General features: G+C 57.8%; 52 protein-coding genes and 1 pseudogene (1 of these 53 running past the window's edge). 22 read left to right on the top strand and 31 right to left on the bottom strand.

The genetic code is table 11. From position 1 onward, the window contains the following. The 6 genes and pseudogenes from ACIQT8_RS23555 to ACIQT8_RS23580 form a co-directional block, all read right to left on the bottom strand. Positions 1–76 (bottom strand): annotated as a pseudogene (locus tag ACIQT8_RS23555) (hydrolase); the annotation flags it as partial. Positions 77–471: 395 nt separating this feature from the next. Further along, on the bottom strand, positions 472–1,353 hold the full coding sequence (locus ACIQT8_RS23560) for a dihydrodipicolinate synthase family protein (protein ID WP_400970479.1): 882 nt from the start codon (positions 1,351–1,353) through the stop codon (positions 472–474). Positions 1,354–1,373: 20 nt separating this feature from the next. Beyond that, the gene (locus ACIQT8_RS23565) at positions 1,374–2,993 is read right to left on the bottom strand and encodes an ABC transporter ATP-binding protein (RefSeq protein WP_400970482.1); all 1,620 of its coding nucleotides are present in this window, start codon (positions 2,991–2,993) and stop codon (positions 1,374–1,376) included. After that, positions 2,986–3,909 carry an ABC transporter permease gene (locus ACIQT8_RS23570; RefSeq protein WP_400970485.1) on the bottom strand — a complete coding sequence of 308 codons (924 nt, stop codon included), beginning with the start codon at positions 3,907–3,909 and terminating at the stop codon, positions 2,986–2,988. Before ACIQT8_RS23570 ends, ACIQT8_RS23565 begins: the two co-directional genes overlap by 8 nt. 14 nt (positions 3,910–3,923) lie before the next feature. Further along, positions 3,924–4,838 carry an ABC transporter permease gene (locus ACIQT8_RS23575; protein WP_138792309.1) on the bottom strand — a complete coding sequence of 305 codons (915 nt, stop codon included), beginning with the start codon at positions 4,836–4,838 and terminating at the stop codon, positions 3,924–3,926. A gap of 90 nt (positions 4,839–4,928) precedes the next feature. After that, the gene (locus ACIQT8_RS23580) at positions 4,929–6,437 is read right to left on the bottom strand and encodes an ABC transporter substrate-binding protein (RefSeq protein ID WP_262527330.1); all 1,509 of its coding nucleotides are present in this window, start codon (positions 6,435–6,437) and stop codon (positions 4,929–4,931) included. Between the two features lie 323 nt (positions 6,438–6,760). Between ACIQT8_RS23580 and ACIQT8_RS23585 the strand changes: the two genes are divergently transcribed. The 3 genes from ACIQT8_RS23585 to ACIQT8_RS23595 are packed head-to-tail and all read left to right on the top strand — an operon-like array spanning position 6,761 to position 10,033. Beyond that, positions 6,761–7,954, top strand: a complete 1,194-nt coding sequence (locus ACIQT8_RS23585; protein ID WP_262527331.1) for an exo-alpha-sialidase — start codon at positions 6,761–6,763, stop codon at positions 7,952–7,954. Further along, positions 7,954–8,910 (top strand): 4-hydroxythreonine-4-phosphate dehydrogenase PdxA, encoded by a 957-nt coding sequence (pdxA, locus tag ACIQT8_RS23590; protein ID WP_262527332.1) that lies wholly within the window; start codon positions 7,954–7,956, stop codon positions 8,908–8,910. Before ACIQT8_RS23585 ends, pdxA begins: the two co-directional genes overlap by 1 nt. Before the next feature lie 4 nt (positions 8,911–8,914). Then, on the top strand, positions 8,915–10,033 hold the full coding sequence (locus ACIQT8_RS23595) for an iron-containing alcohol dehydrogenase (RefSeq protein WP_400970491.1): 1,119 nt from the start codon (positions 8,915–8,917) through the stop codon (positions 10,031–10,033). Between the two features lie 58 nt (positions 10,034–10,091). Here the strand turns inward: ACIQT8_RS23595 and ACIQT8_RS23600 are convergent, their stop codons facing one another. From ACIQT8_RS23600 to ACIQT8_RS23645, 10 genes are all read right to left on the bottom strand, one after another. Further along, entirely contained in the window at positions 10,092–10,799 is a 708-nt protein-coding gene (locus ACIQT8_RS23600; RefSeq protein ID WP_400970758.1) for a FadR/GntR family transcriptional regulator, read from the bottom strand. 4 nt (positions 10,800–10,803) lie between these two features. Further along, a complete protein-coding gene (locus ACIQT8_RS23605) occupies positions 10,804–11,844 on the bottom strand; it encodes a four-carbon acid sugar kinase family protein (RefSeq protein ID WP_262527333.1) in 1,041 nt (346 codons plus the stop codon). 332 nt (positions 11,845–12,176) lie between these two features. Beyond that, positions 12,177–12,902, bottom strand: a complete 726-nt coding sequence (locus ACIQT8_RS23610; RefSeq protein ID WP_400970495.1) for an SDR family oxidoreductase — start codon at positions 12,900–12,902, stop codon at positions 12,177–12,179. A 68-nt stretch (positions 12,903–12,970) separates the two neighbouring features. Further along, a complete protein-coding gene (locus ACIQT8_RS23615; protein ID WP_400970498.1) occupies positions 12,971–14,593 on the bottom strand; it encodes an FGGY-family carbohydrate kinase in 1,623 nt (540 codons plus the stop codon). A gap of 26 nt (positions 14,594–14,619) precedes the next feature. Beyond that, positions 14,620–15,351 (bottom strand): SDR family oxidoreductase, encoded by a 732-nt coding sequence (locus tag ACIQT8_RS23620; RefSeq protein ID WP_400970505.1) that lies wholly within the window; start codon positions 15,349–15,351, stop codon positions 14,620–14,622. 36 nt (positions 15,352–15,387) lie between these two features. Continuing rightward, a complete protein-coding gene (locus ACIQT8_RS23625; protein ID WP_262527337.1) occupies positions 15,388–16,365 on the bottom strand; it encodes an ABC transporter permease in 978 nt (325 codons plus the stop codon). Continuing rightward, positions 16,355–17,857 (bottom strand): sugar ABC transporter ATP-binding protein, encoded by a 1,503-nt coding sequence (locus ACIQT8_RS23630; protein WP_400970509.1) that lies wholly within the window; start codon positions 17,855–17,857, stop codon positions 16,355–16,357. The genes ACIQT8_RS23625 and ACIQT8_RS23630 overlap by 11 nt, the downstream gene beginning before the upstream one ends. A 179-nt stretch (positions 17,858–18,036) precedes the next feature. After that, positions 18,037–18,942, bottom strand: coding sequence for an ABC transporter substrate-binding protein (locus ACIQT8_RS23635; protein WP_138792297.1), 906 nt, complete (start codon positions 18,940–18,942; stop codon positions 18,037–18,039). Between the two features lie 98 nt (positions 18,943–19,040). Then, positions 19,041–19,925 carry an AraC family transcriptional regulator gene (locus tag ACIQT8_RS23640; protein WP_262527339.1) on the bottom strand — a complete coding sequence of 295 codons (885 nt, stop codon included), beginning with the start codon at positions 19,923–19,925 and terminating at the stop codon, positions 19,041–19,043. A gap of 499 nt (positions 19,926–20,424) precedes the next feature. Then, entirely contained in the window at positions 20,425–21,462 is a 1,038-nt protein-coding gene (locus ACIQT8_RS23645; protein WP_262527340.1) for an NAD(P)-dependent alcohol dehydrogenase, read from the bottom strand. 536 nt (positions 21,463–21,998) lie between these two features. On the opposite strand from ACIQT8_RS23645, the gene ACIQT8_RS23650 reads away from it, so the two are divergent. From ACIQT8_RS23650 to ACIQT8_RS23680, 7 genes are all read left to right on the top strand, one after another. After that, on the top strand, positions 21,999–23,177 hold the full coding sequence (locus tag ACIQT8_RS23650) for a PotD/PotF family extracellular solute-binding protein (protein WP_400970515.1): 1,179 nt from the start codon (positions 21,999–22,001) through the stop codon (positions 23,175–23,177). Between the two features lie 68 nt (positions 23,178–23,245). Then, positions 23,246–24,325, top strand: a complete 1,080-nt coding sequence (locus ACIQT8_RS23655; protein WP_262527342.1) for an ABC transporter ATP-binding protein — start codon at positions 23,246–23,248, stop codon at positions 24,323–24,325. Continuing rightward, on the top strand, positions 24,322–25,248 hold the full coding sequence (locus tag ACIQT8_RS23660) for an ABC transporter permease (protein WP_400970518.1): 927 nt from the start codon (positions 24,322–24,324) through the stop codon (positions 25,246–25,248). Before ACIQT8_RS23655 ends, ACIQT8_RS23660 begins: the two co-directional genes overlap by 4 nt. After that, the gene (locus tag ACIQT8_RS23665) at positions 25,248–26,051 is read left to right on the top strand and encodes an ABC transporter permease (RefSeq protein ID WP_138792291.1); all 804 of its coding nucleotides are present in this window, start codon (positions 25,248–25,250) and stop codon (positions 26,049–26,051) included. Before ACIQT8_RS23660 ends, ACIQT8_RS23665 begins: the two co-directional genes overlap by 1 nt. Positions 26,052–26,061: 10 nt before the next feature. Beyond that, the gene (locus ACIQT8_RS23670; protein ID WP_400970522.1) at positions 26,062–27,594 is read left to right on the top strand and encodes an amidohydrolase family protein; all 1,533 of its coding nucleotides are present in this window, start codon (positions 26,062–26,064) and stop codon (positions 27,592–27,594) included. A 2-nt stretch (positions 27,595–27,596) separates the two neighbouring features. Further along, positions 27,597–28,934, top strand: a complete 1,338-nt coding sequence (locus tag ACIQT8_RS23675; protein ID WP_400970525.1) for a thymidine phosphorylase — start codon at positions 27,597–27,599, stop codon at positions 28,932–28,934. 12 nt (positions 28,935–28,946) lie between these two features. Then, positions 28,947–29,369 (top strand): VOC family protein, encoded by a 423-nt coding sequence (locus ACIQT8_RS23680; protein WP_400970528.1) that lies wholly within the window; start codon positions 28,947–28,949, stop codon positions 29,367–29,369. Between the two features lie 11 nt (positions 29,370–29,380). Here ACIQT8_RS23680 and ACIQT8_RS23685 read toward each other — a convergent pair whose 3' ends face one another. Beyond that, positions 29,381–30,682 (bottom strand): amidohydrolase family protein, encoded by a 1,302-nt coding sequence (locus ACIQT8_RS23685; RefSeq protein WP_400970531.1) that lies wholly within the window; start codon positions 30,680–30,682, stop codon positions 29,381–29,383. A 232-nt stretch (positions 30,683–30,914) separates the two neighbouring features. Here ACIQT8_RS23685 and ACIQT8_RS23690 point away from each other — a divergent pair, with 232 nt between their 5' ends. Further along, the gene (locus tag ACIQT8_RS23690) at positions 30,915–31,559 is read left to right on the top strand and encodes a TetR/AcrR family transcriptional regulator (RefSeq protein ID WP_400970534.1); all 645 of its coding nucleotides are present in this window, start codon (positions 30,915–30,917) and stop codon (positions 31,557–31,559) included. An 87-nt stretch (positions 31,560–31,646) separates the two neighbouring features. Here the strand turns inward: ACIQT8_RS23690 and ACIQT8_RS23695 are convergent, their stop codons facing one another. The 5 genes from ACIQT8_RS23695 to ACIQT8_RS23715 are packed head-to-tail and all read right to left on the bottom strand — an operon-like array spanning position 31,647 to position 35,345. Next, positions 31,647–32,321, bottom strand: a complete 675-nt coding sequence (locus ACIQT8_RS23695) for a 4-carboxy-4-hydroxy-2-oxoadipate aldolase/oxaloacetate decarboxylase (protein WP_262527350.1) — start codon at positions 32,319–32,321, stop codon at positions 31,647–31,649. Positions 32,322–32,338: 17 nt separating this feature from the next. Beyond that, positions 32,339–33,070, bottom strand: a complete 732-nt coding sequence (locus ACIQT8_RS23700) for an amino acid ABC transporter ATP-binding protein (RefSeq protein WP_138793772.1) — start codon at positions 33,068–33,070, stop codon at positions 32,339–32,341. Then, positions 33,067–33,777, bottom strand: coding sequence for an amino acid ABC transporter permease (locus tag ACIQT8_RS23705; protein ID WP_400970539.1), 711 nt, complete (start codon positions 33,775–33,777; stop codon positions 33,067–33,069). The genes ACIQT8_RS23700 and ACIQT8_RS23705 overlap by 4 nt, the downstream gene beginning before the upstream one ends. Further along, a complete protein-coding gene (locus ACIQT8_RS23710; protein WP_138793770.1) occupies positions 33,777–34,475 on the bottom strand; it encodes an amino acid ABC transporter permease in 699 nt (232 codons plus the stop codon). Before ACIQT8_RS23710 ends, ACIQT8_RS23705 begins: the two co-directional genes overlap by 1 nt. A gap of 33 nt (positions 34,476–34,508) precedes the next feature. Continuing rightward, complete coding sequence (locus tag ACIQT8_RS23715; RefSeq protein WP_400970543.1) at positions 34,509–35,345, bottom strand: transporter substrate-binding domain-containing protein; 837 nt, start codon at positions 35,343–35,345, stop codon at positions 34,509–34,511. A 124-nt stretch (positions 35,346–35,469) separates the two neighbouring features. Between ACIQT8_RS23715 and ACIQT8_RS23720 the strand changes: the two genes are divergently transcribed. After that, entirely contained in the window at positions 35,470–36,420 is a 951-nt protein-coding gene (locus ACIQT8_RS23720) for a LysR family transcriptional regulator (RefSeq protein WP_400970546.1), read from the top strand. Here the strand turns inward: ACIQT8_RS23720 and acnA are convergent. The 8 genes from acnA to ACIQT8_RS23760 all read right to left on the bottom strand — a co-directional run bounded on the left by acnA (position 36,408) and on the right by ACIQT8_RS23760 (position 45,460). Beyond that, on the bottom strand, positions 36,408–39,029 hold the full coding sequence (gene acnA, locus ACIQT8_RS23725) for an aconitate hydratase AcnA (protein WP_400970549.1): 2,622 nt from the start codon (positions 39,027–39,029) through the stop codon (positions 36,408–36,410). The genes ACIQT8_RS23720 and acnA overlap by 13 nt on opposite strands. A gap of 160 nt (positions 39,030–39,189) precedes the next feature. Further along, complete coding sequence (locus ACIQT8_RS23730; RefSeq protein ID WP_138793766.1) at positions 39,190–40,074, bottom strand: GntR family transcriptional regulator; 885 nt, start codon at positions 40,072–40,074, stop codon at positions 39,190–39,192. An 86-nt stretch (positions 40,075–40,160) separates the two neighbouring features. Continuing rightward, the gene (locus ACIQT8_RS23735) at positions 40,161–41,660 is read right to left on the bottom strand and encodes a tripartite tricarboxylate transporter permease (RefSeq protein WP_400970554.1); all 1,500 of its coding nucleotides are present in this window, start codon (positions 41,658–41,660) and stop codon (positions 40,161–40,163) included. Between the two features lie 8 nt (positions 41,661–41,668). Further along, complete coding sequence (locus ACIQT8_RS23740; protein ID WP_400970556.1) at positions 41,669–42,142, bottom strand: tripartite tricarboxylate transporter TctB family protein; 474 nt, start codon at positions 42,140–42,142, stop codon at positions 41,669–41,671. Between the two features lie 52 nt (positions 42,143–42,194). Further along, complete coding sequence (locus ACIQT8_RS23745; RefSeq protein ID WP_400970559.1) at positions 42,195–43,091, bottom strand: Bug family tripartite tricarboxylate transporter substrate binding protein; 897 nt, start codon at positions 43,089–43,091, stop codon at positions 42,195–42,197. Between the two features lie 172 nt (positions 43,092–43,263). Beyond that, complete coding sequence (locus tag ACIQT8_RS23750) at positions 43,264–43,401, bottom strand: hypothetical protein (RefSeq protein WP_400970562.1); 138 nt, start codon at positions 43,399–43,401, stop codon at positions 43,264–43,266. A 57-nt stretch (positions 43,402–43,458) separates the two neighbouring features. Continuing rightward, entirely contained in the window at positions 43,459–44,739 is a 1,281-nt protein-coding gene (locus ACIQT8_RS23755; protein WP_400970565.1) for an MFS transporter, read from the bottom strand. A gap of 385 nt (positions 44,740–45,124) precedes the next feature. Beyond that, positions 45,125–45,460: a winged helix-turn-helix transcriptional regulator gene (locus ACIQT8_RS23760; protein ID WP_400970568.1), complete on the bottom strand. Its 336-nt coding sequence runs from the start codon at positions 45,458–45,460 to the stop codon at positions 45,125–45,127. Between the two features lie 79 nt (positions 45,461–45,539). On the opposite strand from ACIQT8_RS23760, the gene ACIQT8_RS23765 reads away from it, so the two are divergent. Beyond that, the gene (locus ACIQT8_RS23765) at positions 45,540–46,583 is read left to right on the top strand and encodes an NAD(P)H-binding protein (RefSeq protein WP_400970571.1); all 1,044 of its coding nucleotides are present in this window, start codon (positions 45,540–45,542) and stop codon (positions 46,581–46,583) included. 15 nt (positions 46,584–46,598) lie between these two features. Here ACIQT8_RS23765 and ACIQT8_RS23770 read toward each other — a convergent pair whose 3' ends face one another. Continuing rightward, the gene (locus ACIQT8_RS23770) at positions 46,599–47,309 is read right to left on the bottom strand and encodes a ribonuclease activity regulator RraA (protein ID WP_400970574.1); all 711 of its coding nucleotides are present in this window, start codon (positions 47,307–47,309) and stop codon (positions 46,599–46,601) included. 189 nt (positions 47,310–47,498) lie between these two features. On the opposite strand from ACIQT8_RS23770, the gene ACIQT8_RS23775 reads away from it, so the two are divergent. From ACIQT8_RS23775 to ACIQT8_RS23815, 9 genes are all read left to right on the top strand, one after another. Next, entirely contained in the window at positions 47,499–48,287 is a 789-nt protein-coding gene (locus tag ACIQT8_RS23775; protein WP_246705182.1) for a GntR family transcriptional regulator, read from the top strand. A gap of 34 nt (positions 48,288–48,321) precedes the next feature. Continuing rightward, positions 48,322–49,437, top strand: a complete 1,116-nt coding sequence (locus tag ACIQT8_RS23780; RefSeq protein WP_400970577.1) for an ABC transporter ATP-binding protein — start codon at positions 48,322–48,324, stop codon at positions 49,435–49,437. Beyond that, positions 49,434–50,363 carry a sugar ABC transporter permease gene (locus ACIQT8_RS23785; protein WP_138791417.1) on the top strand — a complete coding sequence of 310 codons (930 nt, stop codon included), beginning with the start codon at positions 49,434–49,436 and terminating at the stop codon, positions 50,361–50,363. Before ACIQT8_RS23780 ends, ACIQT8_RS23785 begins: the two co-directional genes overlap by 4 nt. 10 nt (positions 50,364–50,373) lie before the next feature. Further along, positions 50,374–51,255: a carbohydrate ABC transporter permease gene (locus ACIQT8_RS23790; protein ID WP_138791418.1), complete on the top strand. Its 882-nt coding sequence runs from the start codon at positions 50,374–50,376 to the stop codon at positions 51,253–51,255. A gap of 60 nt (positions 51,256–51,315) precedes the next feature. After that, entirely contained in the window at positions 51,316–52,845 is a 1,530-nt protein-coding gene (locus ACIQT8_RS23795) for an extracellular solute-binding protein (protein WP_400970761.1), read from the top strand. Positions 52,846–52,915: 70 nt separating this feature from the next. Beyond that, entirely contained in the window at positions 52,916–55,246 is a 2,331-nt protein-coding gene (locus ACIQT8_RS23800; RefSeq protein WP_400970582.1) for an alginate lyase, read from the top strand. Positions 55,247–55,264: 18 nt separating this feature from the next. Next, positions 55,265–56,014, top strand: a complete 750-nt coding sequence (locus ACIQT8_RS23805; protein WP_400970585.1) for an SDR family NAD(P)-dependent oxidoreductase — start codon at positions 55,265–55,267, stop codon at positions 56,012–56,014. 15 nt (positions 56,015–56,029) lie between these two features. Next, complete coding sequence (locus ACIQT8_RS23810) at positions 56,030–57,199, top strand: SGNH/GDSL hydrolase family protein (RefSeq protein ID WP_400970588.1); 1,170 nt, start codon at positions 56,030–56,032, stop codon at positions 57,197–57,199. Then, positions 57,196–57,671, top strand: the start of a protein-coding gene (locus ACIQT8_RS23815) for a hydroxyacid dehydrogenase (RefSeq protein WP_400970591.1). Its footprint extends 559 nt past the window's final position; only the first 476 of its 1,035 coding nucleotides appear in the window; its start codon is at positions 57,196–57,198; its stop codon lies beyond the right edge, outside the window. The genes ACIQT8_RS23810 and ACIQT8_RS23815 overlap by 4 nt, the downstream gene beginning before the upstream one ends.

Raw genomic sequence — 57,671 nt, forward strand, 5'->3', positions numbered from 1 at the left:
CGAAAGCCATCTGCGGCTGCTGGTCGATGAAGATGAGCTGGCTGTTTGCGGGGGTCAGGACTTCAAGCTTCGACATGGTGGTTCTCCGTAAAATGGTGGCCAAAGGCGACTGGGTTGAAACGTCGTCGCTTGGGCGTGACCGGTGCATCTCTGGTGTTGTCCGGTGTGTCCGTCGCGTCTCTGTTGGAGCTATAACTAGCCCAACCGAACGCGGCACAGAATTACAATAATAATTGCGAATGAATTGCGATTATTGAAACAATTAATATTGCCGATGTGGGGCGAGGAGAACGCGACACTGCGCGTATAGCACTTCGAAATATCACGACATCACGCGGCCTGGGAGTGAGTGTCAAACTCGTCGTCGATGTGCATCATTCAAGCATAAAAAAGGGCTCCTCGCACGACCGGTTTACCCGACAGTGCGAAAGCCCATGATTGATCTCACGTAAGAACGCGAGCCGGCTTTGCTCAGAGAAGATCGTAACGCTTCAGAATATCCCGGATCTTGTTGTCCTGCTCCTCATCAGGCAGCAAGGCAGGCTGTCGGCTCGCACCGACGGACGCGTCCTGAAGATAGAGCGCGCGCTTCACCATGGCGGGCGCAAAGCCCAGCGCATACAGGTCGGTGCGAAATGCCGTATAGATTGCCTGCTGGCGTTCAGCCCCGGCAACATCGCCCGTATTGTAGCCTGCAAGAATGCCGGAGAGCACCTTTGGCAGTGCGTTGCCGAGGCCGGAAATGCAACCTGCAGCGCCGTTTTGCAGCGACCAGAGAACGAGATGATCTGGACCCGAATAAACCTCGAAACCAGGCATCTCCTTTGCAACCTGCAAATAAGCCTCCAGCGTCTGCTGCGCGCCGCCGGAATCCTTGATACCGGCGATGTTGCCGTGAACGGCAAGTTTTCGTGCCGTTTCCGGTTCGATGTGGTTCTGGGTGCGGGCGGGAATGTCGTAGAGATAGATCGGCGTCTCCACCGCATCCGCAATAGTGGAAAAATGACGGATCAACCCGTCCTGGGTGCAGGCAATGAAGAATGGCGTGATGACGGCAATGCCGTCGACGCCAATACGGTCGAAGGCCTTGGCAAGCTGCAGCGTTTCGAACGTGGCGGGCATGCCGGCATTTACGATGACTTTGGCGCGACCACCGACCTCGTCTACGACCTCTTCCGTCAGCCTAATTTTTTCTTCATGCGTCAGCGCGGTAAAGTCACCATTGGTTCCAGCGCACATGATGTTGTTGCCTGCCGCCACCTGACGGCGAACCTGTGCGCGGGTTGCCTCGTAATTGATCGTTTCGTCCTCGTTGAAACAGGTTACGAGCGCGACAAAAGCTTGTTTCGTCATGAAAGAACTCCCATTGAATTTCAAATCGCCTGCCCTGCCCGAGCCGAGCGGTCAGTAGCATGTGTGTCAGGATCAGGGTCGAGGCTCGCAGCGAGAAGCGCGCGGGTATAATCCTGTCGCGGCGCCTCGAAGACCTGCCGCACCGTGCCGAACTCGACCAATTCTCCACGCTGCATGACCATGACATGATCGGCAAAGTCCCGAACAACCGGCAGATCATGGGCGATGAAAATGAAAGACAGCCCCATCTCGCGGCGCAACTTGTCGAGAAGTGCAATGACCTGCGCCTGAACGGACACATCGAGCGCCGACACGGCCTCGTCACAGACGATAAGCCTGGGTTCAAGTGCCAGCGCGCGAGCAATGGCAATACGCTGTCTTTGACCGCCAGAGAACTGATGCGGATAGCGCCCCATATGTTCCGGCAACAAGCCCACCTGCCCGAGAAGCTCCGCGACGCGTTCCCGCCATTTCGCTTTCGGCAGAATATCCGGATGGATTACCCAGGCCTCGGAAACAAGCTGGAAAACGGTCATGCGCGGATTGAGGGATTGCGTCGGGTCCTGAAACACCATCTGCAGATCGCGCCGCAGGCCGAACAGTTCGGATGGCGAGAGCTGGAACAGATCGCGGCCCTTCCAGAGCGCCTGCCCCGCATCCGGTTCGTCGAGCCGCAGCAGAATGCGCGCAAGCGTTGACTTGCCCGACCCGCTTTCGCCGACGACAGCAATGGTTTCGCCGGGCATGAGATCGAAGGAGACACCCTTCAATGCTTCAAATGCGCCATAACGCTTGCGCACGTCACGAACACTGAGCAATGCCTCGCCCGTCGCCTTCGGTTCATGCATCTCACCCTTGCCGGGTGCGGCATTGATCAGTTTGCGAGTGTAGGGATGCTGTGGGTTATGATAGACCTTGTGGACGGTCCCGGCCTCAACCAGTACGCCCTTCTCCATGACCACAACCCGATCAGCAATCTCCGCCACGACCCCTAGATCGTGAGTGATGATAAGAACCGCCATGCCGGTTTCCCGCTGCAATTCTTTCAGCAAGGCGAGCACCTCGGCCTGCACCGTCACGTCAAGCGCGGTAGTTGGCTCGTCGGCAATCAGGAGGTCGGGTTTCAGCGCCAGCGCCATGGCAATCATGACCCTTTGCCGCTGCCCACCGGAAAATTCATGCGGGTATTTCTTCAGCGCGCGATCAGGGTCGGGAATACCGACACGCCCCATAAGCCGAAGCGCTTCGGCTTCGGCCTTTGCCCTGTCGAGACCATGCGTCGTCATGGCTTCGCGGATTTGCCAGCCGACCGTATAGACAGGATTGAGGTGGCTGAGCGGGTCCTGAAAAATCATGGCGATGCGCTTGCCATTGATCCCACGCCGCGCCTCCGTTGGCATCGTCAACAGGTCACGACCATCAAGCAGGATCTGTCCGCCGCTGATACGCCCGGGCGGCATGTCGATCAGATTCATGATCGCTGATGACGATACCGACTTGCCGGAGCCGCTTTCGCCAAGGATCGCCAGCGTCTCGCCACGGTCGATATGGTAGGAGATATCCTTCACGGCATGGACGACGCCGCTTGCCGTATGGAATTCAACGGAAAGATTGCGGACTTCAAGAAGATGGTCAGCCATTCTTTCGGCCTTTCATTTCCAGCCGCCAGCGCTGCACCGGGTCGAGCGCGATGCGCAGCCAGTTCGAAAGCAGATTAAGCGACAGTGTGGTGAGGATGATGGCAAGTCCCGGCCAGAACGACAGCCACCAGGCATTTGTCAGATATTGGCGTCCCTGCGAGATCATCAGACCCCAGGTGATTTCCGGCGGCTGGATACCAATGCCGAGGAACGACAATGCGCTTTCCGCCAACATCACATAGGCGAAATCGAGCGTGGCAAGTGTTGTCAAAGTCGGCAGGACGACAGGCAGGATATGCCGGAAGAGAATTCGTTTTCCCGAAGCGCCCATGACCCGGGCCGCCTGAACGAACATGCGCTCGCGCACCTCAAGAACCTCGGCTCGTGTCGTACGGATATAGACCGGGATGCGGGTAATGGCGAGAACCAGCATCAGGTTGAGAATGGACGAGCCGAGCAGATAGAGAACGATCACCGCGATCAGCAGCGACGGGAACGACATGATGACATCCGCAAGCCGCATGATGATCTGGCCTGTGCGCTCCGAAGAGAAACCGGCAATCAGTCCAAGAAGCGTTCCCACGACAGACGACAGCAGGACAGCGCCAGCGGCAATCATCAATGTGTTCTGGGTGGCTGCAATGATACGGGCAAACAGCGAGCGCCCGAGCGCATCGGCCCCCAGCCAGAAATACCATTCCCGCTGCCAGTCAAACGGCGCGAGATTGCGACCGCGCAGGTTCTGTTTCGTCGCCAGATCTCCAAGCCAGGCTGGACCGATAAAGGCGAGAACCACGACGATCAGGAGAAAGATCACAGCGCAGAGTGCGAACTTGTCGGCCCAGAGCATGCGTGCCAGGCGAGCAGGAAATGATGGTTCGTCCACGATCTGTGTGTCGGCGGTTGAAAGGCTCATGGCTGAATACCCCCTCAATGGCGAATACGGGGATCGAGCAGCGCGTAGGCAAGGTCGATCAGCAAGTTCATCAGGAAGATGGCGAGGGCCGTCACCAGGATGGCCGCCAGCACCACATTAAAATCGCGCTGCAGAATGGAATCGATCATCAGCTTGCCTACGCCGGGAAAACCGAAAATCGTTTCGACGACAACGGCACCATTCAGGAGGCTGGCTGCCTGATCGCCGATCACGGTAATAACCGGTAGCATGGCGTTGCGCAGCGCGTGCACGAAGATGATTGGGCCGGATTTAACACCCTTGGCACGGGCTGTCTTGACATAGGCCGACGACAGGGCGCCGATCATCGAGCCGCGCACCACCTGCACGATGATACCGAAGGGTCGCACAAACAGCACGGCAATCGGCAATATCCAGTGCAATAGCGAGCCGGTGCCGGATGTTGGGAGCCAGGCGAGATTGACCGAGAACACGACGATTGCGACGATCGCCAGCCAGAAATCCGGAACAGACGCGCCGACCAGCGAGATCATCGAGGCCATGCGGTCAAAAAAGCCGCCGGACCGAAAGGCCGCGAGCGAGCCGATCACGATCGCCGCCGTGGTGACAAGCGACATCGTGATCAGCGCAAGCCAAAGGGTCCAGACGAAAGCCTCGGTGACGACGTCGAGCGCCGGACGCGCCTTTCTGAGCGATTCACCGAGATCACCCGTCAGCACGTCGCCTGCGTAACGGAAAAACTGCACCATCAGCGGATCGTTCAAACCGTGCAGAGCCCGGAACTGCTGTTTCATTTCCTCCGATGCCTCGACGGGCAGGAACAATGCCGCCGGATCGCCTGTCAGGCGGGAGAGAAAGAAAACCATCACGATCAGGCCGATCAACGAGATCAGGCTGGCCACGGACCGTTTACGAATGAAGCTCAACATGATCGCCTCCGGAGTTTTATGGCAACGGCGGGCACCAGGCCCGCCGTTGCATCTGGATGGATGCTTGGACGCAGGATCTTGATGCGGCCGTTATTTGATGCCGATCTCGGAAAGCTGCAGCATCGAGTTGGTGGCGATGGTTGGCTTGAAATCCAGCCGTTCGGAAACACGCGAGAAACCGACCATGTGGAACAACAGCACATCGGCCACGACATCATCATGCAGGTAGGCAATCAGCTCGGACCAGAGCTTTGCACGCTCGTCGCCAACCGCAGCGGATGCGCGTTCGATCAGGTCATCGACCTTGGGATCGGAGAAACCGGCCTGCGTACCCTTCGTGGCATACTTGAAGAACATGGTGAAGGACGGGTCACCCTTGGAGTTGTCGTGCATGGCGGCAACGATCTGAGGGCCGCGACCTTCCTTGAAGGGCTTGGAGTAGTAGCTCTCATGCTCGGCCACTTCGACGAACTTCAGGTCGATCTTGAAGCCGACATCCTGCAACTGCGACTGGATGGCTTCCATGATTTCCGTCACATTCGGGAAGTTTGCCGTGCGGGCAATGATGGTGATCGGCGTATCGACCTTCACACCAGCGGCTTTTGCTTCCTCAAGCAGCTTCTTGGCGCCATCGGGATCGTAGGGGAACACCTTGACATCGGGGTTCCAGCCAAGCGTGGTCGGCGGAACGAGTGCGGTCGCCAATACAGCACCATCAGGAACAAGTGTGCCGAGGAATGCCTGCCGGTCGATGGCAAGATTGAGGGCGCGACGTACCCGCACGTCGTTCAACGGTGCGATATTATGATCGAGACGCAGATAGACCGTCTCGCTGTCGAGGTAAGAAAAATCGGTCTTGTCATTGGTCGCATCAAGCTGCGAGATCGACGGTGAAAGATCGGCTTCGCCCGTCTGCACCATGGCTGCACGAACCGATGGGTCCGCACGGAAAAGATAGGTTGCTTCGGTGACCGCAGGTTTCTTGCCCCAATAGTCATCACGCGCCGTCAGCACGATCTGCTGGCCAGGTGTCCAGTTGGTAAGCTTGTAAGGCCCGGTACCGACTGGCTCACGGATGAATTCCATCTTCGTTTCTTCGGGAACGATGGTCACCAGAGACATCAATAGCGGCAGAATGGGTTGAGCCGGATCGGTCTTGAAGTCGATGGTATTGTCGTCGACGATGGTCGGCGTCACGGTCATGCCGCCGAAGTAGCGGCGAGATTCGCACGCGTTCTTGTCGCTCATGATACGCTCGAAGCTGTGTTTGACGTCTTTCGCGTCGAAACTGGTGCCGTCGGAGAATTTCACACCCTGACGCAAATGGAAGCGCCAGCTACCATCCGAATTCTGCTCCCATTTTTCCGCCAGTCGCGGCTGCACGCCGTTCTTGCCGCGCACATCGAGTTCGGTCAGTGTTTCACTGACATTCTCCATGATGATGCGGCCGATATTCGAGCGCGTTGCCATGCAAGGCTCAAGCAGATCCGCTTCTTCGGCCAGAACGATCTTGATGGGGCCGGAAGCCGCCATCACCGGTGATACCACGGCGGTCAGGGAGCCCATCATCAAGGCGCCCATCATCAAAGTCTTCTTCATTCCATTCTCCTCCCAGATCAGAAATTCAGTTCCATGGCAGCGCACCGCGGGATCGTTCCCGAAAGAAGCCCCGCCTGATGTCTCAGGACATGGCGTAGCGGATGATTGTCTCCTCCACCCGTAAACAGAGCATCGACGCTAACACATTTTTTGTCAATTTATTTTTCGTAAGGATTTTTATTGTGGTCAAAGCACTTTATTTTTATCATGTTATTTCAATAATTTATTAGATATTCTGACAACAGAATGCCTTTCTTATTTTTGCATTTAAACTTGACAACTTTTTGTTTTTGGAATTTTCATCGAGGCAAGAGGAGATCCAAATGACCCCTGACGACATTGCCCGGGCCATGACCGGCGCCATCGTTTCCGCTTCGAGCGAACGACAAGAAGCCTTGCTGCCTTCGCCGATGATTCAAAATCATGCGAGCTTTCTGCACCTGCTTGATGATGGCGCACTCGTCTGCGCCTGGTTTGGCGGCACACTGGAGGGAAAATCGGATATCTCGATTTTTGCATCCGTGCTGTTACCCGGCACTTCAAACTGGGGAGAGGCACAGCGGCTGAGCCACGATCCTGACCACTCCGAGCAGAACCCGGTCCTGTTTACCGCGCCCGATGGCACGCTCTGGCTGTTTCATACGGCCCAGCCGTCAGGCAATCAGGACGAATGCCGTATCCGCATGGCCAGGATCGTTCGTGACATATCCGCGCCTGAAAAGCTCTCGTCTGAAGAGGGGCATTTCCTCGACCTGCCAAGGGGATGCTTTGTCCGGGCGCCCCTTTCCATTCGTGATGATGGAGCCTGGCTTCTGCCGATCTTCCGCTGCGTCCAGCGCCCCGGTCAAAAGTGGAATGGCAGTCATGATACGGCGGCCCTCGGCGTCTCGGAAGATGGCGGCAAGACATGGCGTCTGGAGGATCTTGCTGATTCCATCGGCTGCGTTCACATGAGCCCCGTTGCCAGCACAACGTCGTCCTATTCCGCCTTTTTCCGCCGCCGGCAGGCCGACTTTGTCTACCGCACACAAAGCAGCGATGGCGGCCGCAACTGGTCTGCGCCACAGCCAACCGATGTGCCGAACAACAACTCCTCCATTGCCGCAATCCGCTTGAAGGACGGCCGGCTGGCGATGATCTGCAACCCCACCAGTGCGGCGCAATCGAGCGACCGGCGCGCTTCGCTCTATGACGAGCTGGGGGAAGACGACAAACGTCCGGATGCCGACCCGACGGGCGGCTGCGTTCCGGTGTGGGGTGTGCCGCGTGCACCTCTCAGCGTCTGCTTGTCCGAAGACGACGGCCTGTCATTTCCAACCCGCCTCCTGATCGAGGACGGCCCTGGCACATGCCTTTCCAATGACTCGACAGACGGACGCAACAAGGAAATGTCCTATCCCTGGCTTCTTGAGGCACCGGACGGCACGCTCCATCTGAGCTACACCTATTATCGACGCGCGATCAAATATGTCCGGCTTGCTCCGGGCTGGGCCGACAAGACGGACGGGAGAAAGTGATGAGCAATATCATTGGTATCACCATGGGCGATCCATGTGGGGTTGGTCCGGAAATTACCGTCCGGGCACTGGCCGAAATGTCATCCACGGATCGTGCTGCCACCCGTATCTATGGAAACCTCGCCACGCTTGAGGCGGCGCGGGAAGCACTTGGCGTCAGCATCGACCTCACATCCCATGTTGTCGATCTGCCTGTGGAAGGCGCTCCTCTTCCATGGGGGACATTATCACCGGTGGCAGGCGACGCCGCATTCCGCTTCATTGAGCGGGCCGTGCGCGATGCCGAAGCAGGCACGATCGGCTGCATCGTCACCGCACCGATCAATAAGGAAGCGCTCAATCTGGCGGGACACCATTATGATGGTCACACCGGCATGCTCCGCAGCCTGACCGGCTCAACGGCCGCCTATATGCTGCTGGCGTCGGAACGGCTGAAAGTCATTCATGTCTCAACCCACGTCTCTCTCCAGGAAGCGATCCGCCGGGCCACCACAGAACGGGTGCTGGCGACAATCCGCGCCGGTAACGACCACTTGAAGCGCATCGGTTATGAACGTCCGCGCATCGCCGTCGCAGGCATCAACCCGCATTGCGGCGAAAACGGTCTCTTCGGAACAGAGGATGACGATCAGATCGCGCCGGCGGTTGCCGCAGCACGCGCCGAAGGCATTGAGGTGCATGGGCCGATCTCCGCCGATACGGTCTTCCATCGCGCCTATTCCGGCGCTTTCGATCTTGTGGTGGCGCAATATCACGATCAGGGACACATCCCGATCAAGCTCGTCGCCTTCGATACCGCGGTCAACGTCTCGGTAGACCTTCCGATCGATCGTACCTCCGTCGACCATGGCACCGCCTTCGACATTGCCGGCAAGGGCATTGCCAATCACGGCAACATGAACGCCGCCATCGCCTATGCCCGCAAGCTCGTGGCCGGCGAAAGCCGGAAAGGATGACAGCATGTTTAAAGCACCCATACTCATCCACCAGCCGCGCCGGCTTGTCGTCGGTGCAGGCACGATTTCCGAAGCTGGCGCCTGGGCAGGAGAAACCGCCTCGACACTGGTGATCGCCACACCTCTGACCGCAAAATTTATCGATCGGCTCCAACTAAAGGGCCCTTTTACAGTCTTTGACGCCATTCCCGGGGAACCCGATACAGCAACGCTTGATGCTGCATTGGCGGCGGCACGTGCCGCAAAACCCGAGCTCGTCATCGGCCTTGGCGGCGGCTCCGTCATGGACGTGGCAAAACTGGTCGCCTCGCTCTGGAATTCCTCTCAGACGCTCGAAGACGTTGCAGGTCCGAACAAGGTTGCCGGACGCGATACGAAGCTGATCCAGATCGCCACGACAGCGGGCACCGGTTCTGAAGCCGGCATCCGTTCGCTCATCACCGATCCGGTCAAGGGCAACAAGATTGCCGTCGAGAGCCCGTTCATGATCGCCGATCTGGCGATCCTCGACCCTGAGTTGACCTATTCCGTGCCGCCAGCGGTGACGGCAGCCACCGGCGTCGATGCCATGGCGCATTGCGTGGAAGCCTTCACCAATCGCAAGGCGCATCCAATGATCGACGGTTTTGCACGTATGGGCTTCACACTGGTCGGCAAATATCTGGCGCGTGCCGTGCACAATGGTGAGGACACCGAAGCGCGTGAAGGCATGATGCTCGCTTCCTATTACGGCGGCATTTGCCTGGGCCCTGTCAACACGGCGGCCGGTCATGCCATCGCTTATCCGCTTGGCACGCTTCTGCACCTGCCCCATGGCCTTGCCAACGCCGTTGTCTTTCCGCACGTGCTGGCCTTTAATCAGCCTGCGGTTTCACAAAAGACGGCGGAAGTAGCAAGCGCTCTCGGGATGCGCGATCACCTCGCCCAGGACGAGCTTCGCAAGGCCGCCACGGAGTTTTGTGCCAATCTTGGCATCGAGATGTCGCTCGCCCGCCACGGCGCTACGGAAGCTGACCTTGTCCGTTATGCGCAGGATGCCCACGCAATCCGCCGGCTGATGGACAACAATCCAGTCGATATGAGTGTCAACGACGTGCTTGGCATTTACCGCCACGCATTCTGATTGCAGCGCCGGTGCGCCCCATAGCGCATCGGCCAATGCCAAACTCTGCTTTTTTGGATCAACCAACATTCGACGATTCGAACAGGCGGTCGCGCGAGCCTGTGAGATGGTTGAGCATCAATTGTCGCGCCGCATCGGCGTCGCCATCGGCAATGGCCTTTGCAATGGCTTCATGCTCCGCAAACACGCGCGCCAAGCCTGATGCCTCGCGTTTGACCGACATGCCGTGAAACTTCATGCCAACGGCAATGTGATCCTTCAGCGCTTCCATCGCCGTCGAGAAATAGCTGTTGCGTGCCGCCCGCGCGATGGCGAGATGGAACTGGTAGTCGGCGTCTTCCCTGTGAGACTGGCGGTTCGTCGCATCACGCAGCATTTCCAGCGCTTTTTTGATGGCTGCCAGCCGTTCGCCATCATGACGCAACGCCGCAGCCGCGGCCGCAGCCGGTTCCAGCGTCAGGCGAAACTCGTAACAGTTCAGGAGATCGGCGACATTTTCGAGTTGGCCAAAGCCCAGTGGCTCACGCATGCCAACCGCTCGAACATAGCTGCCAGACCCTCTGCGGGAATAGATAAAGCCCTGCTCACGCAAGCGCCGAAGAGCTTCACGCACCACTGGTCGCGAAACTTCGAATTCCATTGCCAGCTCATGTTCTGTCGGCAGGCGTTCGTCAGGCTTATAGGCACCGGATTTGATGGCCCTGTGCATGCGCTCGAAAATGATGTCGGGAAGTGCCTTGCGTGCCGTTTCTCGTGTCAGCGCCATCTTGTCAGCTCTCTCCAGCATCATGTCTGCCCAGCATCATCTTCGCAATTTGCGTCAACGTCCCAGCTTGCCCAAAACCACCCGATTTCGCAATTATGCAATGGTCGCCCGAAACGCCGACACCCAGACCCGGCAGGCATTCACCTGCAAGGCGCAGCCGGGAAATGCCCATGGCACGAAGAACGGCTTCCGCCGTTGCGCCACCGGACAGAAGAAGCGTTCTGGCACTCGCCGTCAACATCGGCACGACACCTGCTGCAAGGTGATCGGATACATCCTGATGAGAACAGCTTTGCGATCCCTGCGTTGCCTGCACCAGAACAGGCCCGGACGTGTCAGCTTCATCCTGCGGCACGACGCCGTTCGGAGCGGCCAGCGTTCTTACCAGAGCTGCGGCAACAAGATGATCGATCTGTGAGAGGGTGATCGGGTCGCGTGAACCGATCACGAAAAGGCCCTTGCCTTCTGGCACCTCCGCAGGTTCGGTCGCTGTGCGGCCAGTCATCTGCTGGGCAAGCGCCTCCGCGAGACCCCGTGCCCCGATCAGCAGATCGACGCCATTCTCCTGCGCTTTCACAAGCGCAACGCGCAGATCTTCCTGTGACGCGACATCAGGAACTGTGCTGCGTCCGGCATGTCTCCCTAACGTCGCGCTGATCGATATGGGTTCATCGACACCAAAACCCTGCAGCGACCCATTGGCGACAACCCGGCCAAAATCCGGAATGGCGGGCACAACCAGTGCTCGACCAAAAGAAATCGCGTCCAGTTCAGCCGCAATATGCCCTTTCAAACGGGAGTCTATTTTTTTGAACAGCACGACATCGCCAGGCAGCAACGCCAACAGCGTTTTTGTTCGGTGCTGCGCTTCCTCGGCTGTCCCATCGCGACAGCCAAGATTGACGCTCAGAACATCCGGAGCTTCCGCAAGAGCAGCTTGAACCCCGTCGAGATCCATGGCGATCTCCGTCACCAAGCCGCGTCCCGCGAAGGGAGCGGCGGCGTCCAAAGCACCGGTCAGATCATCGGCAAAGATTAACAGCACAGCTTAGATCCCAGAATAAGTTGTCATGTTTTTTCACTGTAAATACGTTTATAATCAAATGAAAGAACGTTGTGAATAACAAACTATGACAAGTTCATTCCGGACGTTATGCAGCCCTTGGATGATTTCGTGCTTGAGAGAAGAAAAACGCATCTAGGGAGGCATCGATCCCATCGCTGCCAGACGGATTGCCTGTTCTGTCTCGGCCCAATTACAAAATAAAAATGGCCGGCAGTTACCTGCCGGCCAAAAAGCAATCATTCGTCAACCGAGCCTGAGGCTGGCGCGCCTAAAGTGAAAAGCGCGGCGTTTACCACGCCGCCTTGGAGATCTCAGACCGCGAGGAAGCCGCCGTCAACTGGCAGAACGGCGCCCGAAATCATCCGGCTGTCGTCGGAGAGCAGAAGCGCGATGCTTTGCGCAACTTCTTCCGCCTCAGCGAAGCGGTTGAGCGGGTGGCGTACCATCATCGGATTGCTCTTTACCGGATCGCTCCAGGCTTCGGCGGCCAGTTCCGTCAAGGTGATCGTCGGGGCAACAGCATTCACGCGAATACCGTGCGCGCCGAGTTCCTTGGCCATAACGCGCGTCGCGCCTTCAAGACCTGCCTTGGACGCGGCATAGCACAGATGATCCTGAAAACCACGATGGCCTGCAATCGACGTGATGTTGACAATCGCGCCGCCGCCGCCAGCAGCAACACGCGCGCGCGCAAATTCCTGGCAGGTGATGAGTGCTGCGCGCAGATTGATGCCCAACACCGCCTCATAGCCGGCCTCGGTCACATCAAGCACGCTTTCCAGCACGTTGATGCCAGCGCTGTTGATCAGAAAGTCGCAGGTACCAGCCTCTGCCATCGCGGCCCGGGTTGCTGCAGCATCGGCAAGATCGACACGGATCGAGCGACCACCGATTTCCGCCTTCAGGCTGTCGAGGTCGGACTGAGTGCGGCTGAGCGCGACGACCTCAGCTCCGCGTTCGGCCATAAGCCGGGCACAGGCGCGACCAATACCCTTGCCTGCACCGGTGATGATGACGGATTTACCGGAAAACTGCATGAAACCCTCGAAATGTTATGGCCCGCAAGCCGAAAGAGACGTCTAAAGAAAAAGCCTGCCGAAACCGGTCAGTGCGACAGAAGTGCCGCGTCGTTGTCGCGAATTTGTCGCGCTGTGCGTTGCAACGTCAGGAAAGCGTCATAACGGGCATTCTGCACGGCCTGCATCTTCACATCGGGTTCACACCGCGTGGCAACGCGTGACATGGCCGGCATCGCTGCACGCAAATCAGGGAAAACGCCAGCCGCAACAGCACCGAGCATCGCAGACCCCAGAAGCACCGGCTCTTCACACGCCGTAACTTCGATTGGGCAACCGGTGGCGTCGGCCAGAAGCTGGCGCGTCAGCGGGTGCGCGCCAGCACCGCCGCTCACGCTGATCGTTTCGATCGGCGCGCCGTGACGTGCCTGTGTTTCAATGATCTGGCGCAAGCCATAGCCCAGACCGCATATGCCAGCCACGTAGAGCGCAACCAGCGAGTCCGGCCCGGTTTCCATGCCGTAGCCCATGATGACCGCACGCGCATGCGGATCGGCAAACGGCGCGCGATTGCCGAGAAATTCTGGGACGACATGCATTTCATCGGCCAGCCGCACGGCCGCAGAGGCCGATCCGCCGAGTTCCAACGCCCTGTCGGCCAACCATTGCGGCAACGACTTGCCCTCGGCTTTGGCCGAAGCTGTGGCTTCTGCAGTCGCGGGATGGAGCTGTACCAACTGGTCGATCGCGGCTCCGGCTGCGGATTGTCCGCCTTCGTTCAGCCATGTCCCCGGTACCATCGCAGAGTAATAAGGGCCCCACACACCCGGCACGAAGGCTGGTTCGGCCGTGGTGGTCATGGTGCAGGACGATGTGCCAAAGACATAACCGAGGCAGCGGAAAGCATCACCACCTGCGGCGACCGTTCCAATACCACCGGCATGTGCATCGATAAGCCCGGCGGCAACCGCAGTACCGGGGCGCAGGCCCATGGCTTGTGCTGCAGCCTCATTCAGACCGGTTCCGAGAGCCGTGCCCGGATGGACGACGCTTTGCCCGATCCGTGCAAAACCCTGGTCGACAAGATCGCCGAGTCCAATTTGGCGAAAATACCCTGCATCCCAGCGCTCTTCATGAGCCAGATAGGTCCATTTGCAGGTCACGGTGCAAGCGGAGCGATCCAGCGCGCCACTGGCTTTCCACGTCAGAAAATCTGTCAGGTCAAAAAAGTGTTCGGCGCGAGCGTAGGTCTCTGGCCGGTTCTCGCGCAGCCACACCAGTTTCGGCGTTTCCATTTCCGGGGAAATGCGGCCGCCGACATACTTCAGTACGTCGTGACCTTCGGCATTGATACGCTCCGCCTGGGCGACCGCGCGATGATCCATCCAGACGATGATATCGCGTTCAGGGTGAGCGGGATCGCCAACCGGCAAGGTTTCATTGTTCGGGCCACGCACGACGAGCGAGCAGGTTGCGTCAAAGCCGATGCCGGCGACCGCAGCCGGGTCAATCCCGGCGCGGGTTACGCTTTCCTGAACGGATTCGCAGACGGCCTGCCAAACCTGTTCGCTCGATTGTTCCACGATGCCGCCATCCTCGCGGTGCATGGCAAGGGGCCGCCGGGCCGTGGCCAGCAAGCCGCCCGCCGCGTCGAACACACCCGCTCGCGCCGAGCCTGTTCCGACATCGACACCGATCAGATATTGCGCCATCGCAGTTCTCCTTTTTTACAACCGGCTCAGACGCGGTCGAAGTTGGTCGGAAGGACCAGCATATCGCGGATCGTGACCGTGCGCTTGCGGGTCAGCATGTAGACAACTGCGTCTGCGACTTCGCTGGCATCGATGAGGCTGCCGGATTCCTTGGCCTTGCGGAGATTTTCCTCCGGCCAGTCAGCCAGCAGCGCCGAAACGACCGGACCAGGCGAAACCTGGGCAACACGCACACCATGCGGGATCATCTGGCGACGCATACCCTGAACGAAGCTGGTGATCGCCCACTTCGAACCCGAATAGACCGGCTCCCAATAGGTCGGGAAATGACCGGCGATCGAGCATGTGACAACGATGTCGCCAGTCTTGCGCTCGCTCATGTGCGGGACAACGGCCTGAACATTCTTCATCACCGCGTTGACGTTGAGGTTCAACATACGGTCGATCGCTTCAGGCGTCGTCTCAGAGAGTTCGCCGCCAATATAGGTGCCAGCGTTGCAGTACAGGATGTCGATATGATCGACCTTCTGCAGGATTTCCGGCACCATCGCGTTGCAGCTCTCTGCGTCCAGCAGGTTGGTGACCTGCGGGATAGCCTTCTCGCCCAGCTTGCCGGCAAGCTCTTTCAAGGCAGCTTCATTCCAGTCGACCATGACCACAGTCGCACCCTGCGCCAGCAGAGCTTCCGTGGTGGCGAGACCGATCCCCGATGCTGCGCCGGTGATGACGGCGATCTTGCCTTGCAATGATTCAGACATTCCATTCTCCTGTTTTGGAAAGATTCCGGGGCTGGCTCAACGCCACTCGCGCCCGATATAGATGGCCAGCAGGATGATGCCGCCCTTGATGACGTCCTGCAGGTAAGGGTTGATGCCCATGAGGTTGAGGCCGTTGTTGAGGATGCCAAGCAGCACCGCACCAATCAGCGTGCCCAGGATCAGGCCACGGCCACCGGCGATCGCCGTACCGCCAAGCACGACTGCCGCAATGGCATCGAGCTCGAAGCCGACACCGGCATTCGGCTGACCGCTCATCAGACGACCGATCAGGATCATTGCGGCAATTGCCGAGGTGAAACCGGAAATACCGTAAACCGCCAGCTTCACACGGCGTGTCTTGACGCCGGAGAGACGCGCGGCATTTTCATTGCCGCCGAGTGCGTAGACATGCCGGCCGAAAGCCGTGCGCTGCAGAAGCACCCAAGCAAGGGCGTAAACAACGACCATGATGACGACTGGCACCGGGATGACACCAATGCGGCCAACGCCAAACCAGGAAATCCAGCTTGGAATGCCACTGACCGGATAACCGCCGGAATAGATGAGGCCGAGACCGCGCGCCATGCCCATGGTTGCCAGTGTCACGATGATCGCAGGCATCTTGCCCCAGGCGACCAGCACACCATTGATCAGACCAATACCCAGGCCGATGAACAGGCCGATCACCAGTGCCAGTTCAGCAGGCAGGCCCGATTTGACCATCAGACCGGCACTCAAGGTGCCAACCAGAGCCATAACAGCGCCAACAGACAGATCGATACCGCCCGTCAGGATTACGAAGGTCATGCCTACGGCGAGGATGCCGACGACCGAGACCTGACGCAGCACGTTCATGATGTTGCCGAGGCTGAAGAAGTTATCGCTTGCAAGCGACATCAGCACGGAAACGACGATGAGGCCGATCAGCGGCAGGGCCAGCGGTGATTGCAGCACGCGCAGAATGTTCAGCCCGCCGGACTTACCGGCGGCTTCGGTGTTTGCATCATACGACATGTTCAACTCTCCCCGTCGTTGCGTGGGTCATTATTGTTTCGGAATTGACGTCTTCGCCCTGAACGGTTGCGACGATCCCGCCGGAGCGGAACACGCAGACACGGTCGGACATGCCGATCACTTCGGGCAGTTCAGACGAAATCATGATGATCGAGTAACCCTTGGCGGTGAATTCGCGCATCAGGGCGTAAATCTCGGCCTTGGCGCCAACATCGATGCCGCGCGTCGGCTCGTCGAAAATCAGCACCTGCATGTCATGGTTCAGCCAGCGGGCAATGACCACTTTCTGCTGGTTGCCACCGGAAAGCGTGTCGACCCTTGCCAGCGGCCCCTGAGCCTTGACGCGCACCTGACCCATGGCAGTGCGCGTGCAGTCCATTTCTTTCTTCAGATCGATGAACCAGTGGTTCTTGCGATATTTGCCATAATTGTTGAGCGAGATGTTCTGCAGGATCGAGAAGCTGGTGATCAGTCCCTCGTCCTTGCGGCTCTCCGGCAAGAGACCGATGCCATTTTCAAGTCCCTCATCGGGACCGGAAATGCGTTTCTCCACGCCATTCAGACGGATCTTGCAGCGTGCTGCAGAATAGGCGCCGAGCATGGCGAGGACGGTTTCCGTGCGACCCGAACCGACAAGACCGGCAAAGCCCAGGATTTCGCCCTTGCGTAGTGCAAACCGCGAAATAGGCCCGCCTTTCTTGAGCTGAATTTCCTCAGCCTCGATGACGACCGGCAGGGCCGGATCGAGTGCTGGCTTGGGCGGAAAGCTGTTTTCGATGCGGCGACCGACCATCATTTCGACCAGCCGGTCGTTATCGACGTCCGATACTGCGCAGGAACCGATGAACTCGCCATCGCGCAATACAGTGATGCGGTCGCAGATCTCGAAGATTTCTTCCAGATGGTGCGAAATGAAGATGATCGCGACGCCCTGCTTGCGCAGTTCGCGCATGACCTTGAACAGATGCTCGACTTCCGAGGGTGTCAGCGTCGCGGTCGGCTCGTCCAGCACGAGGATGCGCGCATCCAGCGACAGAGCCTTGGCGATTTCGACAAACTGCTGTTCGGCGACCGACAGGCGATGAACCGGCACGTCGAGCGGCACATCGACGGACAGCCTGCCCATGATCTCGGCGGCGCGCTGACGCATGGCCTTGCGATTAAGGAGACCAAAGGCACCGCGCATCTCGCGGGCGAGGAACATGTTGTCCACCGCATTCAGATAGGGGATCAGGCTGAATTCCTGAAAGACGATGCCGATACCGGCCGCGATCGCCTCATCGTAATTGGCAAACTGATGGGAGACACCTTCGATATGTATCTCGCCTTCAGACGGCTTGATGATGCCGCAGAGAATTTTCATCAAGGTCGACTTGCCAGCGCCGTTCTCGCCGAGAAGCGCATGAACTTCGCCCGCACGGACGTCGAGATCAACGCCGTGCAGGACCTCGATCTTGCCGAAACTCTTTTTTATTCCGTTCAGCTTCAGCATTTCGCCCTCCTGAATGGTTCGGACCTAGAGGGCGGTGCGTCCTGATGGACGGTCGCAGGCCGCTCTAACGTATTTTACATCTACGCATCGCGCATCATCACGACTGATCGTGTTTCTGCGCGATGCGATAGGGTGCTCCGCCCCCAGTCAAGGACCGAGGACGGAGCTGGGAGGAACTGTTACCAGCTGAAATCAGCGGCGTTTTTGCTGTCCACGACCATAACGTCGATCGGAACTTCCTTCGGCACGACGCGAGCGCCCCACTTCTGGGCAAGCGCCATGGCAAGGCCGACGCGAACCTGGTCACGCGGGAACTGAGCCGTGGTCTGGATGAAAGGCGTGCCGTCAGCAATGGCCTTGACCGCTTCCGGTGCACCATCAACCGAGGTCAGCTTGATGTCCTTGCCGGAACCCTGAATAGCGGCCATGGCGCCCATTGCACCACCGTCGTTGACCGAGAAGATGCCGGCCAGGTTCGGGTGCGACTGGATCATGTTTTCCACGACGCCGAGAGCAACCGAGCGGTCCTGACGACCGTTCTGGGTGTCGACGAGCTTGATCTCAGGGAATTCAGCGAGTGCTGCCTTGCAACCTTCAACACGCTGCAGGATCGGAACAACCGGAATGCCGTCGAGGATCGCAACTTCGCCCTTGCCGCCGAGCGTGTCACCCAGGTACTTGCACGACATGTAACCGGCGTCGCGGTTCTTGGAACCAACGAAGGTATCGACCGGGCCATTGGCGTTTGCGTCAACAGCAACAACGGTTACACCGGCAGCCTTTGCGGCATGGACGGCGGCCTCGATGCCGGCGCTATCGGTCGGGTTGAGAAGCAGAATGTCGATCTTCTGCTGCAGCATGTCTTCAACGTCGGAAATCTGCTTTGCCACGTCGTGACCGGCGTCAGTTACGACAACATCCGCACCGATGCTGGCGGCAGCTTCTTTCAGCGCTTCCTGCATGGAAACGAAATAGGGGTTGTTCAACTCCTGAAAGGTCATGCCGATCTTGAGCTTGTCCTGGGCAACGGCAGGAGCGGCGATCAGGGCCAATGCGACGGAAGCTGTAAGAAGAGACAATTTCATGTAATTTCCTCCCTTGGGATAATTGCGGACAGCACGTGTCCGTTTCCGGATGGCGCCATGCCGCCCGAATTGGTTGAAATCAGTGGTGTCGTGTCATGTTACTCCGCCATGACGAACGCCTTTTGGGCCGCGAATGTCGTGCGGAATTGGGATGGGGACATTCCCTTGAACTTCAGGAAATGCCGGTTGAAATTCGAAAGGTTCGAGAACCCGACATCGTAGCAGATTTCTGCAACCTTTACGTCCTGATCGGTGAGCAGCATCTGGCAGGCGAGATCGATCCGCAACTGATTGCGATAACGCACCAGGGTCGTTCCGGTATGGCGCTTGAAGGCGCGGGAAAACGCACTCTGGCTTTGCCCGACCATTTCGGCCAACTCGCCCTCCTCGATCTGCTCGGTCAGATGCTCACGCAGATGGGACAAGGCGCGGTTGATGCCGCTGTCGCCAATGCCCGTCAGATCAAGCTCGAAGCTAAGGCTCGCCAGAACTTCATAATGCGGCGCATTGACCAGGAGATCGAGAATTTCCCAGAACAGTGCGAGGCGCGCCATACCCTGCGCCTCCAGCAACCGCTCCATCACCGGGCGCACCTTGGCGCTGGTTTCCTCATCGAACAGCAGACCCCGGCGGCTGCGCTCAAGCAGCGGACGAAGCGCGTCCATTTCCGGCATCGACGAGCAGGCATCCTCGATGAATGGCTCGGGAAACTGGATAACCAGAGAGCGGGCAGGCACAACCTCGCCGGGCTCGATCTCGCTGATCCAGTTCTGCGGCAGGTTGGGGCCCGTCATGATGAGCTGGCCTGGGCCAAAGCTGCCGACGAAGTCGCCGATATAGAACGTGCCTGATGTCGCTACTACGAGGTGGATTTCATATTCGGGATGGTAATGCCAACGCACCGTGCGGAACGGATAGCCATGCCGCCAGGCAGCGAAGGATTCGCCCTTGCGTATATGGACAAGTTCCAGATCGGGTTGCATTGACGTCCTCTCCCTTTGCACGCTGGCCCATCAAAGGGCTGGGCGTCTGGCTCCTCGTTCCAAGCACCGCCCCGGCGTTGGCAGAAACCATAGGGCCGCCGCCGATCCATGATCCACATCACCGCGGAATAAATACTGATACTTTTTTGACTCATTCATGCCGGAAATTGAAGAGTGCGCCATTTGCAACATTTCGGCCAAATGCCGCAAAGCAACCGAAAATACTGCAATGCAGCAGTATTTCAACGCTGATAAAGCGATTCACAAGCGATTTTAGAGACTTGATAGCTCAGTTTTGATGATTCTGAATTTTTCGTGATGTCGCGAAGCGGGCAGAAAAGACTTGTACTTTTCGCATAATCTCATGCGCTTTTCGTATCGGCACACCGTAAGGTAGCGGAAATTGCGCCTGGCATCTCGATGCGGTTGCGGCGCGGCAATATTGCGGCCGGATATTGAAGGTGCCGCCGTCGCGCGACAGCGACACCCAATTCTTGTTTTACTGCGGCATGACGATTTGCAGTTTGACGTCTGTCTCACGCGCTTCCACAGCCCGGTCGAAACCGGCAATGCTGTCATCAAACGCGATGGTCGCAGAAATCAATGGCTTCAGATCGACCTTTCCGGACGCGATGAGCGCAACGGCGCGGTCATAGACGTTGGCGTAACGGAAAACGGTTTCGAGACGCAGTTCCTTTGCCTGCAGCCCGACGATATCGACCGGCACCGGATCAACCGGCATACCGACCAGCACGATAGCACCACCCGGACGAGCAAGCTTTGCCATGCCGAGGATTGCAGGGGCCGCACCGGAGCACTCGAAGACAACATCGCAACCCCAGCCGTCAGTGATTTCGGCCACCGCGTCGGGCAACGAACGCTCGCGAATATTGACGGTCTCAATGCCGTCATATGCGCCAATGATATCCAGTTTGGGCTGAGCGAGATCGGCAACGATGACCTTGGCGCAACCGCCGGCCAATGCGGCAAGCGCAACCATCATCCCGATCGGGCCGGCACCGGTCACCACGGCGACATCACCTGGCTGGATACGGGCACGAAGTGCCGCCTGCATGCCAATCGCAAAAGGCTCGACCATGGCGCCTTCGGCAAACGAAACATTGTCCGGCAGCTTGTAGGTAAATGCGGCAGGATGGATAACTTCAGGCGTCAGGCAACCATGCACTGGCGGCGTTGCCCAGAACGTGACGGCCGGGTCAACGTTATAGATGCCGAGCTTTGCAGCACGCGAAGTCGGATCAGGAATGCCGGGCTCCATGCACACGCGATCGCCAACCTTGAGATGCGAAACCTCTGAGCCGGTCTCGATGATCGTGCCGGACGCCTCGTGGCCCAGCACCATCGGCGCGTTGACGATGAAGTGGCCGATCTTGCCGTGCGTATAATAATGCACGTCCGAACCGCAGATTCCGACCGTGTGGGTGCGAATGCGCACATCCTTCGGGCCCAGCGTTGCCGGAATATCGAAATCTCTGAGCGACAGCTTGCCTTTTTCTTCCAGAACCAGCGCTTTCATCGCATCCTCCTTCTGTTCCAAAATGCCGATGATGTTTCGGAGAAAGGTGATGAAGGAGAGTGTTGGGCAAAGTAAATAGAAATTCACGTCAGCAGTTGCTTTTCTTTGTGTGCAGGAAAAAGCGTATCAGGGAATGAAGCCCTTTCCTTCCAGTCCAGCCGCTTTTGCACATACTCGAGCAAAAACTGGCATGCACGATTCGACGAATTCAAAGGCAATCAACGCATAGCCGTACCATCGTGACACCCCGGATCTGAGGCGCAAAAGCCGGTATTGTCCCCATCGCTCTCATTTATGCCGGCGAACGAAAGTTCGCATCCGTTCGTAGGCCCGGAAAAGTTCGCTGACCGGGCAATGGCGCCCATCAGCGGCTGCCTAATCTAGTGACAAAAATTGACCATATGGTCAGTTTTTAATCCCGGCAACTCCATGTATCGCATTACAAAATAGCGGAAGCCGTAAAATGCGCGTATTTTGAAATGGCACGGATCTTGCTGCCTCACTGGTGATGCAAACAACGCCATCAGGGGAACGACATGACAAGCAAGACATCGTTGCAGGACGAAACAGTCCCTTCCACCACGGCCGGAATTTCGCGCCGCAAGCTTCTGGGTACGGCTGCTGCCGGCGCGACGGCCGCCGCCTTTGGCAACTTCACCATTTTCTCGCGACAGGCGCAGGCCGCCGAGCCGCTGCGCGTTCTTTGCTGGCCAGGCTATGAAGAGCGCGACGTCATCGCCGAGTTCGAAGACCTCCACAAGACGAAGGTAGAGTTCAAGATCTACATCGGCGGCGAGCAGATGCTGCAGTTTTTCGCCCAGACCCCGCCCGGCACTTTCGATGCCATCATTTCCGATGCCGAATATGTCCAGAAGCTGAAAGCCAACAAGGCGATCGAAGCCTACAAGACCGACAGCTTCAAGGAACTGGCCAACTACCACCCCAAGTTCCGCGACTTCGCGCCAACCAAGGGCGAAACAGAAGGCACGGTTTACGGTATTCCGACCCGCTTCTCTTTCTATGGCATTTCCTACAACACCGACGAAATGTCGGCAGAGGAAGCTGCAGACTGGAATTCGTTGCTCAACCCGAAATATGAAGGGAAGATCGGCATGTTCGACTGGTACCTGCCGAACCTCGGCAATGCCAGCCTTGCCGTTAATCCGGCGAACCAGACACCTTACGCCATCACTGACGGCCAGCTTGCGCAGGTCAAGGAATTCCTGACCAAGCTGCGGCCGCAAATCGGCATGTTCGGCTCCTCCAACCAGCCGATCGCCCAGGCCATGCTGGCTGGCGACATCGTGGCTTCGCCAACGGGTGACCTCGACATTGATCTGAAACTCGCCGGTTACGACAATTTCTCTTCGACCATTCCAAAGCAGGGCGGCATCCGCTGGCAGGAAGTCGCCTGCGTTTGCACGGCCTCCAAGAACAAGGAACTGGCAATGCAATGGGTCGACTACATGACGTCGCCCAAAGTCCAGTCGAAGCTCGTCTACACCAAAGCGTTCAAGGCTCGTGGCCCGAACATGAAGATTGTCGATCATTGGGATGAAGACCAAAAGAAGCTGCTCTCTTATGTTCCCGACCCGGAAAACCCCGGCAAGATGCTGGTCGAAACGCTGATCGACCGATCCATGCCGCGTGGGCTGCCGTCCAACCAGCCGGAACAGGCCTGGATCGACATCTTCAACGAATTCAAGACGGCCTGAGCCTGCTCACGCTTCGAACACATGCGCTCCCGGCTGTTCCGGGAGTGCCCTTCTTTGCAGGATGAACCATGACCGCATCGCCTCCCGACCTGGAACTTCTGTCGATTACCAAGCGCTTCAACGACTTCGTTGCGGTGGATTCCATCAATCTGAGGGTCGGCCGGGGTGAATTCGTGGCCATCATGGGCCCATCCGGATGCGGAAAAACCACGCTTCTGCGCATCATGGCTGGATTGGAGACATCGTCTTCCGGCCAGCTTCACATCCGCGGCAAAGATGTCTCGGACGTGCCCGTCAATCTCCGTTCGACCCGTCTCGTCTGGCAGAATTACGCTTTGTTTCCGCATCTCGACGTTGCGGGCAACATCGCCTTTGGCCTGACGCTGAAAGCCCATGACAAAGCGATTGTGGCGGGTAAGGTCAAGGCGATGGCGGACCTTGTCGGGCTTTCCGACTTTCTTGGACGGAAGGTCAGCCAACTTTCCGGTGGGCAGAAACAGCGTGTGGCACTCGCACGCGCGCTTGTGACTGAACCCGAAATCCTGCTTCTCGATGAGCCGCTTTCGGCACTCGACGCCCATCTGAGAATACGCATGCAGGGCGAGCTGCGTCGTATCCAGCAGCAACTCGGCATGGCATTCATCTACGTGACCCACAATCAGATCGAAGCCTTCTCCATGGCAGACCGGGTGGTTGTCATGAACAAGGGCAGGATCGAACAGATCGACAAACCCGAGGAGATGTATGCCCGTCCGAAAACCGAGTTCGTTGCCCGCTTTGTGGGCACCAATAACCTCTTTGCCGGTCGTGTGCAGGATGTGTCGTCCCGTCATGTGACTGTTCATTGCGGCCATGGACAGGTCGTGGTCGCCACAGATGACCCACCACCCGTTGGCGCCTCCGTTTTTGTCGTGGTTCAGGCAGACAAGCTGACCCCCGCACCCACCGGAACACCTGGCGAGAACCGGCTGGACGCCACCATGCGCGGCCGGGAATATGCCGGGTCTCACAATGTCTATCTGCTCGATCTCGTGGACGGCACGGAAGTCAAAATGACCGTGCAACATATATTGCCCGGTGAAATCAACACGCCGGTAACCGCGTGGTTTGCGCCTGAGAATGCCTCCCTGATCAGAGGTACCGCATGAGCCTGACGGACACTCAAAACCCGAAGCGGCTGAGGACGCCCAATGACAGCCCCCTCAAAGTCCTGTTTTTGGCACCGCTTGCCATCTGGCTGACACTCCTTTTTCTGCTGCCATTGTTCTTTCTTTTGTGGATCGGCTTCTGGCGCGTGGAGAATTTCCAGGCCATTCCGGACGTCTCATTCGCCAACTATGCCGAGATTTTTTCGAGCTTCTTTTCGCGCTCTCGGTACGGACTTGCCCTTGCCCAATCGCTCTGGGTAGCCGTTACCACAGCTTGTTTTGCGGTCATTCTTTCTTATCTCGTGGCGCTTTCAATTGCCTTTGCCGTGCCGATGCGCTGGCAGAGGCTGGCATTGCTTCTGGCTATCGCGCCTTTCTGGTCGAGCTACGTGCTGCGTCTTTATGCCTGGCAGACCATTCTATCGCGCAACGGGGTCATCAACTCGGTGCTCAAGCAGGTCGGTCTTTCCGACTACCGGATCGAGATCATCTATACGCAGATTGCCACCCGCATCGGCCTCATCCACTATCTGGCACCAATCCTGATTGTCATTCTTTATGTCAGTATCCTGGCAATCGACAGGGTGCTGATCGAGGCCGCAAGGGAACTTGGAGCCACTCGCTGGCAGGCTTTCACCCGTGTCATTCTCCCGCTTTCGAGATTCGGTCTGATGACGGCGGCAAGTTTTGCGGTGATCGTTGGGCTTGGCGATGCACTCTCCGGCAACCTGCTCGGCGGCGGGACAGGCGCATCCATCATCGGCAAACTACCAACTTATGCGTCGATGATCATGTCCGACTATTCGAGTTCGACCAATCTCCCACGAACATCCGCGCTCGCCACCATTCTGATCGCCGTCATGGTGCTGGCGCTTGGCATCGGCATTTTCATGGCCGAACGCGCCCGCAGGAGGGTTAGCTGATGCGTGGCAATCCCTGGATTTTCCTTGGCAGAGTGTGGCTTGGTCTTGCCTACGCCTTCATGTTCCTGCCGCTGGTAGTGCTTGTTCTCTTCTCATTTCAGAAGAACCGATTTCCCGGATTTCCGCTGCAGGGCTGGACGCTGCAATGGTATGACAAGCTGTTTACCGACGGTACATTGATCAGGGCGCTTGGCAACACGCTGATCGTATCACCGGCGGCCGCGACGGTTGCGACTGCCATCGCCTTCTTTGCGGCTTACGCATTCAACCGCTTCACATTCCGCGGCAAGACCACCTTTCTGGCACTTGTCACGCTGCCCATCCTCATTCCGCCGCTCATTCTTGGCGTTGGTTTCCTCGGGCTTCTGGCACGTTTGCATCTTTCCGGAACGCTGTTTTCAGTCTTCCTCACCCACGTCGTTCTGATCACCGCGCCAGCCCTTGCAATCATCCAGCTTCGGTTGTCGCAGATGCCGCCCTCACTCGAAGAAGCAGCCTGGGATCTTGGCGCGACCGAATGGCAGGCTGTCACGAAGGTCGTCCTGCCTTTCGCGCTGCCCGGTATTTTCGGCGCCTGGCTCCTTGCGTTCACCTTCTCCTTCGACGAGTTCATCATCGCCTGGTTCGTCTCGGGTTTTCAGCCGACATTGCCAGTCGCGATCTATTCCGTGCTCGTCGCGGCAATCGATCCGTCACTGAATGCCATTGGCACAATCGTCTTTGCCATATCCTGCCTTGTCCTCATCGGCCTCGAACTCGTGCTGTTGCCCCTGCTCGTCGGCCGGTCGGACAATCACTCCTGAAAGACACCGCATGACGCTTCTTTTCCGCAACGCCACCATTCTTGCCATGGACACAGCCAACGGTGTCGCGCCCTTTACCGGCGACCTTCTGATCGAGGGTGACAGCATCACCGCCATTGGCAAGAACCTGGCAGCCCCTGGAGGCGCACGCACGATTGACGCTCGTGGCAAGCTCCTCATGCCCGGGCTGGTCAACGCACATCTGCATTCGTCCGAGACCTTTTTCAAAGGCCGTTACCAGGGCATGCCGCTCGAAGTGTGGATGCTTTACTCCTACCCGATCGTGATGAAGGGACCAATTTCTGAGCGGCTTCTCTACCTGCGCAGCCTCTTGACGGCGATGGAAAGCCTGAAGGCGGGGGTAACGACACTGGTCGACGACTTTTTCGATCCACCCGCCTTCGACATCAACCGGCTGAAGCGCGTATTCGATGCGTATGACGATGCCGGTATCCGAGCCAATGTCTCTCACTGCGTCATCGACAAACATGTCTTCGACACCATGCCCTATCTCAGAGATCTGATACCGGCGGATTTACAAGGAGAGGTTCAGGGACCTTCGATTAGCGTCGATGACTACATGTCCTATAGTCGCGAGGTACTCGCCTCCCAGCACGGTCGAGCCGGCAGGCTCGGTTACATGGTCTCCGCCTCGGCACCCCAGCGCTGCTCGGTGGAGATGATGCAGGCATGCGTGTCGCTTGCCCGGGAATATGGGGTCCCATACCACACCCATGTTCTCGAAACGAAAACACAAGCGGTGACCGGACCCGAATTCTACGGCAAGAGCCTGATCGGCTACATGGACGATATCGGCATTCTCACTCCAAACACGACGATTGCCCATTCCATATGGGTCAGCGATGCAGATATGGCGTTGATGGGGGCGGCGGGCTGCTCGATCGCGCACAACGCGATTTCCAACCTCAAGCTCGGGTCAGGCATAGCGCCCATCCGCCGTCTGCTTGATGCCGGCGTTCACGTCGGACTTGGTACAGACGGACTTTCCAGCAACGACACCGCCCGCATCTTCGAGGTCATGCGTTTTGCGGCTCTGCTGCATGATATCGCGGCACCCGATACCGAACGCTGGATAAGCGCCGCAGACATCTTGCACTCGGCGACCATCACCGGTGCCCGCACCGCAATGCTGGACAAGACAGTCGGCTCACTGGAAGTCGGCAAGAAGGCCGATCTGTTGATGCTCGACATCTCTGGCTACGACTACATGCCCATGAACCGGCTGGATCATCATCTCGTCTATTGCGAAAATGGCTCCAACATCCGGATGGTCGTCGTCAACGGCGAAGTCGTCGTCGAAGACAACAGATTGCTCACGGTGAACGAGGCCGACGTGTTTGCCGAGTTGCAGGAACTTCTGCCCGGTTATCTTGCTGAACATGCCGAACTGGAGGCGCTGAACGCCCGCTTCGAGCCATATATGAGAGCCATGTATCGCCGCGCCACGGAGCAGGATATCGGCATGAACCGATACCAGGGCGACATGCCGCTTTGGCCCGGTCTCAACAGCCGCGCGGGGTAATCATGTCGGTATTTCTTCCCGCACAAATCATTCGCGCAAAGCGAAACGGCGGCCAGCTGTTGCCCGCCGAGATCGAGCGTTTTGTCGTCGGCATCGGCAAAGGTGAGGTGTCGGAGGCCCAGATCGGCGCCTTTATCATGGCGGCATTTCTGAATGGTCTGACGCCTGAAGAAACCGCGGCACTCACGCTTGCGATGCGCGATTCCGGAGAGGTCGTCGATTGGTCTGAAACGGGCATTGCCCCGGAAAAGATAATCGACAAACATTCAAGCGGCGGAACGGGTGACGAGAAGGTCAGCCTTATCCTCGCGCCGTTGGTGGCCGCCTGCGGCATCCATATGCCAATGATCTCCGCACGGGGTTTGGGACATACAGGCGGGGAGGTCGATCTGATGGAAGCGATCCCCGGTTGCGACATTGCCCCGCCCACCGGTCTCTTCTGCAAAGCCGTCGCCAACGCCGGTTCCGCCATCATAGGACCGACGCCAACGCTGGCACCTGCAGATGCCGCGATCTACTATGTTCGGGACGTGACGGCGACGGTGGAATCGGTGCCGCTCATCACATCGTCGATCCTGTCGAAGAAACTGGCCGCTGGAATTTCGGGCCTCGTAATGAGCGTCAATTACGGGTCCGGCGCGTTCATGGAAACCGTTGCAGACGCGGAAGGTCTGGCATCCAGCCTGATCGACGTCGCTCGTCTGAGCGGACTTTCGATGGTAACCCTCCTCGTCGACATGGACGAGGTCATGGGCGACACTATCGGGAGCCGCCTGCAGATCCGCGAGGCAATCGATTTTCTTTCGGCCATCCGGCAAGAACCGCGCATGCGCGCCTTGGTGATGGAATTGTCGGCCGAAATCCTCGTCATGGGTGGTATCGCCGCCTCGGATTTCGACGCCCGCCAACTCCTTGAGACAAAACTGGCCGACGGCTCGGCGCTTCTCAGCTTTTCCAGAATGATCGAAGCACTTGGCGGTCCATCCGACCTTGTTTCCAATCCTGACCGGCACTTCCTGCCGTGCCCCGTCATTGCGTCTGTCAGCGCTGTCTCGGACGGTTATGTGGAGCGGGTCGATGCTTTTGCCGTAGGCCTTGCGATGGTGGGACTTGGCGCAGGCCGTAAAGTGGCCAGCGATGCCCTCGACCACGATGTCGGCCTGACCGGCATCGTTCATGTCGGCGATCACGTCACCGCTGGCGCACCGCTTTGTACGCTTCACTGCCGCTCAAAGGCAGAGTTCGACCATGCCGCCGACGCCATTCGCGCGGCAATCGGCATCTCGCCCCATCCCCAAAATCGCCGTCCGGTTATGACCGGCCGCCGTTCGACATCATAAGGAACTCCATTCATGCCGTTTGCCCAGGATCATGCGATCACCGATGTCTGCGTGCTGGTGAAGGATACACAGCGCTCGATCGACTTTTATGTCGGCAAGCTCGGTTTTACCCTCAATCGTCGCGCCGATGGCTTTGTCGAGTTCACCGGTGCCGGACTGACGCTGGCATGCTGGGAACTCGATCATCTAAGCGAGTACACTGGCGTTGCAAATGCCAAGGCGGAAGGCCCGCACAAGGTCTGTATTGCCGTTCGTGTGCCCTCGCCTGCCGCCGTTGATGCGGCGTATCAAGAACTGATGGAAAAGGGTGTGCCCTTTTACAGCGAACCAGCCGACTATGTCTGGAATGCACGCGGCGCCTACTTCATCGGGCCAGATGACGAATTGTGGGAAATCTACGCCTGGAAGGATGGCGGCTCAGTCGGAAACTACTGAGCCGGCAAATCTTACACGGCAGAGGCTTCGACCGGCGCATAACGCCAGGGCTCGACAACGGAAGGACGCCCTTCAAGTGAGAGGTTTGTCACGCGCGGCGCCGTTTCGGCAATGACCTTGCCGCGACGCACCACCGCCAATCGGTTTGACTTCAGGCGGATCGCCTCGATGGTATCACGTGCTTCCAGCAGAACTAGATCGGCGTTGCAGCCGGGAGCAAGACCGTAACCTTCAAGGCCAAACACCTTGGCAGGGTTTTCCGTTATCGCCTGGAAGCAGGCTTTAACCGCATCACGGCTCGTCATATGTCCGGTATGGACGGCCATGTGGGCGACTTCCAGCATGTCGGCGTTGCCCATGGAGTACCAGGGGTCCATCGTTGAATCGAGACCGAAAGCAACGTTGACACCAAGCGCCATGAGTTCCGGCACACGCATCATGCCACGCCGCTTCGGGTAAGTGTCGTGCCGGCCCTGCAAGACAATGTTCGCAAGCGGATTGGGAATGCAATGAACCTGCGCCTCGGCGATGAGAGGCAGGAGTTTCGAGGCATAATAATTGTCCATCGAATGCATCGAGGTCAGATGCGAGCCGGCGACGCGACCCTGTAGACCGAGACGCTGCGTCTCATAGGCAAGCGTTTCGATGTGGCGTGACATCGGATCGTCTGTCTCGTCACAATGCAGATCGACCATCAGACCACGTTCGGCGGCAATCTCGCAGAGCGCTTTCACCGAAAGCCGACCGTCGTCCATGGTCCGCTCGAAATGCGGGATACCGCCGACAACGTCAACGCCCATGTCCAAAGCCCTGGTCAGGTTTTTCGAAGCTGTCGCAGACCGATAAAAGCCATCCTGAGGAAAGGCGACAAGCTGCAGGTCCAGATAATCCTTCACAAGGTCACGCACCTCGATCAGCGCTTCCACGCCAATCAGCCGGTCATCGCAAACGTCGACATGCGAGCGAACCGCGAGCAACCCTTGTGATACAGCGAGATCGCAGTAGCGCAATGCCCGTTCAATCACCGCATCCTTTGTCAGCAACGGTTTCAGTTCACCCCAAAGCTGAATGCCTTCGAGCAGGGTGCCTGACCGGTTCAGTCTGGGCGTACCAAGCGAAAGCGTGGCATCCATATGGAAGTGAATATCGATAAAAGGCGCCGTGACCAGCCTGCCGCCTGCATCTATGACGCGGCCGGCTTCGGCTGTGATGCCGCTTTCCACTGCAACGATCTTTCCGCCTGAAACGGCGATATCGACACCAGTGCGATCATCAGGGAGGTTGGCATTTTTCACGAGAAGGTCGAAAGTCATCGTTCGGCTCCGAACATGTTGGTGGTGTCGCTTCCCTGACAAGCCGATTTCTCTCTTGGAGCGGCCATTCTTTTAAACTCAAACTAGAGCTATTCTGACCAAACCGTCAATTTTTAGAACACGATTTTCAACGGGAAATTCGGCCTTTCGCGCCTATCGACCAAACCGCGCTTGAGCTATATCGAAGCAGAAAGCGAAGACGGGGCGTCTCCGCGCATTTCAGGTGATCCACATGCCTAGAGCGGCACTCAAGCTTGATGAAAAAATCCGCGCCCGCAACATCAGGCTCATTCTCGATGTTGCGACGGATGTATTTTCGCGAAAGGGTTTCGAAGGCACGCGAATTGCGGAAATCGCCGAACTGGCTGAACTGCCCAAGGCCAATATCTATTATTATTTTTCCTCCAAGGAGGAGATCTATTCAGAGATCATCGCCAGCCTGATCGCCGGCTGGGACGATGCGTTGGCCAATATTCGCGCAGAGCGCGACCCGGCCGAGGCCCTGCGGGACTATATCATCGCAAAACTCGATTACACGGCAAGACATCCGCGCGAATCCCGCCTCTTCGCCAGCGAAATCATCCAGGGCGCACGTTTCCTGAGCCGCAAGGATCGCCAACACATGCAAGCTGCGACCGACGAACGGGTTGCCGTCCTTGAGGAGTGGATAAGCGAAGGACGCATGGCGGCAATCAATCCACGCCATCTGCTCATCATGCTCTGGGCGACAACCCAGTTTTACAGCGATTTTTCGCCGCTTGCCTGCGATGCGCTCGGACAGAACAAACTCAAACGCCGTGACTTCACAACCGCCGCAGAAACCATCGTCCAGACGGTTCTTGGCGGCGTCATCCCGGCACACAGCCCATCTGCCTGACCCTCACTCCCGCCGGTCCCTGTGCCACAAAAATGCCTGCAGGCCGAGGGCTCACAGGCATTTTTGAGCAAAATGTATCGGCGTCGATCAGGCGCCGACAACCAGACCCTTTGCCTTCAGCACCGGCTCGAGATTGCTGACCTCGACCACGGTCTTGCCGGCTTTGTAGGCGGCGATGTAACCGGCTTCGGCATCTTCGCGCGCCTGCGAAAGCTTGGCGACTTCGGCAACTTCATCACGACGAACAACAACAAGACCGTCGGCATCGCCAACGATAACATCGCCCGGATGAATGATCTCGCCGCCGACGATGATCGTGTCGTTGGTGGTGCCGATCGTTTCCTTGACGGTGCCCTTGATGCAGGTGCTCAGCGAAAACACCGGAAAACCGAGTTCGCGAAGCTGCAGCGTATCGCGCACGCCCGTATCGGTCACAAGACCGCCGATACCCTTGGCAAGGCAGGCATTGGCCAGAACATCGCCGAACGAACCGGCTTCTTCATATTCACCGGCGGATACGACGATGATATCGCCCGGCTTGGCGTAATTGATCGCAAGCTGCAGCATGATGTTGTCGCGCGGCGAGGACTTCACCGTGAAGGCAGGGCCACAGAGTTTCATGCGGTAGTCGACCGGCTTCAGACGCGACGACAGCGCACCACGACGGCCCTGAGCCTCATGGATCGTTGCCGGAGAGAACTTCGAAAGAGCCTCCAGATCCTCCTTGGACGGACGTGCGGGAATATCTTTGATGTGAGACATATTATCCTCCTGCTATTTCAGTGATTTTTACGGACGGCGGACAGAAAGTTCCGGACATCCTGATGCGCTTCATCGGAAAAGAACTGCGCCGGTTCGGCATCGAAGGTGAGTGTGCCGTTGCGCAGGAACCAGATGCGGTCCGCCACTTCACGGGCAAACCCCATTTCGTGTGTGACGCACATCATGGTGATGCCGTCGGCTGAGAGTTCACGCAGCAGCTTCAGCACCTCACCGACCATTTCCGGGTCGAGTGCGCTTGTCGGCTCGTCGAGAACCAGCACTTCAGGTTTGAGGATCAATGACCGCGCAATAGCGACGCGCTGCGATTGGCCGCCGGAAATATCGGCCGGCAACGAATTCGCCTTGTCTGCCAGACCGACACGCTCAAGCATCTGCAATGCGGTTGGACGTGCCTGGCTGCGTGATTGCTTGCGGATGCGCAACAGCGGCAACATGACGTTTTCGACCACCGACAGATGCGGGAACAGATTGAACTGCTGGAAGACGAAACCGATGCCACTGCGCAGCACGTTAACATCCACATCCTTCGCGTAGATGTCGCGACCAGACAGCGTGATCGTCCCCTTCTGGATGGGCTCCAGCCGGTTGACCGTGCGGATCAGGGTCGATTTTCCCGAGCCGGACGGACCGCACAGAACGGTCGTCGTTCCCTTGGCAACCGTTGCACTGACATCACGCAGAACCTGGACAGCACCATACCATTTCGAAACATTCTGAAACTCGATCATGCCACAGCCTCCACAACAACCTGACCTGTTCTGCGCGAGGAGATCCGGCGCTCGAGCCAGTTGGTGAACTGGCTAAGGGTGAAGCAAAGGATGAAATAGACCGCGGCAAGGATGCCAAATATCTGCAGCGGCTTGGTTACCTCGTTGGAGTTGACCTGGAGCATGACGTAGGAGAGTTCGGAGACGGCGATAATCGAGCCCAGCGACGATTCCTTGATGATCGTCGTCAACTGATTGACGATGCCGGGAATGACGTTGAAGATCGCCTGCGGCAGGATGACCTTGAAGGTCGTCGGGATGTAACCGAGGCCAAGTGCGGCTGCGGCTTCCCGCTGTCCCTTGGGCAAACCCTCGATGCCGGCGGCAATGATCTCACCGAGATAGGCCGCCTGATAGATGACGATGGCAACGATCAGCGTGAAGGTGGCGTCGATCGGAAAACCGATGATCATCGGCACGGCAAAATAGGCCCAGAAAATCAGCATCAGCAGCGGAATGGCGCGTACACTGTGAACGAAGCCGCTCGCAATCGATTTCAGGATGCCCGGCTTTCCCGTTCTGGCAAGCGCAATCAGTACGCTGCAGGGGAAAGTCACGATGAGGCTGGCAAAGGAGATGATCAACGTCATCGCCAGTCCACCGAGCTTGCCGTGCGGATATTCACCGATGAGCAGAAGAAGCCAGTATTCTCTTATGATTTCCAGCATCACTTCACCCTCAACTCATAACGCTTGGAGAGGATCGACGAGAGCCACATGATCGCGAATGAGATGAGCATGTAGATTGCCGTGGCGATGCCATAGGCTTCGAAGATGCGGAACGATTGCTCTTCAATGTAGCGGGCCTGATAACTGAGTTCGGCAACACCGATGGCAGCGGCAAGGCTCGTTCCCTTGAAAAGGATCAGTGTCTGGCCGAGCAGGGCCGGCAGGGCCAGTCGCCACGCCTGCGGCAGGATCACCCAGCACATGGCGCCGAGATAGGTCAGACCGATCGAGCGGGCTGCCTCCATCTGGGCAGGATGGATCGACCGCAAGCCACTGCGGAAATCCTCGGACATATAGGCTGCCTTGTTGAGGGCAAGCGCAACGATGGCGTATCCGATCTCCGCACCGATGTCGTTCAGGTAGTCGTTGACCGCGTCCGGCAGGACGACCGCAAATCCGAAGTACCAGACAAAGAGCTGGATAAGCATCGGCACGTTGCGGTGATATTCAACGAAGGCAGCGACAAGAAACTGTGTCGGTTTGAACTCGATTGCCCTGACAACGGTCAGAATGACCGCCAGAACCAGACCGATAATCCAGGAGAAAACGAAAACCACCATCGTGGCCTGAAGTCCCTCCAGAATGAGTTGGAGATACTCACCCTGGAGGACTTTACCAAAGTCGAATTGGTAACCCATAAAAGTTGACCCGTATGCCGTATGCTATGGAGATCAGTTCGTGAACCAGCTTTCCTGCGGCTTTCCGAACTCGAACTTGCGCGTTGCCTTCAGGTCGGAATCCTTGCCCAGCCACTTGTCGAAGAGTTTCTGACCTTCGCCATTGGTTTCCAGTTCAGCCAGGAATGCGTTTGCCTGCTTGACCAGTTCAGGCGATCCCTTGCGGAAACCGAAGCCGGACGGCATCGACAGGAGCGGTTCGTCGAGGAAACGCAGCCCCTTGATCTCCGTACCCGCGTTGCGTTGCACGGCCTTGCCTTCGGAATAACGATAAACGGTTGCTTTCACCTTGCCCTGCTGCAGAGCGAGGAACGAGGCGGCGCTCGTTTCGAACGACAGAATGCGTGCGTCGCGCAGGCGCTTTTCCGTCAGCGGGATCAGCACTGAACCCTTGACCAGTCCGATGCGCTGACCAGAGAGATCGGCCACCGCCTTGATGTCCGACTGATCGAGCACCACGAAATTGAAATCTTCAGCGATATAGGCGCCGCTGAAATCCACCTGCTCGGCGCGTTCCTTGCTGTAGCTCAGGAGGGATGACAGAATGTCGACGCGGCCTTGGGTCAGCTCAGCCATACGCGTCTGCGGCGACACAGCGGTCATCTTGGCGCTGACACCGAGATATTTCGCGAACATGCCGCAGATCTCGATTTCATAACCGGCAGGTTCACGGGTCTTCGGGTCCTGGAAGCCAAGCGGCGGCGAATTGGTCAGAACACCGCAGTTCAAAACGCCGGCCTTCTTGATATCGTCAAGCTGCTCGGCCGCAGCAACGGTCGAGAAAAGCGCCGCGCCAATTGCGGCGAGTGTCATAAGCTTTGCAAATTTCATGTGTTCCTCCTTGGCAGCGCTTCCTCTCGCTGCATGAGAAACGTAGGCCAAGGCTGCTATTCCAACAAATATATATTGCAGATACTTGTTATAGCTTTATGGTATGACCTCATCGGAGGATGAAATGACCCTTGATCTGTTGAAAATGCGCTACTTTGCCAAAATCGCGGAACTCGGATCATTCACGAGAGCATCGCGCGAATTAGGCGTTGCCCAGCCACCGCTCAGCCTGCACATGCGTTCACTCGAAGAATATCTGGGTGTCCTGCTGCTCAATCGCACCTCGCGCGGCGTTGTTCTGACCGATGCAGGTCAGACACTGCTGTCACATACCCAGGCAATCCTGCGTGCGGTCGAACAGGCTGAGGCAGCGACAAGAGAGCGGGCCAAAAACCCCACAGGCGAGGTATCGCTCGGTATTCTCAGTTCGCTGTCACCTATTCTCTCCGTACCTGTGTTCGAAGCCTGCGAAAAAATGTTCCCGCAGATCCGCCTGACCATCAGCGAAGGCGACAGCCAGACGCTTCGCGCGGCAATCGATACCCGTCTTTACGATCTTGCCGTCAACCTGGTAGACGCCGCCAAGGCAGCCTCAGTTCCGCTCTTCGACGAGCGGCTTTATGCGGTTGGCCCGGTCGGTGCGTTTGACGGCGACCAACAGCAGATCGCTGTCGAACAGGCACTGTCCCTGCCGCTGATCATGCCAACCCGACGCCACGGTATCCGCGTCTTGCTCGAGCGACAGGCCCTGATGCTCGGACGCGACCTGAACATCGTTCGTGAAATTGAAGGCCTGGCCAGCACCAAGGCCGCCATTCGCGCCGGGCTGGGTTTCAGCATCCTGGGCAGAGGCGCTGTTCATGCCGATGTGCAGCAGGACACACTTGCCGCCATACCCGTTTCAAGCCCCGATCTCTCCCGCCGCCTGATCCTCGACATGCCGGTCGATCACCCACCAACACGCGCGATGATCGAAGTGCGCAATATCCTGATATCGGTCATAAAGTCGCTGGGCGACCAAGGCCATTGGACATGCCTTCAAGTGTCGCCCGCAAAGGCGCCTCAGGCACTTTGAAGCGCACGCTTCCTGTCTGGCACCAGCCCCTGGAGGATAAGTGGCAACACACCTCCGGCTCTGAGGATATTGATCTCGGCACCTGTCTCGATCGCTGCCGTTGCTTCAAATGTGACAGCGCTTCCGTCATGACGCTTGATGGTAATCTTGATCGGGCAACGCGGCGAAATTGATGCCGGATCGGCGCGAACGATGACCACATCCTCGGCCTGCAATGAGAGGTCCTTCTGTTTCACCGTCTCCGGCAGGCGCAACGGCAAGACACCCATACCAATGAGGTTCCAGCGATGAATCCGCTCGAAGCTGGTTGCCAGAACGGCACGGACACCAAGCAGGGCGACGCCCTTTGCCGCCCAGTCGCGTGAAGACCCCATGCCATACCGTTCGCCAGCAATCACGACGACAGGCCTTTGCTCGGCTTCATATCGTTGCGCCGCATCCCAAAGCGACAGCACATCCCCGCTGCCCGCATGTACCGTTGACCCCGGAGGAATATCGGATGCGAGCAGGTTTCGAACCGTTTTGTTCGTGAACAGGCCTCGGATCATGACTTCCCAATTGCCACGCCGGGATGAAAAGACATTGAGATCGAGGGGATTTTCGCCGTGCTCGACAAGATGCCTGCCCGCCTGTCCCTTCGCCGCAATCGCTCCTGCGGGGGAAATGTGATCGGTGGTGATGTCGTCACCGACCACAAGGATAGGCGTTGCCTCGTAGTGACCAAGCCGTGTTCCGTTGCCGAAGCTGGCAAATGGCGGACGTCGGATATAGGTCGATGCGTCATCCCAGGAAAAGAGCGTTGTCGTTGGGGCCGGTAGCTGTTTCCAGGCTTTGCTGGCTTCTGCCGCCTCATAAGCGGGTGCAAAATCCTCAGCACTTGAGGCCAATGCCAGGGCCTCGTCAATCTCGGAAGCACTCGGCCATATCATCGACAGGGTAACGGGCGTCCCGTCAGCCGACACGGCAATTGGATCGACAAGGATATCGATTTCACAGGTGCCTGCGAGAGCAAAAGCGACGACCATCGGCGGGGACGCCAGGAAACCGGCCTCCAGTTGCGGGTGGACGCGCCCCGGGAAATTTCGGTTTCCCGAGAGCACGGCAACGGGAAGAATGGCACGGTCAACCATGGCTTTGGCGACCGGCTCAGTCAGTGGGCCGGAATTGCCGATACAGGTGGTACAGCCGTAACCGACAATCCCGAACCCGACAGCCTCCATTTCGGCAAGCAGGCCCGAGCGGAGAAGATAACGCTCGGCCGTCGGCGAACCAGGGGCCGTGGAGGTCTTGACCCAATGGGGTGGACGCAGACCATAGGAATTTGCCTTGCGTGCCAGAAGGCCGGCGGCAATAAGCAGACGTGGGTCAGAGGTGTTGGTACAGCTCGTGATCGCAGCGATCGCCACAGCCCCGTCATTTGGCTGGCCATTGATGGATACGGCGCCCCCCGGCTTTTTCATAAGCTTGATGGCATTGCGCGTTTCGCTGATGGCAATCCGATCTTGAGGACGGCAGGGACCGGCCAGGCTCGGTTCAACCCTGGCGAGGTCGAGTTCCAGGATAGAACTGTAACGCGGGTTGGCATCCGGATCGAACCAGATTCCAACGCGTTTCGCGTAGGTTTCCACGAATGACACGTGCTCTTCGGTTCGCCCGGTTCTTAGCAGGTAATCGACCGACTGCCGATCGATGGGGAAATAACCGCTATTTGCGCCGAATTCCGGCGTCATGTTGGCCACAACAGCACGGTCTCCCGCAGTCAGGTTCGAGACGCCGGGTCCGTAGAATTCGACGAACTTGTCCTGAAGATCGATCTGGCGCAGCAGATGGGTGACAACCAGCGCCAGATCTGTAGCGAGCACGCCGTCCCGGAGCGCACCGGCCAGGCGGACGCCAACAACCTCCGGAACGCGCAATGCGACTGGCATGCCGAAAAACACGCTTTCAGCCTCAAGGCCACCGACGCCCCATGCAAGAACACCGATGCCGTTGATCATCGGGGTATGGCTGTCGGTGCCGATCAGGGTATCGGGAACTGCCCATAATTTGTCGTCACGACGCAACGGCGTGGCCACCGTCGCAAGACGTTCGAGATTGAGTGTATGCATGATCCCCGTTCCCGGCGGATGCACACGGAAACCGGACAGCGTATTGGTAGCCCACTTCATGAAGCTGTAACGTTCCGCGTTGCGGTCATACTCGCGGGCCATGTTTCGGGCGAGCGAAGCCGTGGTACCGAAAACATCAACAGCCAGCGAATGATCGGTGGAGACATCGACCGGCACGACGGGGTTCAAAAGAGCAGGATCACCGCCTGCCTCAGCCAGGGCCGAACGCATGCCGGCGATATCGACAAGGGCGGGTCCACAGGTCGTGTCGTGCATGAGGACCCTGTTCGGCAGGAACGGAATTTCGACATCGCTCTCGCCGGTTTCCAGCCACTGCATCATCGCAGCCTTGGCACGCGGCGCATCCTCACCAGCGGTACGAAGAACATTTTCGAGCAGGATACGGTGGATGTAAGGCATCCGGACCAGACAGTCCCCCGCCTCCTGAGGAAGATCGATGATGGTGTAACTGACACCATTGATTTCTGCATTGGCAGGCATTCGGACTACCTCATTGAACCATCACGTCGCAGCCTCCTCCCGAGGCAATGCCTTTCTACATATTATAATTATAAAATGCAATTTTATTTATTCCGAGAAGTCAGAATTTTGGGGCGGTTGAAAAAATTGAGGACGTGAACCCGAGGGAGTGCCGAAGCGATCAAACCTTGGGAGACTTGATGCGACCGGCACCCATGATGTGGGTGTAAAGAAAGGCCGCTGCTTCATTGCGACGCCCGTCTTCAAGCAAGTCGAGGATTTGCAGATGCTCCACCGTCTGTCGGGGAAGGCGGCTTCTGTCGATCGTGATGTGGTATTCGATCAGGCGGCGAAGCCGATTGATACGCTTGATCGATTCCAGGAAAAACTCATTTTGCGAGCAGGCAACGAGCATCTCGTGGAATTCGTTGTTGGCGCGAAAGATTTCCGCGCGCGACCAGGTTTCGAAACCGCCATCGCGCAACCGCATCTGGACATCACGCGCCCGCTTTACGCCTTCCAGATTAAGCTCGAAGCTTGGCAGTAGCATTGCCTGCTGTTCCACAACAGCGCGAAACGCATAGCCGTCCTCATAGCTCTTTTTTGACGTCAAAGCCGGAGTGAACATCCAGCCATTGCCGGGAAGGCGCTCCATCCAGCCCTCTTCGGATATCCGCCTGAGCACACGCAACAACCTGGTTCTCGGCACATCATAAAAGCGCATCAGCTCGTTTTCGCTGACACGATCCTCCAGCTTGCCAGAAAGCCGATCTTCCGCGATGCGGAAATAGACGGGATCATCGCCCTCATCGTCGGCGCCGCCTGAAGGTTCTGCTAGGTCGAGATCCTTATGGTCAATGGCAAGAAAATAGCCTCGGTTCGATTCTGCCCTGACAACGCCTTGCGTCTCGAGATGTTTCAGGGCGCTCATGATCGGCGCACGGGATACCCGGAAGGCGTCAGCGAGCATCTGCAAGGGCAGATGATCGCCTTTCGCCAACTCATTCGCCCTGACGTAATCGACGATGCTTCCGGTGATCTGTGGAGTGAGGCTTTTACGCGCCATTGAACCTGCTCGTTGGTGAACTCCGTTCTTGTATCATTGCCACGACAGGCGCAACAGTCGGCAACCTTGTTGGCCGCCGATCCCTATCAATCCTCGTCCTGCTGGAACTTCGAAAGTCCACGGAAGACGAACGGGGCGACCAGAGCGATAATTGCGATGGCGATCATGATCCCGGAACTTGGATGCTGGAGCAGGATCATCGGGTCGCCGAGGCTCATCTGCATGGAGCGCCGCAATGCGCTGTCTGCCAGAGGACCGAGGATCAGTCCGACGACAGCCGGAGCGATGGGATAGTCAAATTTCCTCATCAGAAAACCGACGACACCAAAACCGGTCAGCAAGAGAAGCTCGACCACCGAGGGATTTGCGGCAATCGTTCCCATTGAGGCAAAGACGAGGATGCCCGCATAGAGCCATGGCAGCGGGATGGCCAGCAGCCTGACCCAGAGGCCCACCAAGGGCAGGTTCAGAACAAGCAGCATGACGTTGGCAATGAACAGGCTCGCAACCAGACCCCAGACAAGATCCGCGTGCTGGGTAAAAAGAAGCGGGCCCGGCTGGATATTATACTGCTGAAATCCAGCCAACATCACCGCTGCCGTGGCTGAGGTTGGAAGTCCAAGCGTCAGCAACGGGACGAGTGTACCTGCGGCAGAGGCATTGTTTGCAGCTTCCGGACCAGCCACGCCTTCAATCGCGCCGCGTCCGAATTCCTCGGGTTTCCTGGTCAGTTTCCGCTCGACATTGTAGCTCAGGAATGTCGGGATTTCAGCCCCGCCGGCCGGTAACGCACCGATCGGAAATCCAATGACGGTCCCACGCAACCACGGTTTCCACGAGCGGCTCCAATCCTCCCTTGTCATCCAGATCGAGCCTTTCACGGGCATCGGCTTTTCAGGCTTATACAGATGTCGTGAGGCAACAAGCAGCGCTTCGCCGATTGCAAACAAACCAACGGCAAGCGTCGTGACTTCGACACCATCGAGCAGTTCCGGGATGCCGAATGTCAGACGGGCCTGACCGGTGAGCTGGTCGATGCCCATCAACCCGAGCCACAGACCGAAGGCAAGACTGGTGAGGCCCCTCAACGGCGATGAACCAAAGGTTGCCGATACCGTGACGAAGGCGATCAGCATCAGACCGAAATAGTCCCAGGGACCGAATTTCACGGCGATCTTGACCAGTATTGGCGCAAGGAAGGCGAGCCCCACCGTCGCAATCAATGCGGCGACGAAAGAGCCGATCGCCGCCGTCGCCAGCGCCGGCCCGCCGCGGCCGGATCGGGCCATCTGATTGCCCTCGAGCGCGGTCACCACCGATGCACTTTCGCCCGGCGTGTTCAGCAGAATTGCGGTGGTCGAACCACCATACATGCCGCCGTAATAAATCCCGGCGAACATGATGATCGACCCGCCTGGGTCCAGTTTGAAGGTCACAGGCAGCAGCAACGCAACTGTCAGCGCCGGCCCGATTCCCGGAAGAACGCCAACCGCGGTTCCGATGATGACGCCGACCGCCGCATAGATCAGATTGGCGGGCTCGATCGCGGTCGCAAAACCCTGAAGAAGAAAGAGGATGGAATCCATGGCTGGCCTCAGAACAATCGCTCAAGCGGACCTTGCGGCAGCGCGAGCGTCAGCAACTTGTTGAACATCAGGAAAATCAGAAGGCCAATGAAGGCGCCAAGACAGATGTCCTTGAAAAACGCGCGGCGTCCGAAACCTCTTGCCGTAAAAGCAAAAAGCAGGGTCGATCCGAGGATAAAGCCACCACCAGACCAGACCGAGCCGATCAGTCCGGCAAGCGCCAGACCGACCCAGCCAACCGCTTTCCAGTCGACGGCTTCCTCGTCGATATCGGCAGGCTTGAAGGCGCTGATAAAATGCCCGAGCGCAAGAACGAGAAATAGCAGCGCGACAAAATACGATGCAGCATTGGCGCCCATGCCGTACGTTGCCCGCACCTTCATCTGGGTGGCGTCCCAATAGGTGATGACAGAGATTGCGAGCAGGATGATGGCGACAACCGCTGCGGGGCGGTTCGCTATGGAAGGTGTTCTGGATGACATGATTTTCCTCATCTGCGGAAAGCGACCTGAGGCCGCTTCCCGCCTGCCAGGCCTAGTTCGCAAGCCCGATGGACTTCAGGACGTCATGAACACGTTGCGTCTCGTAGCTGATAAAGGACTGAAACTCATTGGATGGTGCGTAATAATCCGCCCAACCACGGGTTTTGAGGACCGTCTTCCATTGCTCCGATTTCACCGTCTTTTCGACCGCGGCTTTGAGCGCATCGAGATCCGGGCCTTCAACGCCGGGGCCTGCAAAGATGCCGCGCCAGTTCACGAGTTCGATGTCGAGCCCTTGCGCCTTCAGCGGCTTGGCTTCGATACCCTCAATGGGTTCGGGATAGGAAATTGCCAGCGCGCGCAGATCACCTGATTCAATCTGCCCCTGCCATTCGCCATAACCTGAAACACCGGCAGTCGCCTGCCCGCCCAACATCGCTGCGAGCGATTCACCACCACCGGAGTAAGCGACATAGTTGACCTGCGCGGGATCAGCGCCGGCAGCCTTCGTGACGAGCGCTGCGAGAATATGGTCGGCGCCGCCGGCAGAACCACCCACCCAGATCGTCTTCGCCACATCGGTTTTGATCTGAGCCTGCAGATCAGCCATCGTCTTGATTGGCGAATCCTTGGGAACAACGATGACCAGCGGATCGCCTGTCAGACGCGCAACAGGAGTTACCTTCGTCAGGTCGACCGGGGAGTTATTGGAGATGCTGGCGCCGACAAGGGTAATGCCTGCAACCAGCAACTGCTTCGAGCTTCCTTTGGCAGATCCGATGAATTGAGCAAGCCCCACAGTGCCACCCGCACCGGGTACGTTGACGACCTGCACACTCTTGGCCGCCCCGGTTGCCATCATCACCTCCTGCAATGAGCGTGCTGCAGAGTCCCAGCCACCACCAGCACCCGCCGGAGCCATGATGTTCAACTCGAGGCTTTCGGCCATCGAGGCTCCGCTCGCCGATAGGAGTGCTATGCCAGTCGCGGCCGCCAGAATTAGTCTTTTGAATTTAAACACTGCAACGATCCTCCCTGTTGCAATTGGCCCGCCTCCCGGACCGCAATAAGGAAAAACTGCATTATATAATGATAAAAGTAAATATGGCTGGACGAAATTTTCATCTCGTCACGAACTGTACGCTGACCTGCCCTGTGACAATCAGGATCAGATTGGTGGTCACGGGATGGCTGGTCGGGCCGGAAACAGGGCCGACGGATTCAGGGGGCGTGCCGGTGACCGGTTCCCGTTTGCGCAAGGAAGCCGCGCTCAGCCGACCGTAACGAACGGTCGACTGAACCGCTGCGAGAAGCCGTCAGGACTGCTGGGCCTGCCACATCTCGTCCGCTCGGTCGTGATCCAGGACACCCTGGACCATTTCGTCGGTGACGCGAATTTCCGCACCTGTCGGCGACATCGCTGTCGCCGGCGCAAAGGGCGCGACCGGCGTGGACTCCGGCCGGGCGCCACGACGCCAGATGAAGAACAGCATCAGCAGGAGATTGAGGAAGGCAAGCGACCAGAACAGCCCTGGCGCTCCGAAGCGGCTCATCGCGGCGGAAATTGTGATCGGGCTGATTGCCGAGCCGATCGAATTGACGAGAAGCATTCCCTGGATCATCGGCACAAGAGAATCCACCGAAGCGCGGTCTGCAGAGAAACTGACGGAAACAGGATAGATCGCAAAGATACCGCCACCCAGCAGGAAGAGCGTGATCATCAGCGTCGTCGTATTATGGGGAAGCCAAAGAACAGCCGCGCAGAGCGCCAGACACAGGGCCGCGAGAGTGATGAGAACGACGCGACGATCCTGCTTGTCGGACCATCGCCCGACTGGATATTGCAACACCATTGCCCCCAGAATGACGTAGGCCATCATCTTTCCGATCTCATCCACCCGCAGGCCTATGTTCTGCAGATAGAGCGGAAACAGTGTGTAGACGGCTGCGATCGCGATCCCCGACCCAAAACAGCCGACCACGCCGCTCGGCGACATTTGAAATAGTTGCAAAGGCTTGAGCGCCTCTACCCGCTCCATCGTCGGCATTTCCCGCGGCAAAATAACGATGGGCAGCACCGACAACGCTGCTAGCATGGCTGCAACGATGAAAGGGGCTGCGTCTCCGAGACCACCAACCGTGCCGAGAAGCGCCTGACCGAGAGCGCCTGCGCCATAGAAAGCGATCATATAGAGGGCCAGAAACCGACCGCGAACGCTCTGATCCGATGCCAGCAGTAGCCAGCTTTCAATGACCAGAAAGACACCGACGGTGGTCCAGCCATAGATCAACCTGGCAAATAGCCAGACCATCCAGTCATTCGACAGAACCTGCATGAGAATGCAGACCACACCAAGCGACGCGAAACTGCCATAGGCGCGAATGTGGCCAATCCGCACAATCAGGCGGTCATGAAACATTGCGCCGATCGTCAGACCGACGAAATAGGCGGAGGACACGATGCCAATCATGGTCGGCGAGGCGCCACCGGCGTCAAGACGCAACGTGGTAACGGAAGACAGGAAGCTGTTGCCAACGCTGAGGATGAAGAGGCCGAGAAGCGGCGCCATCACCGTTGCCAGGATTTGCCTAGACATGGAGTTCTCAATTTTTTTGTTTTTGGAGGATGGCGACGCCGATTTAGGGCCTGTCACCTTGCCGTAACGACCCGAAAGGCCGCCGGCGACTGTCCCGCGTCATCGACACGGCTGTCAGCGCACTGATATCTGGCTTTTTACACAGCAATCAATCCAAGGCTGGTTCCGACAGATCCTCCGCAGGAGGCTGTCTTGAATGTTCAAAATTCGACGCTTGTTTCGTCTGAATACGACCAGACTTCCTGCCTGAAAGCGACATCATGATGGCCAAATTGCGTCCTTTCGCCATCTCGATCTCCGCCCTCAACAACCGGGCAGCATCAAGCTGAAAATCCCGAGGCGCTAAAGCGGGAGTGAACACCTTTCCTGATCCCGAAACTCCGCCTCAACGCGCCCAGTCGTAAACCTTCTGCAGCATAGCAGAGACGTCTCGTCCCATGTCTGTCAGGGCGTAGGTTGTTCGGCGCGGAAAGGTTGATGCAGACGAGCGCACGATCAACCCTCTTTCGACAAAGCCCGCAAGACGATCCGTCAACACCTTCGCAGTGATGCCAGGCAGAGCGTCCATCAGATCCGAAAAGCCATGGTCCCGATCCGAGAGACGCCACAGGATCAACGCGCTCCACTTGTGTCCAAGAAACGTCAGCCAATCCTCGACAGGACATTGGGACGGACTGGTCGGAAATGCCGGTTCTTCCCGTTTGGATAGTTCAGAGGCCATCTGCTTTGTCTGCCAGGCGGATCAATCGATTCGCCGGAACATAGTGTTTTCGGCGGCGTGCGAAAAGGCAGAAGGTCAGATGGAAAATATCAGTCAGAACAGGCCGGGCATTCTCGTTGTCGGCGGATACGGTCACGTCGGACATCAGATCGCGCGCCGTCTAACCGACGATAGCCGTTTCGATGTTCGGATCGCCGGGCGAAACAAAACGAAGGCGAAGGCTGTCGCGGCAAACCTCCGATGCGACGCCGAACAGATCGATCTGGGGGAGCCCAAAAGCTGGAACGCCGCACTTACGGGCATCACAATCGTCATCGTATGCATAGACCAGGCCGACACACGTTTTGTCGAATACGTTTTAAATCGTGGCCTTGCCCTTATCGACATCACCGCGGACGACATGTTCTTCCAGAAGGTCGAACAGCTCCAATCGACCACGAAGGCGCACGGGGGCAGAGCGCTCCTGTCTGTTGGTCTGGCACCCGGGCTTACAAATCTCATGGTAAAGGCCTGTGCCGAAAAACTGGATTCTGTCTCGCAAGCCCGCATCGGCATTCTTCTGGGCATCGGCGATAGCCACGGGCCTGCAGCCATTGACTGGACGCTTCGAAACTTCAAATCCGCGCGCATTGAAAATCTGCCGTTCGATCGAGACGGGCGAAACTATCCGGCGATACCCTTCGATTTTGCCGATCAGCATGTCCTTCGCCGAACACTTGGTATCGGTGACGTGCGTACGCTCATGACATTCGATAGCCCCGCCATCAGCAGGTTGCTGTTTCTCCTGCTTCCCTTGGTTGCCAGTCGTCCACGTCTGCGCGATCTGACCAGAAATTGCATGATGCGTTTCCGGCTCGGTTCCGATCGCGCCGCGCTCTATGTAGCCGTGGAAGGAACACGAAACGGCATAGGGTTTCAGCGCTCAATCCGCCTTGAGGGAAGGCAGGAGGCCGCGATCACGGCATTGATGGCGGCAGAGACGGCGCGTCTGTTGGTCGATACCTCCATTCCAGCAGGCATATGGCATATCGATCAGGTCTTTTCGATCGAGCGATATGCCCACCACCTTGCGACTGAAGGCGTTTTCGTTACCGGGATCGATGAGCAATTGACGCGCCGATAGGCGGCCAATAACAGCTCACCGCCCGTTTGCTTCACGCCATTTGGCAAAGAGCGCGAGATTGTTCTCCTCCGTCGCCGGATAGAGCCCGATGATGGTGTGCCCTTCCTTGACCCTTTCGACGACGAAATCCTCGTAAGCTGTCATTTCGACCGCTTCATCGGCAATCTCGTCGGCGATTTCCGCCGGAATGACGATCACGCTGTCGTCGTCGCCCACCATGATATCGCCCGGAAACACCGCAACATCACCGCAGCCGATCGGCACGTTGATATCGATCGCTTCATGCAGCGTCAGATTGGTCGGGCTGGATGGCCGGTGATGATAGGCGGGTATATCCAGTTCGCCGATCGTCATCGCATCACGAAAACCACCATCGGTAACCACCCCTGCCCCGCCACGCACCATCAGTCGGGTGATGAGAATATCGCCGGCCGACGCCGCACGGGCATCCTTGCGGCTATCCATGACCAGCACATGGCCTTCCGGGCAGGTTTCGATCGCATGGCGTTGCGGGTGTTTCGGATCACGGAACACCGTCATCGGATTGCGATCCTCCCGCGCCGGCATATAGCGTAGGGTGAAAGCGGGGCCGACCATGTTGCGGCCCTTCGGCCGCACCGGCCGAACGTCCTGGATCGTCTGGGTTTTCAGTCCGCGCTTGTAGAGCGCCGAGCAGAGCGTGGCGACGGATACACCCATCAGCTTGTCACGGGTTTCGGATTTCATCGTTCCTCCTCGATGTGTGTTTTACGCATGAACTTTGCGGTCTCTGCCCTCCAGGCTGAGGCCAAAATCAGCAGCAGCTGGAAATTTCTTCGATGGCAATCATTCATGCCGTTGCCGTGATGCGCTTGACTCGCAAAAAAACAACAGATATGTCAAGTTCAATTCTGATATCTCAGTTTGGTAATTGATATGTCTAACGCAATCGAATTTCCATCGCTGCCGCTCTCTGATCTCGTGACCCCACGCGATTTGCCCGAGGATGGAAACATGACCAGTCGCGTGCATGCGCTCCTTCGCAAACTGATTGTCGAGGTGAAGCTGCTACCGGGACGAGCCCTTTCTGAAAAGGAAATCGCGGCGCTCCTGCATGTCAGCAAGACGCCGGTGCGCGAAGCGATCATTCGCCTAGCCGAAGAAGGTTTCGTTACCGTCGTGCCACAAGGCGGCACCTATATTTCGCCGATTGATGTGCAGCGTTACATGGAAGCCTGCTTCATCCGATTCAAGCTCGAAGAAGGCGCCGTCATCGAGGCAACGAAGCGGCATTCGCTTGAAGACATTGCCCGGCTGAAAACATGTCTTTCCCAGCAGCGCATCGCAGCCGACGATGAAGAGTTCACGGATTTCTTCCTGCTGGATGAAGAGTTTCACCGTACGATCTTTGCCGCAGCCCGACTGCCCGGCGCCTGGAGCGTCGTCAACCAGGCCAAGGGCGAAATGGACCGTATGCGACACCTGAAGCGGGTGTTTGCGGTTCGCCGCACCGAGAAGGTGATCGAGGAGCACGAAGCGATCGTAAACGCGATCGAATCCGGCAATGTCGAGGCGGCACACGAAGCCATTCAGCGTCATCTCGGATCACTGGAATCCAAGATAGCGGAACTCTCCAAGAACCCCAAAATCTGGACCTTCATCGAGCAGGTCAACACACGCGTCACGAGGAAGCGTGTGCCACGAGGAGCCAAGGCCCCCGCCTGACGGAACATTCAAGGCTTTTGAGGAGGGGCCTTTCATGTCTGCAGTTCAAATCAACGATGTCGTCAAGCGTTACGGCGCTCTCGAAGTCGTCCATGGCATCAATCTTTCCATTCAACCGCAGGAATTCGTTGTGCTCGTCGGGCCATCGGGATGCGGAAAATCCACCACTCTGCGCATGCTTGCCGGGCTGGAAGATATCTCCGACGGCACCGTCTCCATCGACGGTCGGGTCGTTAACAAGATCGCTCCGAAAGACCGCGATGTCGCCATGGTGTTCCAGAACTATGCGCTCTATCCGCATCTGAACGTCGCGGAAAACATCGCCTTCGGCCTGCGTGTCCGGGGTGAAAAAAAAGATGTGATCGACAAGGCCGTTGCCGAAGCCGCACAGATCCTCAGCCTGACTGAGTATCTGGGGCGCAAGCCTGCCGACCTTTCCGGTGGCCAACGCCAACGTGTTGCGATGGGCAGGGCGATCGTTCGCCGCCCCAAGATTTTCCTCTTCGATGAGCCCCTCTCCAATCTTGATGCCAAATTGCGCACCCACATGCGTGCCGAAATCAAGCAACTGCACAAGCGCATGCAGGCGACCAGCGTCTACGTGACACACGACCAGGTCGAGGCGATGACGCTGGCGGACCGCATCGTCATCATGAACCGCGGCAACATCGAGCAGGTCGGGTCGCCGATGGAAGTCTTTCTTGAGCCGGCGAACACATTTGTGGCGAGCTTCATCGGCTCGCCGCCCATGAACCTTTTCGACGCGACGATCGACAAGCAGGATGGCCGCGCACAGGCCGTTATCTCGGGTGACGTGGCACAAAGCCTGACAATCCCCGAAGCCTTTGCCCGGAACGCGACGCAAGGCCAGTCGGTGAAACTCGGCATCAGACCGGAAATCATGTCCGTGAAAGTCGGCGATGGGCAGGAAGTGCTCAATTGCAGCATCGACCTCGTTGAGCCTCTCGGTGCCGAAGCACTGTTGCACGGCAAGGCCAATGGCCAGTCCTTCATCGCCAAGGCTGAGACGCTTTATGCCGATCACGCCCTCAACGGCGTTACCCGGCTCGGAATCGATACGGCACGCATCCATGTCTTCGACGCCGCGAGCGGCCGGTCTCTCAAGACCACCAGCGGGGCAAAGTCATGAAACAGTATCTTCAGGAGTCGCTCCACGATCTCTGGGAAGATGTGCGCCGCGACTGGCAGCTCTATTTGCTGCTTGCACCCATGGCCATCTGGTTTGCGCTCTTTCTCTACAAACCGATGTATGGCCTTATCATCGCCTTTCAGGACTTTTCGATCTTCCGTGGCATCGAGAAAAGTCCCTTCGTCGGCTTTGCCAACTTCATCGAGCTTTTCCAGAACGACATGTTCGTCCGTGCCTTCTGGAACACCATCACCATCAGTGGCCTCGGTCTGATCTTCGCATTTCCGGTCCCGATCATTCTGGCCCTGATGTTCAACGAAGTTCAGAGCGAAATCGGCAAGCGCTGGGCCCAGACGATCGTTTACCTTCCCCACTTCATTTCTGTGGTGATCGTTGCAGGCATCGTCATCAACTTCCTCTCGCCCTCCATCGGCATCGTCAATCTTCTGCTGAAGGGCATCGGGCTTGAACCGATATACTTCCTCACTCAACCCGAATGGTTCCGACCCGTGTTCATCGGCTCGTCGGTCTGGAAGGAATCGGGGTTTGAATCGATCGTCTATCTGGCAGCAATCGCCGGTGTCAGCCCAACCCTATATGAATCCGCACGGGTCGATGGGGCGTCACGCTGGCAGATGATGTGGCGGATCACGCTGCCCTGCATTCTGCCCACGATCGTCATCATGCTGATTATCCGTATCGGCAACCTGGTCGAGGTCGGTTTCGAATACATAATCCTTCTTTATCGCCCTTCCACCTACGAGACGGCAGACGTCGTTTCGACCTTCATCTACCGCACCGGCCTGCAGGGCACCCAGTACGACCTGGCCACGGCCGCCGGCCTGTTCAATGCGGTGATCGCTTTCGTCCTGGTCTATTCGGCAAACCGCATCAGCCGAAGAGTCTCGTCGACATCGCTTTGGTGAGGAGCTGAAAATGAAAAACTTCAATCTCTATTCGCGCGGCGACAAGATTTTTGGCTGGGCCAACGCCATTCTTCTCGGACTGTTCGTTCTGTCTACGCTTTATCCCTTCATCTACGTGGCGGCTGTTTCAATCTCGTCCGGCGCTGCCGTAACCGCAGGCCGCGTAACGTTGTGGCCGGTCGATGTGACGCTCGCAGCCTATGAGCACGTCCTGTCCGACAGAATGTTCTGGATCGCTTACGGCAACACATTCATCTACACATTCGGCGGCACGTTCATGAGCCTGCTGATCATGATCCCCGGCGCTTATGCGCTGTCGCGCAAGCGTCTGCGCGGCCGCACCTTCTTCAACATCGCCATTGCCTTCACGCTCTGGTTCCACGCCGGCATGATCCCGTTCTTCCTGAACATGCGCGATCTTGGCCTGCTGGACAGCCGTTTCGGCATCATCATCGGCTTTGCAGCAAGTGCCTTCAACGTCATTCTGCTGCGCAACTTCTTCGAGGCGGTCCCAAAATCCTTCGAGGAAGCCGCCAAGATGGACGGCGCCAGCGAGCTGCAACTGCTCTGGAAGGTGTTCATTCCGCTTTCCAAACCGGCCATCGTTACCGTCGCTCTGTTTTGCATCGTGTCGCGCTGGAACGGATATTTCTGGGCCATGGTCCTGCTACGTGGGGAGGAGAAGATCCCGCTGCAGGTCTATCTGAAACGCGTCGTCGTCGATCTCAATTCGAACGACGAATTCGCCTCGAGCCTGCTGACCGCCCATTACTCGTTCGAGACCGTTACATCCGCGATCATGATCGCGTCGATCATCCCCGTCCTCATCATTTACCCCTACGCGCAGAAGTATTTCACGAAGGGAATTCTGCTGGGCGGAGTCAAAGAGTAGCAGCACAAGGGAGGAGAACCTGTGAGAAAACTACGAAAAGGCGCGCCCCTTCTGGCGTTGATGACAGCAGCGACAATGGCCTTGCCGGCCTTTGCACAAGATGCCGGCAAGATATCCGAAGACCCGTTGGAGCTGACAATCCATTTCCACTTCCGCGACAAATACGTCTATTCGGAAAAGTGGCCGGTGGAGCAGAAAGCTGCGGAGATCACCAATATCCACGTCCGCAACGTCGCATCGCTGGCGACGACCAGCAGTCGTGATGCCTTCAACCTGTTGATCGCCTCGGGGGATCTTCCCGATATCATCGGCGGCGACGCTTCCGGCGGCCTCAAGGAAGACTTCATCCGCTACGGTCTTGAAGGAGCCTTCATCCCGCTCGACGAGCTGATCGAGGAACATGCACCAAACCTGAAAGCCTTTTTCGATAGCCACAAGGACATTCGCAATGCGATTTCCGGGCCGGACGGCAAACTCTATTTCATTCCATATGTGCCAGACGGGAAATATTCGCGCGGCTGGTTCATCCGCCAGGACTGGCTCGACAAGCTGGGACTGAAGCAGCCCGAAACGCCGGAAGAGGTCTACGAGGTCCTCAAGGCGTTCAGGGACAAAGACCCGAACGGCAACGGTAAAAAGGATGAAGTTCCGTATTTTGCGCGTGAGGAAATCGATGCGGTCCGTCTCATCAATCTCTGGGACGCCCGTGTTTCAGGGTCCGAGCGTTACGGAGACTTTGCCGTCTATGACGGACAGCTCCGCCATCCCTGGGCTGAAGAGAACTACAAGGTTGGGATTTCAAATGTTGCCAAGTGGTACAAGGAAGGCCTGATCGACAAGGAGATCTTCACCCGCGGCGCCCGTTCGCGTGAATATCTTCTTGGCAACAATCTCGGTGGCATGACGCATGACTGGTTCGCCAGCACCTCGACCTATAACGACGCCCTGTCGCCAAAGATCGAAGGTTTCGCGCTGAAGCCAATGCTGCCGCCCAAGACCGTATCGGGTCAACGCTTCGAGGATGCGCGACGGCTGCGTGTTCAGCCCGTCGGCTGGGCAATTTCGGCCACCAACGAACACCCGGTCGAAACGATCAAGTACTTCGATTTCTGGTTCTCGCAGCAAGGCCGCATCCTGTCGAATTTCGGCGTCGAGGGTCAAACCTTCGAAATGGTCGACGGCAAGCCGCAGTTCAAAAAGGAAGTGCTGGAGAACAAGGACCCGGTGAACGCCCAGCTTTGGGCCGTCGGCGCCCAGGTGCCGCGCGGCTACTGGATGGACTACGAATACGAGCGCCAGTGGACCAACAAGATCGCGCTGGAAGGCATCGATCTCTACGACAAGTGCAACTGCCTCAAGGACGAGTTCATGGGCGTGTCTTTGAACGCCGAGGAAAAGGCGACCTTCGACCGTTACTGGCCGAGCCTTCTCACCTACATGACCGAGATGCAGCAGACATGGGTGCTTGGCGCCCAGGACGTCGATACCGGCTGGGATGCCTACAAAAAAAGGCTGACAGCGCTCGGTTACGACGAGGTCATCAAGATCATGCAATCGGCCTACGACCGTCAGTACAAGGCGGCACAATAACACTGTCTATCATGATGGCGGCCCTGTCGCCGCCATCCTTTCCCTTTGCTTTTTAAGGAGTTAGAGCGCAATGCGTCCCTCTGCCTCGGCGATTGCCAGACAAGCTCATCTCGATGAACCGCGCCCCGGTTCCTTGACCATTGGTTACATGCCGAGCGAGCAAACACCGCCCACCGAGAACCCGCCGCGTTTTTCCTGGCTGCCCGATATCGATGATGGCGCACGCTACGTTCTGCGCATCTCGACCGATCCCGGATTTTCAGACGCGAAGACGCACACATTCGAAGACCTCGCCTGGAATTTCTTCACACCGGATGAAGCCCTGGCGGAAGGTCACTATCATTGGACCTATGCCCTCTGGGACCAGAATGCTGCAGCGCCCCTTTCCAACTGGAGCAAGGTGCGCAGTTTCGAGATCGTCGCGGCACTGCCCAAAACACCGGTACCCAGCAGGGCAACCCGTCATGAGGCTGCCCACAGATCCCATCCGAGGCTCTGGCTCAATCCCAATCAGTTGAAAGTCTTCGCCGACGCCGTCGCCAAAGACCCTGACCATTGCGGCTGGACCGACTTTTTCGAGAAGTCGGTAGAACCCTGGATCGACCGGCCGATCATGCCAGAACCGCAGCCTTACCCGAACAACATCCGCGTCGCGGCGCTGTGGCGCCAGATGTATATCGATTGCCAGGAAGTGATTTACGCAATCCGCCATCTGGCGATTGCCGGTCGGGTCTTGGGACGGGAAGACCTTCTCGATAAAGCCCGAGACTGGCTGTTATCCGTTGCCGCCTGGGACCCTAATGGCGCAACATCGCGCGCCTATAACGACGAGGCCGGGTTCCGTGTCGTTGTCGCCCTCGCCTGGGGTTACGACTGGCTTTACGACCATTTGAGCGCAGACGAACGAGAGACCGTCAGAAATGTGCTGCTGCGCCGGACGCGTGAAGTCGCAGACCACGTGACAGCCCATGCACGCATTCACGTCTTCCCTTATGACAGCCACGCCGTTCGTTCGCTGTCTGCCGTCCTCACCCCCGCCTGCATTTCTCTGCTTGGGGAAAGCGATGAGGCCGGCGAATGGCTCGACTATACAGTTGAGTTCCTCGCCACGCTTTATTCGCCATGGGCGGGAACAGATGGCGGCTGGGCCGAAGGGCCGCATTACTGGATGACCGGTATGGCCTATCTCATCGAAGCCGCCAACCTGATCCGCTCCTATATCGGTTACGACCTCTACCAGCGGCCGTTCTTCCAGAACACTGGACGGTTCCCGCTTTACACCAAGGCGCCCGGCACCCGCCGCGCCAATTTCGGTGACGATTCCACCCTGGGCGATCTTCCCGGACTGAAGGTGGGTTACAATGTGAGGCAGTTTGCAGGGGTGACCGGCAACGGTCATTACCAATGGTATTTCGATCGCCTCAAAAATGATGCGGCCGGGACGGAAATGGCCTTTTACAATTACGGTTGGTGGGATCTGAATTTTGATGATCTGGTCTATCGCCATGATTACCGCCAGGTCGAGCCCGTCTCGCCGGCTGACCTGCCAGCACTTGCGGTGTTTGACGATATCGGCTGGGTAACCATCCAGAAACATATGGAAGACCCGGACCGGCATCTGCAGTTCGTCTTCAAATCGAGCCCGTATGGATCGCTCAGCCACAGCCATGGCGATCAGAATGCCTTTGCGCTTTATGCCTATGGCGAAGACCTTGCGATACAGTCGGGCTATTATGTCGCCTTCAATTCACAGATGCACCTGAACTGGCGCCGGCAGACACGCTCGAAAAATGCGGTGCTGATTGGTGGCAAAGGCCAATATGCGGAGAAAGACAAGGCGCTGGCACGGCGGGCCGCGGGTCGTATTGTATCCGTGGAAGAAAAGCCCGGTCATGTTCGCATCCTTGGCGATGCAACGGCCGCCTATCAGGTTGGAAATCCGCTGGTCCGCAAGGCAGAACGCGAAATCCACTTCGTCAACGACAGCTATTTCGTGTTTGTCGATGAGGTCGAGTGCGAAGAACCCCAGGAACTGCAATGGCTCTGCCATACACTCGGGGCGCCGCAGACCGGTCGATCGAGTTTTCGATACACAGGCAAGAAAGCGGGTTTCTACGGTCAGTTCGTCTTCTCGTCGGCAGGCACACCGCAAATCACAGCCATTGAAGGATTTCCCGAGATCGACCCGAAGGAATTCGAGGGTCTCGATATCCATCATCACGTCTGCGCGACTGTCCCGGCCTCAACCCGGCATCGCCTGGTCACCCTTCTAGTGCCCTACAGCCTGAACGAACCGAAGCGGATTTTCAGCTTCATCGACGATCAGGGTTTTTCGACAGACATCTACTTCAGCGATGTCGACGACGAGCGTTTCAAGCTCTCCCTTCCCAAGCAATTCTAGTCAATGCGAGGTTTTCAAATGCAACGTTTCACCAACAAGACTGTTGTCGTCGCCGGTGCAGGCCGGGATATCGGCCGTGCATGCGCCATCCGTTTTGCGCAGGAAGGTGCCAATGTCGTGCTGACCTATAACGGTGCAGCCGATGGCGCGGCCACAGCCGTTGCCGAAATCGAAAAAATCGGAGGCTCGGCCATCGCGATCAAGGCGGATCTTACCAAAGCAAGCGACGTCGAGGCGGCGATTTCGACCGCTGTCGACAAGTTTGGCGAGATTCATGGTCTCGTACATGTCGCTGGTGGCCTGATTGCCCGCAAGACGATTGCCGAAATGGACGAAGCCTTCTGGCACCAGGTACTCGACGTCAACCTCACCTCGCTCTTCCTCACCACAAAGGCAGCGTTGCCGAAGATGGCGAAGGGTGGCGCAATCGTCACCTTCTCATCGCAGGCCGGTCGCGATGGCGGCGGTCCGGGCGCGCTCGCCTATGCGACCTCCAAGGGCGCCGTCATGACCTTCACCCGCGGCCTCGCCAAGGAAGCCGGCCCGAACATTCGCGTCAACGCCGTCTGCCCCGGGATGATCTCGACGACCTTCCACGACACCTTCACCAAACCCGAGGTGCGCGAACGGGTGGCCGGTGCCACATCGCTGAAGCGTGAAGGGTCGAGCGAAGACGTCGCCGGTCTGGTGGCATTCCTGACATCTGATGATGCGGCCTACATCACCGGCGCCTGCTACGACATCAATGGCGGCGTTCTGTTCTCCTGATATCCTGGTAAAACCATGTCCGTATCGTTACCAAGGGCGAGCCGAATTGCCGTGCTCGGAACATCGCTCGTCCAGCAGAACCATATCGGCGACGCGGGCTCGCTTGCCACATCGGCACGCGGCTGGATGAGCTGGGCAGAGGTCCTGTCGCATGGCAGGCTAAGCTGCCCGGTCCATCATGATCCATCCGTCCCATCCGGGTGGGAGCCCAGCAATCGGCCCGGTGTCAGCCGCTTCTTTTCCGGCCTCAATTTCGGGGTTTCCGGTCAAAAAGCGGTCGAGATCGAGCGGCGCCTGCCGCGACTGTTGCAATCGGATTTCGATTTGATCCTGGTTGATGCCGGCACCAACGACATGATGGTGGAAAGCCGTCAGACGATTGCCGATACACGGGCACGGATCGCATCAGCCTTGCTCGACGCCGGAAAGACCGTGATCCTGCTCCCCATACTGGCCCGCGGCGTCGGAAAATGGCCGGCTGGCGGTGCCGAACGGGCAAAAGCGCACTGGATCAACCGCCAGAGTATCGAGTTTGCCGCAAGCCACGCCAATTGCCATGTGTTCGATTGGAACGCGGTCTGGGTCGACCCTGAAAGCGAGTTCGGTGAGCCTTATCCGGGCTATTCCGACGATGGCGCCCATTTTTCGGTGCCGGGTGCCTTCGCCGTCGGAAAGCTGCTGGCAACCTATCTCGAAACGATTTTGCCCCGCGCCACCGATCGCATTCTGGCAAGAGACGACCGTTTCGATCCGATCAACAACCCAGCCGGCAATCTGGCGCCGGACGCGTCAGCGCGGGTCGTGACCGACATGATTGAAAAGAACCACCGTCTCGGTGGAGAGCTTGTTCACCCCGGCACAGGCGTTTGGCTGAAAGCGATCTGCGACGTCGACGTACCTCCTCATGAGGGGGTGCTTGGCATATCGCTACGCCTGAAAGATGTTGCGACGGAAGGACAGGAAGCAACAGCGCTCGCTCCCTTCCGCGACAACGATGGCACAGTTTTTTCTTTCCCCGATATCCGATGGAAAGGCGCGCTGCGTACGCCACCGTTAAAACTCCGGCCGGGTAGCGCGCCGCCCGAACTCTATCTCGATATCCTGTTGCGGCCCGGATCTAACCCAATCGCAATCGACGTTTCTCGCATTGATGTCCGGCCCGTTTCCAGCCCGGTGCGCGCATGAAAAAGTCCCCTGACAAACCACGGCTGTTGATCGCCATGCGCGAAGAGCTTCCCAAAGGGTTCTTCGGATCGCGAGAATGGGCACGGCTGAATGCCGTAACGGACATCATTGCGGGTTTTCCCTGCACTGATTTCGATACGGCAGAAGGAAGCAAGGCCTTGGCGGAGGCCGATATTCTGCTGGCAGCGTGGGGTACGCCATCGCTGACAAGAGAACGGCTTTCCCGGGCACCAAAACTGAAAATGCTGGCTTATGCCGCTTCATCGGTGCGCAGCGTCGCACCTCCCGAATTTTGGGAAACGTCCAACATTCTGGTGACGACGGCGGCATCCGCCATGGCCGTGCCGGTGGCCGAGTTCACCTACGCGGCAATCATCATGTGCTGCAAGGATGTGTTTCGCCTGCGCGATGAGCACCGGAAAGAGCGCGGCACCGGCGGCTTTGGCAGCAGGCGCGGCATGAGCCTGCCTTA

The organism is Agrobacterium sp. NPDC090273 (genome assembly GCF_044772305.1).
Lineage (GTDB): Bacteria > Pseudomonadota > Alphaproteobacteria > Rhizobiales > Rhizobiaceae > Agrobacterium.

Coding starts and splice junctions, on each gene's coding strand:
- ACIQT8_RS23635 (WP_138792297.1), bottom strand. CDS start 18,942: ATGAAATTGTCTCTTCTTACAGCTTCCGTCGCATTGGCCCTGATCGCC.
- ACIQT8_RS23675 (WP_400970525.1), top strand. CDS start 27,597: ATGTCGGTATTTCTTCCCGCACAAATCATTCGCGCAAAGCGAAACGGC.
- ACIQT8_RS23560 (WP_400970479.1), bottom strand. CDS start 1,353: ATGACGAAACAAGCTTTTGTCGCGCTCGTAACCTGTTTCAACGAGGAC.
- ACIQT8_RS23640 (WP_262527339.1), bottom strand. CDS start 19,925: ATGCAACCCGATCTGGAACTTGTCCATATACGCAAGGGCGAATCCTTC.
- ACIQT8_RS23630 (WP_400970509.1), bottom strand. CDS start 17,857: ATGCTGAAGCTGAACGGAATAAAAAAGAGTTTCGGCAAGATCGAGGTC.
- ACIQT8_RS23680 (WP_400970528.1), top strand. CDS start 28,947: ATGCCGTTTGCCCAGGATCATGCGATCACCGATGTCTGCGTGCTGGTG.
- ACIQT8_RS23730 (WP_138793766.1), bottom strand. CDS start 40,074: ATGGCGCGTAAAAGCCTCACTCCACAGATCACCGGAAGCATCGTCGAT.
- ACIQT8_RS23795 (WP_400970761.1), top strand. CDS start 51,316: ATGACAGCAGCGACAATGGCCTTGCCGGCCTTTGCACAAGATGCCGGC.
- ACIQT8_RS23715 (WP_400970543.1), bottom strand. CDS start 35,345: ATGAAATTTGCAAAGCTTATGACACTCGCCGCAATTGGCGCGGCGCTT.
- ACIQT8_RS23740 (WP_400970556.1), bottom strand. CDS start 42,142: ATGTCATCCAGAACACCTTCCATAGCGAACCGCCCCGCAGCGGTTGTC.
- ACIQT8_RS23690 (WP_400970534.1), top strand. CDS start 30,915: ATGCCTAGAGCGGCACTCAAGCTTGATGAAAAAATCCGCGCCCGCAAC.
- ACIQT8_RS23785 (WP_138791417.1), top strand. CDS start 49,434: ATGAAACAGTATCTTCAGGAGTCGCTCCACGATCTCTGGGAAGATGTG.
- ACIQT8_RS23800 (WP_400970582.1), top strand. CDS start 52,916: ATGCGTCCCTCTGCCTCGGCGATTGCCAGACAAGCTCATCTCGATGAA.
- ACIQT8_RS23790 (WP_138791418.1), top strand. CDS start 50,374: ATGAAAAACTTCAATCTCTATTCGCGCGGCGACAAGATTTTTGGCTGG.
- ACIQT8_RS23735 (WP_400970554.1), bottom strand. CDS start 41,660: ATGGATTCCATCCTCTTTCTTCTTCAGGGTTTTGCGACCGCGATCGAG.
- ACIQT8_RS23600 (WP_400970758.1), bottom strand. CDS start 10,799: ATGGCGCTGACACGAGAAACGGCACGCAAGGCACTTCCCGACATCATT.
- ACIQT8_RS23670 (WP_400970522.1), top strand. CDS start 26,062: ATGACGCTTCTTTTCCGCAACGCCACCATTCTTGCCATGGACACAGCC.
- ACIQT8_RS23595 (WP_400970491.1), top strand. CDS start 8,915: ATGTTTAAAGCACCCATACTCATCCACCAGCCGCGCCGGCTTGTCGTC.
- ACIQT8_RS23665 (WP_138792291.1), top strand. CDS start 25,248: ATGCGTGGCAATCCCTGGATTTTCCTTGGCAGAGTGTGGCTTGGTCTT.
- ACIQT8_RS23770 (WP_400970574.1), bottom strand. CDS start 47,309: ATGAAATCCGAAACCCGTGACAAGCTGATGGGTGTATCCGTCGCCACG.
- ACIQT8_RS23575 (WP_138792309.1), bottom strand. CDS start 4,838: ATGTTGAGCTTCATTCGTAAACGGTCCGTGGCCAGCCTGATCTCGTTG.
- ACIQT8_RS23655 (WP_262527342.1), top strand. CDS start 23,246: ATGACCGCATCGCCTCCCGACCTGGAACTTCTGTCGATTACCAAGCGC.
- ACIQT8_RS23610 (WP_400970495.1), bottom strand. CDS start 12,902: ATGCAGTTTTCCGGTAAATCCGTCATCATCACCGGTGCAGGCAAGGGT.
- ACIQT8_RS23720 (WP_400970546.1), top strand. CDS start 35,470: ATGACCCTTGATCTGTTGAAAATGCGCTACTTTGCCAAAATCGCGGAA.
- ACIQT8_RS23660 (WP_400970518.1), top strand. CDS start 24,322: ATGAGCCTGACGGACACTCAAAACCCGAAGCGGCTGAGGACGCCCAAT.
- ACIQT8_RS23580 (WP_262527330.1), bottom strand. CDS start 6,437: ATGAAGAAGACTTTGATGATGGGCGCCTTGATGATGGGCTCCCTGACC.
- ACIQT8_RS23695 (WP_262527350.1), bottom strand. CDS start 32,321: ATGTCTCACATCAAAGATATTCCCGCACGTCCGTCCAAGGAGGATCTG.
- ACIQT8_RS23615 (WP_400970498.1), bottom strand. CDS start 14,593: ATGGCGCAATATCTGATCGGTGTCGATGTCGGAACAGGCTCGGCGCGA.
- ACIQT8_RS23625 (WP_262527337.1), bottom strand. CDS start 16,365: ATGTCGTATGATGCAAACACCGAAGCCGCCGGTAAGTCCGGCGGGCTG.
- ACIQT8_RS23620 (WP_400970505.1), bottom strand. CDS start 15,351: ATGTCTGAATCATTGCAAGGCAAGATCGCCGTCATCACCGGCGCAGCA.
- ACIQT8_RS23700 (WP_138793772.1), bottom strand. CDS start 33,070: ATGATCGAGTTTCAGAATGTTTCGAAATGGTATGGTGCTGTCCAGGTT.
- ACIQT8_RS23745 (WP_400970559.1), bottom strand. CDS start 43,091: ATGGCCGAAAGCCTCGAGTTGAACATCATGGCTCCGGCGGGTGCTGGT.
- ACIQT8_RS23760 (WP_400970568.1), bottom strand. CDS start 45,460: ATGGCCTCTGAACTATCCAAACGGGAAGAACCGGCATTTCCGACCAGT.
- ACIQT8_RS23805 (WP_400970585.1), top strand. CDS start 55,265: ATGCAACGTTTCACCAACAAGACTGTTGTCGTCGCCGGTGCAGGCCGG.
- ACIQT8_RS23685 (WP_400970531.1), bottom strand. CDS start 30,682: ATGACTTTCGACCTTCTCGTGAAAAATGCCAACCTCCCTGATGATCGC.
- ACIQT8_RS23645 (WP_262527340.1), bottom strand. CDS start 21,462: ATGAAAGCGCTGGTTCTGGAAGAAAAAGGCAAGCTGTCGCTCAGAGAT.
- ACIQT8_RS23565 (WP_400970482.1), bottom strand. CDS start 2,993: ATGGCTGACCATCTTCTTGAAGTCCGCAATCTTTCCGTTGAATTCCAT.
- ACIQT8_RS23585 (WP_262527331.1), top strand. CDS start 6,761: ATGACCCCTGACGACATTGCCCGGGCCATGACCGGCGCCATCGTTTCC.
- acnA (WP_400970549.1), bottom strand. CDS start 39,029: ATGCCTGCCAATGCAGAAATCAATGGTGTCAGTTACACCATCATCGAT.
- ACIQT8_RS23705 (WP_400970539.1), bottom strand. CDS start 33,777: ATGCTGGAAATCATAAGAGAATACTGGCTTCTTCTGCTCATCGGTGAA.
- ACIQT8_RS23765 (WP_400970571.1), top strand. CDS start 45,540: ATGGAAAATATCAGTCAGAACAGGCCGGGCATTCTCGTTGTCGGCGGA.
- ACIQT8_RS23775 (WP_246705182.1), top strand. CDS start 47,499: ATGTCTAACGCAATCGAATTTCCATCGCTGCCGCTCTCTGATCTCGTG.
- ACIQT8_RS23710 (WP_138793770.1), bottom strand. CDS start 34,475: ATGGGTTACCAATTCGACTTTGGTAAAGTCCTCCAGGGTGAGTATCTC.
- ACIQT8_RS23780 (WP_400970577.1), top strand. CDS start 48,322: ATGTCTGCAGTTCAAATCAACGATGTCGTCAAGCGTTACGGCGCTCTC.
- pdxA (WP_262527332.1), top strand. CDS start 7,954: ATGAGCAATATCATTGGTATCACCATGGGCGATCCATGTGGGGTTGGT.
- ACIQT8_RS23755 (WP_400970565.1), bottom strand. CDS start 44,739: ATGTCTAGGCAAATCCTGGCAACGGTGATGGCGCCGCTTCTCGGCCTC.
- ACIQT8_RS23570 (WP_400970485.1), bottom strand. CDS start 3,909: ATGAGCCTTTCAACCGCCGACACACAGATCGTGGACGAACCATCATTT.
- ACIQT8_RS23650 (WP_400970515.1), top strand. CDS start 21,999: ATGACAAGCAAGACATCGTTGCAGGACGAAACAGTCCCTTCCACCACG.
- ACIQT8_RS23810 (WP_400970588.1), top strand. CDS start 56,030: ATGTCCGTATCGTTACCAAGGGCGAGCCGAATTGCCGTGCTCGGAACA.